The organism is Variovorax sp. KK3 (genome assembly GCF_001984055.1).
Taxonomy (GTDB): domain Bacteria; phylum Pseudomonadota; class Gammaproteobacteria; order Burkholderiales; family Burkholderiaceae_C; genus Variovorax.
In genome coordinates this window covers 1-55,496 of the sequence record NZ_LYVO01000013.1, presented here as the reverse complement: position 1 = coordinate 55,496, position 55,496 = coordinate 1, and the positions used below count along the sequence as shown (strand labels likewise).

The following is a 55,496-nucleotide window of genomic DNA, read 5'->3' as shown; positions in this document are numbered from 1 at the left end:
CGAAGCAGATGGAGGAAGAGGGCCAGAAGATCATCAAGCTGAACATCGGCAACCTGGCGCCGTTCGGCTTCGATGCACCCGAGGAAGTCCAGCAGGACATGATCCGCAACCTGCCGGCTTCGTCCGGCTACTCGGACAGCAAGGGCATCTTCGCGGCACGCAAGGCGGTGATGCACGAGACGCAAAAGCAGGGCATCGCGGGCGTCACCCTCGACGACATCTACCTTGGCAACGGCGCCAGCGAACTGATCGCGATGGCCGCCAATGCACTCCTCAACGACGGCGACGAACTGCTGGTGCCCGCACCCGACTACCCCCTGTGGACGGCCGTCACCAGCCTTTCCGGCGGCACGCCGGTCCACTATCTGTGCGACGAGGACAACGGCTGGATGCCCAGCCTCGACGACATCCGCGCGAAGATCTCGCCGCGTACCAAGGGCATCGTCGTCATCAATCCCAACAACCCCACGGGTGCGCTGTATTCGGACGAGTTGCTCGAGGGCCTGGTCGCCATTGCGCGCGAGCACAACCTGGTGATCCTGGCCGACGAGGTCTACGACAAGGTTCTGTACGACGACGTCAAGCACACCGCCATCGCCAGCCTGTCGAAAGACGTGCTGACGCTGACTTTCAATTCGCTGTCGAAGAGCTACCGTTCTTGCGGCTATCGCGCCGGCTGGATGGTCATCTCGGGCGACAAGAAGATGGCGCAGGACTACATCGAGGGCCTCAACATGCTCTCGAACATGCGCCTGTGCCCGAACGTGCCGGGACAGTGGGCGGTCCAGACCGCGCTCGGCGGCTACCAAAGCATCAACGAACTGGTGGGGCCCGGCGGGCGCTTGCGTCATCAGCGCGACTTGGCCTATGAGCTGATCACCGCCATTCCCGGTGTCACCTGCGTCAAGCCCAGCGCGGCCCTCTACATGTTCCCCAAGCTCGATCCGAAGATCTATCCGATCCAGGACGACCGTCAATTTTTCCTCGAGGTGCTGCGGGAAACCAAGGTGATGCTGGTCCAAGGGACCGGCTTCAACTGGGCGACGCCGGATCACTTCCGCATCGTGTTCCTGCCCCACGAAGACGATCTTCGCGAGGCGATCAAGCGCATCGCCGATTTCCTTGCACGCTACCGCAGCCGCAACGCCTGATCTTCGCGGCACGTTCCCTGTTCCATCTCCAGACGAATCGAATGAAACCCATCCAAGTTGGCCTGCTCGGCATCGGCACGGTCGGTAACGGCACCTTCCAGGTGCTTCAGCGCAACCAGGAAGAAATCAAGCGCCGCGCCGGCCGCGGCATCGAGATCACCATGGTTGCCGATCTGGACGTGGCACGCGCGAAGGCCGCCGTGGGCGAGGGCGTTCAGGTGGTGAACGACGCGCGCGCCGTGATCGCCAACCCCGACATCGACATCGTGGTCGAGCTGATCGGCGGCTACGGCATCGCCCGTCAACTCGTGCTCGAGGCGATCGCCGCAGGCAAGCACGTGGTCACAGCCAACAAAGCCCTGCTGGCCGTGCACGGCACCGAAATCTTCGCGGCCGCTCACGCCAGAGGCGTGATGGTGGCCTTCGAGGCCGCAGTGGCCGGCGGCATCCCGATCATCAAGGCGCTGCGCGAGGGCCTGACCGCCAACAGCATCCAGTGGATCGCCGGCATCATCAACGGCACGACGAACTTCATCCTGTCCGAGATGCGCGACAAGGGCCTGGACTTCGCCACCGTGCTCAAGGAAGCCCAGCGCCTGGGCTACGCCGAAGCCGATCCCACCTTCGACATCGAAGGCGTGGACGCTGCCCACAAGGTCACGCTGATGAGCGCCATCGCCTTCGGCATCCCGGTTCAGTTCGACAAGGCGCACGTCGAGGGCATCACCAAGCTGGCGGCCCAGGACATCAAGTACGCCGAGCAGCTGGGCTACCGCATCAAGCTGCTGGGCGTGACCAAGCGCAAGGGCCAGGGCATCGAGCTGCGCGTGCATCCGAGCCTGGTGCCTTCCAAGCGGCTGCTCGCCAACGTCGAAGGCGCGATGAATGCCGTGGTGGTCAACGGCGACGCCGTCGGCACCACGCTCTATTACGGCAAGGGCGCCGGCAGCGAGCCGACCGCCAGCGCGGTGATCGCCGACCTGGTGGACGTCACCCGTTTGCATACCGCCGATGCTGCGCACCGTGTGCCTCACCTGGCTTTCCACCCCGATTCGATGAGCGACCTGCGCATCCTTCCGATGTCTGAGGTCGTGACCAGCTACTACCTGCGCCTGCGCGTGGCCGACGAGGCCGGCGTGCTCGCCAAGGTCACGGGCCTGCTCGCCAGCGCCGGCATCAGCATCGACGCGGTGCTGCAGCGCGAGGCCGACGAAGTGGGCGGCGAGGGCTCGACGCAGACCGATCTGATCATCCTGACCCACGACACGCGCGAAGGCACGCTCGACGAAGCCCTGGCACAGTTGCAGGCGCTGCCGACGGTGCTCGCGCCCATCGTGCGCATTCGCAAGGAAGAACTGTCCTGATGCGCTACCTCTCGACGCGCGGCCATCCGGAGCGCCGCCGCTTCTGCGAGATCCTGCTCGAGGGTCTGGCGCCCGACGGCGGGCTGTACCTGCCCGAGCGCTACCCGCAAGTCGATGCCGCCACGCTCGCGAACTGGCGCAAGCTGAGCTACCACGAGTTGGCCTTCGAGCTGCTTTCGCTGTACATCGACGACATCCCTGCCGCCGACCTGAAAGCGATCTGCGCCAAGACCTACACCGCCGAAGTCTTCGGCACGGCAGAGATCGTGCCGCTGCGCGAGCTCGAGGACGGCGTGTACCTCGAAGCCCTGTCCAACGGCCCCACACTGGCCTTCAAGGACATGGCCATGCAGCTGCTGGGCAACCTGTTCGAATACGAACTGGGCCGCCGCGGCGAAGAGCTCAACATCCTCGGCGCGACCAGCGGCGACACCGGCAGCGCCGCCGAGTACGCCATGCGCGGCAAGCAGGGCGTTCGCGTCTTCATGACGTCGCCGGACGGTCGCATGAGCCCTTTCCAGCAGGCGCAGATGTTCAGCCTGCAAGACCCCAACATCCACAACCTGGCCGTTGCAGGTGTGTTCGACGATTGCCAGGACATCGTCAAGGCGGTCTCGAACGACCTGGACTTCAAGCGCAAGTACCGGATCGGCACCGTCAATTCGATCAACTGGGCACGCCTGCTCGCGCAGGTCGTCTACTACTTCGCCGGTTACTTCCAGGCCACGGGCAGCAACGACAGGCAGGTGAGCTTCACCGTCCCGTCCGGCAACTTCGGCAACGTCTGCGCCGGCCACGTGGCACGCATGATGGGCCTGCCGATCCGCACGCTTGTCGTGGCCACCAACGAGAACGACGTGCTCGACGAGTTCTTCCGCACAGGCGTGTACCGCGTGCGCTCGGCCGCCGACACGCACGAGACGTCGAGCCCGTCGATGGACATCTCCAAGGCCAGCAACTTCGAGCGCTTCGTGTTCGACCTGGTCGGCCGTGACGCAGTGAAGACGCGCGCGCTCTTCGAGGGCGATCTGGGCCCGAAAGGCCGATTCGACCTCAGTGACGACCCGGCCTTCTCCCAGGCGACCGATCGCTTCGGCTTCGCGAGCAGCCGCAGCACCCATGCCGATCGCCTTGCGACCATCCGCGATACCGACAGGCGCTTCGCCACGCTGATCGACACGCACACTGCCGACGGCCTCAAGGCCGCACGCGAGCACCTGTCGCCGGGCGTGCCGATGGTGGTTCTGGAAACCGCGCTGCCCATCAAGTTTGCCGAGACCATCGTCGAAGCGCTGGGCCGCTCGCCCGATCGGCCGGCGCGCTTCAATGGCATCGAGGCATTGCCGCGCCGCGTCGTGAAGTTGCCTGCCGACGTCGGTGCGGTCAAGGCCTACATCGCACAGCACTGTGACTGATCCGGCGCGCGAGGCATGAAGGCCATCGGTTTCGCCGGCTATTCGGGTGCCGGCAAGACCACGCTGGTCGAACGGCTGATCCCGGTGCTCCGGCTCCAGGATCAACGCGTCTCGGTGGTCAAGCACGCGCACCACAAGTTCGACATCGACCATCCGGGCAAGGACACCTATCGCCACCGCGAGGCCGGTGCCTTCGAAGTGGTGGTCGCTTCCGACAAGCGCCTGGCATTGATCCGCGAGTTCGAGCGGCCCACCCAGCTCGGCGTGCACGAACTCATCGCAGAACTGGACCCGCGTGTGGACTGGGTGCTGGTCGAAGGCTTCAAGCACAGCGACCTGCGCAAGATCGAGGTGTGGCGCGAGCCTGAGCCCGGCCAGGCACCCCGGCCGGCGCGCTATGCGGAGGACGAGTTCATCGTCGCCATCGCAACGGACACGCCCGAGCGCCTGCCGACTGCCACCGGGCTGCCCGTGTTCGACCTGAACGACGCCGATGGCATTGGTGCCTGGTTGCTGCAGAACGCGGCCCGTTTCGAGTACAAGGTCAATCGCCATGGTTGAATCATCCAAACGCCCCCCACTGATGCCGCTGGACGACGCGCTCGCGCGGCTGCTCGCAGCTGCGAGCCCGCCACTCGGCACCGAGTTCGTGTCGACCTTCGAGGCGGATGGCCGCGTGCTCGCGCAGGACGTGGTGTCCGGCCTCACCGTGCCCCCGCGTGACAACAGCTCGATGGACGGCTATGCCGTGCGCAGCGCCGATTGCGTCGAGCCCGGGGCTGTCTTGCAGGTGGCCCAACGCATCCCGGCCGGCACCGTGGGCACGCCGCTGGCGGCTGGTACGGCGGCCCGCATTTTCACGGGCGCGCAGATTCCCGACGGCGCCGACGCGGTGGTGATGCAGGAAGACACGGCTGCGCTCGCGGAGGAGGGCAGCCTCGGCCGCGTGCGCGTCGAGATCGCACCCGCTGCCGGCCAGTGGATACGCCGTGCCGGCGAAGACGTTGCGGCCGGCGGCGTGGTGCTCTCGCGCGGCGAGCGCCTGACGCCTGCGGGCCTGGGCCTCGCCGCAAGCGTCGGACTCGATCGCCTGGAGGTGTCGAAGCGCCCGCGCGTGACCCTGCTGTCCACAGGCGACGAACTTGTCATGCCTGGCGAAGTGGCGCCCGAGGCGATGAAGCCGGGCTCCATCTACAACTCCAACCGCTTTTTCATGCGTGCCCTGCTGCATCGGCTGGGTTGCGAGGTTCATGACCTGGGCATCGTGCCCGACCGCCGCGATGCGACCATCGAGGCTCTGCGCAGTGCGTCGGCGCGCAGCGACTTGATCATCACCACCGGCGGCGTCTCGGTGGGTGAAGAAGACCACATCAAAGCCGCCGTGCAGGCGCTCGGCCAGCTCGACCTGTGGTCGCTGTCGATGAAGCCTGGCAAGCCCTTCGCCTATGGCCGCATCGGCAATGCACACCTCACCGGGCTGCCAGGCAATCCGGTTTCGAGCTTTCTCACCTTCCTGCTGCTGGTGCGTCCCTTCCTGCTGACCTTGCAAGGCGTGCATCGCGTGGCGCCCGAGCCGGTCGCGATGCGCGCCGATTTCGACTGGCCGCGCGCCGACCGCCGGCGCGAGTTCCTGCGTGCGCGCCGCAATGCGGCAGGCGGACTCGACCTGTTCTCCAACCAAAGTTCGGGCGTGCTGACCTCGATGGTCTGGGGCGATGGCGTGATCGACACGCCCGCAGGCCAGCCCTTCAAGGCCGGCGACATGGTGCAGTTCATTCCTTTCGCCTCGCTGCTGGGCTGAGCATGAAGAAGGTCACCGTGCGCTATTTCGCCTCGGTGCGCGAAGCGCTGGGCACCGGCAGCGAAACGGTCCAGACCGATGCGGCCGACCTCGGCGCACTGCGCGACGAGCTGATCGCCCGCGGCGAGCCCCACGCAGCCGCCCTGGCCCGCGGCAATGCCGTGCGCATGGCGCTGGACCAGGTCATGAGCGCCGAGACCGCGCCCCTGCAGGAAGGGCAGGAAGTCGCCTTCTTCCCGCCGGTCACGGGCGGCTGAGCGCGGCCTGCAGCGAAAAGCGCCTCCACCAACGTTGCCTCCGACTTGTGCAGTGCACGTCGCTCCCACAGGCGCGGTGAATCGGCGGTGCCACAATCCGGGCATGCCCGGCCCCCGAGTTTCCATCCAGACAGCCGATTTCGACCTCGCGCAGGAGGTCGCCGCGCTGCGCGAGGACGACAGGCGCATCGGCGCGGTGTGCAGCTTCATCGGCACCGTGCGTGACCGCAACGACGGCAGCGACGTTGTCTCGATGGAGCTGGAGCACTACCCCGGCATGACCGAGAAATCCATCGAGGCCATGATCGACGAGGCCCATCGCCGATTCGACATCCTCGGTGCGCGCGTGGTCCACCGCGTGGGGCTGCTGCAACCGCTGGACCAGATCATGATGGTCGCCGTCATCTCGGCGCACCGCGGTCAGAGCTTTCAGGCCTGCGAGTTCCTCATGGACTACCTCAAGACCCAGGCGCCGTTCTGGAAGAAGGAACAGACGCCCGAGGGCGCGCGCTGGGTCGATGCGCGCGTGGACGACGATGCGGCCCTGGCGCGCTGGGGCATCGAAGCGCGCAACGCCTGAGCGCCGGCACCGGCCGCCGACACCTACTGTGGCGTGAACCCGCTCCGCTGGATGATCTGCTCCCATGTCTGCGTGTACGTGCGCACGCGTCCCGCGAACTGACCCTGCGGCTCGTAGGCCACGGTCAAGCCCAGCGTGGTCAGCTTCTGCTTGATGTCCGGCATGGCCAGCACCTTCTGCAGGGCCGCGCCGAAGCGGTCGATCACCGGCTGCGGCGTGCCTACGGGCGCGAACACGCCGTAGTAGGGCAGGTCTTCCAGATTGGCGAAGCCGAGTTCGGTGAAGGTCGGCACTTGCGGCAGCAGGGCCTGGCGCTTGCTGCCGATCACGGCCACGATGCGCACCTTGCCCGCGCGGTGGTTCTCGATGAAGTCGGGTACCGAAGCGATGCCGGCGCTGATCTGGTTGCCCAGCATGTCGGCCGTCATGGGGGCGCTGCCGCGGTAGGGCGCGGCCTGCACGTCGACCTTGTACTTGGTCGCGATCATCTTCACGAGGAATTCGGGGATCGAGCCCGGGGCCGGCACGCCGATCGTCTCTTTGCCGCCGCGCTGGGTGCGCGTCCACTTGATGTACTCGTCCAGGCTCTTGGCAGGTGTGCCGCCCGAGACGGCCAGCACGTTGGCGAAGGTGGCGAAGCCGGCGACCGGCACGAAGTCGGCCGACGGGTTGAAACCCGGGTTCTTCACCACCTGCGGCAGGATCGAGATGGAGTGGTCGTGCGTCAGGAACAGCGTGTGGCCATCGGGCGCGGCAGCCTTGAGCGCCTGGGCTGCGATCTGCCCACCGGCGCCTGCGCGGTTTTCGACCACCACGGGCGCACCCAGTTCGTCCTTGAGCTTTTCGCCCAGCGTGCGGGCGATGGCATCGGTTCCTGCGCCGGCCGGAAAGCCGACGAGCAGCTTGATCGGCGCGCCTTGCTGCGCCTGCGCAAGCCCGGCGAGACCGACCGCCGCGGCGGCCAGCCCGAGCGTGAAGACACGGCGCGATGCGCGCGGCATCCTTGAAGAGAACATGTGCGACTCCAGTCGATTGAGGAAGGTACGAGGTGCGAGCAACCGGCGTGCCCGCTCCACGGCAGGGCGATATTCTGAACGAGCCGGCCGCGTGACGACGCAGTGCGAAGGCATCATCGCCGTCGCAGGCGATGCGCCATCGAGATGAAGGCCGCGAGCGCAGGGTTGTTGTTGGACGGGCGATAGGCCAGGCCCAACTGGTACTTGACCGATACGTTGCGCCGCCGCACCTGCACGTAGTGCACGTGGGCGGTCTGCACCGCCTGCATGGCCTGCGGCACCAGCGCGATGCCGAGCCCGCCGCCCACCAGCGCCAGGATGGTCTGCATCTGCGCCGCCACCTGCACGAAGTTCGGGATGAAGCCGCAGTCCTGACACGCCGCCATCACCACGCTCTCGAAGCCGGGCCCTTCCTTGAACGGAAAGCCGACGAAGCTTTCCGATGCCAGATCGCGCAACTGCACGCGCTTCTGATGCGCGAGCGGATGGGTGTCGGGCACCGCGAGCATCAGTTCCTGCTCGCAATAAGGCTGAACGCGGAAGTCGCCCGCATCGTGCAGCGGCGGCACCACGATGCCGACGTCCGTCGCCCCGTTGAGCAGCGCTGCCATCTGCTGCGACGTGGTGTCGCCGGTCAGTACCAGCTTGACGTCGGGGTAGTCCTGGCGAAAGCGCCGCAGCAATTGCGGCACCACGTCGAGCGCGGCGCTGGGCACGAAGGACAGCCGCAGCGCGCCCAGCTTGCCGGCCGCGGCGCGTTGTGCGATCTCGACCGACAACTGCGCATGGGCCAGCGTGCGCCGGGCCTCGCGCAGGAAGGCCTCGCCGGCCACCGTCAGCCGCACGTGGTGGCGCGTGCGGTCGAGCAGGGTGGCGCCCACCTCGGCCTCGAGCCGCTGCACCGCCACCGACAGCGGCGGCTGCGACACGTGCAGGCGCTCCGCCGCGCGGCGAAAACTGCGCTCTTCCGCGACGGCGACGAACTGGCGAAGCTGACGCAGGTCCATCGCGGCATTCTAGGGACGGTGCCAAGGCTGGTGATCGTGATCGCCTATCACCAGCCCCTGAAAACGGTATTGGACGGAACACGTACCCAGGCGCAGCATGTGCTTCACGTTGCCTCCCAACGCGAACCGACTTCCTGCAAAACCCACGAAAGTCCCACGATGCAGCCCTCTCTCCTGGAAGAACTCACGCCCGTTCCCAACCCCTATCCCATCAAGTCCGAGATCGAATACCCCGAGGTCTGGCGCCTGTGCGAACAGGCCCGCGAACTGGCGTGGAATCCGGTCGGCATCGACTTCTCGGACATCCGCGATGCCGATCTGCCGGCCGATGTGCGCGAAGCCGGCGCCGAATGGTGGAGCTTGCGTGCCTGGATGGAGCACGGCGCCATTCCGTACGGCACCGAGCGGCTGCGCGAAGCGGTGTTCGCGCACCAGCCCTTCGAGATCAAGCAGCACATCGTCAACTTCATCGCCGAGGAACTGCGCCATCACGAGGCCTCGTTCATGGTGGCGCGCGGCCTGGCCGGCTACCAGGCCGAGCCGCGCGCCGACTACTTCAAGGCCGTGATCCCGCGCTTCCACGACGAGCGCGACGAGAAGGCCATGTCCTTCTTCGCCGGGTTGGCGGTCAACACGCTGTTCGAGCAGCTTTCCGGCGAACTGCTGCAGGCGCGCTACGAAAACGCGCGCTACAAGTCGATCCGCACGGCCTGCCAGCTCATCCTGCGCGACGAGGCGCGCCATATCCAGTTCGGCCGCATCATCATGCGGCGCTTTTTCTCCGAGCTGTCGGCCGACGACCGGCGAATGCTGGGCGAAAAGGTGGCCAAGAAGCTGCGCGGCAGCCTGCTCAACGGCGTGTACGCGGTGGTCAACCTGCCCCTCGACGAGCGTGCGCGGGCCGGGCGCAACCGGGCCCTGGCGGCCGAGCATGGGCTGGGTGCCACCCATCCCGATCAAGAGATCGAGATCATCCGGCGTGCCCTGGAGCAGATCCGCAGCGACGTGGCGCCCTATGGCGTCGAGATACCGGAAGTGCCAGAGGTCGATCGGGCCGCGGTGGCGACGCACTGAGGAGTCTGTCATGACAGCCCGTCCATGGATGAGGATTCTCGGCGGCAGTGCCTTGGCACTCGCCGGCGCCATCGCGCTGCCGCCGCCGGCCGGCGCGCAGGGCACTTACCCGAACCGGCCGATCACGATGGTGGTGCCGTACCCGGCCGGCGGCTCGGCCGACATCCTGGCGCGCACCGTCGGGCAGAAGCTGGCCGATCGGCTGGGGCAGCCGGTGGTCATCGACAACCGCGCCGGTGCCGGTACCGCGATCGGCGCCAAGCACGTGGCCGGCGCAGCGGCCGACGGCTACACGCTGCTGATGGGCACCGTCAGCTCTCAGGCCATCAACCCGGCGATGAACAAGGTGGGCTACGACCCGGTGAAGGACTTCACTGCCGTCGCACCGGTGGCCTCGATTCCGTTCGTGCTGGTGGCCCATCCGTCCTTTGCCGGGAAGAGCGTCGCCGACGTCATCGCGCAAGCCAAGGCGAAGCCCGGCGAACTCGGCTACGCATCGGCCGGGCCGGGCACCTCGAACCACCTGGCCGGCGAGTTGCTGGCCACGGCGGCCGGCATCCGGCTGCTGCACGTGCCTTACAAGGGCAGTGCACCGGCGCTCAACGACGTGGTGGCCGGCCACTTGCCGCTGATGTTCGACCTGCAGGCCACCGCCTTGCCATACGTTCAGTCGGGCAAGCTCAAGGCGCTGGCCCTGACCGGGCGAACCCGCAGCTCGCTGTTGCCCGACGTGCCCACTGCGATCGAAAGTGGCTTGCCCGGCTACGAGGTCAGCGCGTGGTTCGGCGTGTTTGCGCCGGCCGGGCTGCCCAGGCCGGTGCTGGACCGGCTCAACGCCGAGATCTCGGCCGTGGTCCAGGCGCCCGACATGCAGAAGCGCTTGCAGGAACTCGGCGCGGAGCCCGATCGGGGCAGCGCAGACGCCTTCGCGAAGTTCTCGCGCGACGAGGCAGGCAAATGGGCGACCGTGCTCAAGAACGCGGGCCTCGCGCAGTGAGCGGAGGACACCGTCGATGATCGAAGGCCCTGCGACGCTGCGCGCCCTGATGGCCGACCTCGGCCCGCGATGGGCCACTGACCTGCGCGGCAACAGCCAGCAGGTGAAGGAGGCCTATGCACCCTTGCTGGCGGCTGCGCCCAAGGGCGGCGTGACGGTCACGCGCGACATCGCCTATGGCCCGCATGCGAGGCATCGGCTCGATCTGTTCAGGCCTCTCGATGCGCGTCGCGCACCGGTCATGGCTTTCGTCCATGGCGGCGCCTTCGTGCGCGGCGACAAGCGGACGAGCACCGACATCTACGACAACGTGTTGTATTGGTTCGCGCACCAGGGCTTCGTCGGCGCCAACATCGAGTACCGGCTCGCCCCCGAGGCGCCGTACCCCGGCGGTGCGCTGGACGTCGATCAGGCGATGGAATGGCTGCATGCCCGGGTGGCCGAGCACGGGGGCGACCCGAGGCGGGTGTTCCTGGCAGGCCACTCCGCCGGCGGCACGCACGTCGCGGGCTATGCCTTCGACCCGGCGCTGCGGTCCGGGCCATGCCGCGCCAGCGCCATCGCGCTGGTGTCGGCGCGGCTGGAGGCGGACCAGTCATCCGCGAACCCCAATGCGCCCGGCGTTCGAGCCTATTTCGGCGATGACGCGAGCCGCTATGCGCAGCGCTCGCCGATGCGCCTGGCGGACCGCTCGCACGCGCTCCCCGTCTTCATCGCCATGGCCGAGTTCGAGAACCCGCTGCTGGACGTCTATTCGCTCGCCTTCGCCCACCGCTTGGCCGCGGTGTCCGGGCGCGCGCCGCGGGTCGTCCAGATGCGCGGCCACAACCACATGTCGATCGTGGCCCACTTCAACAGCGGCGAAGACGCGCTCGGGCGCGAGATGATCGACTTCTTTGGCGCGGTGCCCGAATCGGTGTAGGGTTTGCCTCTTTTCGCTTGAATTCCCGTCCGCGCGTCCCTACTTGCCGGGGATTCGGAGTCATTCATGCGCCAAGACAAACTCACCACCAAATTCCAGGAAGCCCTGGCCGACGCACAGTCGCTCGCGCTGGGCAACGACAACCCCTACATCGAACCGGTCCACCTGCTGGTCGCCATGCTGCGCCAGGACGATGGGCCGCGCGCCTTGCTCGAGCGCGCCGGCGCCAACGTGCCGGGCCTGCTGCAGGCTGCCGAGGCGGCGATCAAGAAGCTGCCCCAGGTGCAGGGCCACGACCAGGTGCAGGTCGGTCCCGAGCTGGGCAAGCTGCTGCAGGCGACCGAGAAGGAATCCATCAAGCGCAACGACCAGTTCATCGCCGGCGAACTCTTCCTGCTGGCCGTGGCCGACAGCAAGGCCGAGATCGGCAACCTGGCGCGCAGCCAGGGCGTGACCCGCAAGTCGGTCGAAGCGGCGATCGACGCCGTGCGCGGCGGCCAGGGCGTCAACAGCGCCGAGGCCGAAGGCCAGCGCGAATCACTCAAGAAGTACACGCTCGACCTGACCGAGCGCGCACGGCTGGGCAAGCTCGACCCGGTGATCGGCCGCGACGAGGAAATCCGCCGCGCCATCCAGGTACTGCAGCGCCGCACCAAGAACAACCCGGTGCTCATCGGCGAGCCCGGCGTGGGCAAGACCGCCATCGTCGAAGGCCTCGCGCAGCGCATCATCGCCGGCGAAGTACCCGAGTCGCTCAAGGGCAAGCGCGTGCTGTCGCTCGACATGGCCGCGTTGCTGGCCGGGGCCAAGTACCGCGGTGAGTTCGAGGAGCGCCTGAAGAGCGTGCTCAACGAGCTGGCCAAGGACGAGGGCCAGACCATCGTCTTCATCGACGAACTGCACACGATGGTGGGCGCCGGCAAGGCCGAAGGCGCCATGGATGCCGGCAACATGCTCAAGCCCGCTCTGGCCCGCGGCGAGCTGCATTGCGTGGGCGCCACCACGCTCGATGAGTACCGCAAGTACATCGAGAAGGACGCCGCGTTGGAGCGCCGCTTCCAGAAGATCCTGGTCGGCGAACCGAGCGTCGAAGCCACCATCGCCATCCTGCGCGGCCTGCAGGAAAAGTACGAGGTGCACCATGGCGTGGACATCACCGACCCGGCCATCGTGGCTGCGGCCGAGCTGTCCGACCGCTACATCACCGATCGCTTCCTGCCCGACAAGGCCATCGACCTGATCGACGAGGCAGCGGCCCGCATCAAGATCGAGATGGACTCCAAGCCCGAGGTCATGGACCGTCTCGACCGCCGGCTGATCCAGCTGCAGATCGAGCGCGAGGCCGTGCGCCGGGAGAAGGACGAAGCATCGCAGAAGCGCCTCGGCTTGATCGAGGACGACATCGGCCGCGTGCAGAAGGAGCTGGCCGACCTCGACGAGATCTGGCAGGCCGAGAAGGCGCAGGCCCAGGGCAGCGCGCAGATTCGCGAAGAGATCGACAAGATCAAGTTCCAGATCGCCGAGTTCACCAGCAAGGGCGACTTCAACAAGGTGGCCGAGCTGCAGTACGGCAAGCTGCCGGGCCTCGAGAAGCGCCTGAAGGAAGCGCAGGACACCGAGGCGAACAAGGGCAAGTCGAGCGCGCCTACGCTGCTGCGCACCCAGGTCGGCGCGGAGGAAATCGCCGAGGTCGTGGCGCGCGCCACCGGCATCCCCGTGTCGAAGCTGATGCAAGGCGAGCGCGACAAGTTGCTGCAGATGGAAGACAAGCTGCACGAACGCGTGGTCGGCCAGGACGAGGCCATCAGCGCCGTCGCCAATGCGATCCGCCGTTCGCGCTCCGGCCTGGCGGACCCGAACCGCCCGACCGGCTCCTTCCTGTTCCTCGGCCCGACGGGCGTGGGCAAGACCGAGCTGTGCAAGGCGCTCGCGGGCTTCCTGTTCGACAGCGAGGATCACCTGATCCGCGTCGACATGAGCGAGTTCATGGAAAAGCATTCGGTCGCGCGCCTGATCGGCGCGCCGCCCGGCTACGTGGGCTATGAAGAGGGCGGCTACTTGACGGAGGCCGTGCGCCGCAAGCCCTACAGCGTGCTGCTGCTCGACGAGATCGAGAAGGCGCATCCGGACGTTTTCAACGTGCTGCTGCAAGTGCTCGACGATGGCCGCCTCACCGATGGCCAGGGCCGTACCGTGAACTTCAAGAACACGGTCATCGTCATGACCAGCAACATCGGTTCGCCGATCATCCAGTCGATGGTGGGCAAGCCGGCCGAGGAGATCAAGGACGCGGTGTGGGACGAGCTGAAGAACTACTTCCGCCCCGAGTTTCTCAACCGCATCGACGAGACGGTGGTCTTCCACGGGCTCGACGCCAAGAACATCGAGGCGATCGCCGCGATCCAGCTGCGGGTGCTGCAGGAACGCTTGGCCAAGATGGACTACGTGCTCGACGTGTCGCCGGCGGCGCTGTCGGAGATCGCCAAGGTCGGCTTCGATCCGGTGTTCGGCGCGCGGCCGCTCAAGCGTGCCATCCAGCAGCGCATCGAGAACCCGCTGTCCAAGCTGCTATTGGACGGAACGCTGGTGCCGAAAGACCGAATCCTGGTCGGCACCGATCCGATTCAATCGCCGGGCCAGTTCAGCTTCAGCAAGGCCGGGGAACCTCGGGCCGAAGCGGCGGCCTAAGCCGGAATGATGAACTTCCTCCTGCGCGTCGTCCTGTTCCTGATCGGCCTGGTCTTCGCGGCCAGCCTGGCCGTGGCGGTGCTGCTGCTGGCCATGGTCTGGGGTCTGCGCTACGGCTGGGCCCGCCTGACAGGCCAGCCGGTGCGGCCCTGGGTCATGCGCTTCGATCCGCGCCATGGCTTCGACCGCTTCCGCGCCGCGGCGCGGCCGGTCGAGCCGACGGCTGCCGACATGGCCGCCGCCAAGGCGCGGGGCGAGGCGGCCGACAGCCCGGTGCGCCTGCGTGATCGCAGCCCCGGCGTGACCGACGTCGAGGCCAGGCCGGCGCCGCGGGGCGAGTAGCGCGGCGCTTTTCGAAGGGTGCGCCGTCGCGGTGCGCCCGTGTCGGGTCGTTCGAGCCGTCCGCAATCAAAATGATGGATGCCCTTGTCGTACCCGCCCGTCCTCGTCGATCCCCTTGAAGTCGAGCTCAGTGCCGTGCGCGCACAGGGCGCGGGCGGGCAGAACGTCAACAAGGTGTCGACCGCAGTGCACCTGCGCTACGACATCCCGGCGAGTTCGCTGCCGGAGGATGTCAAAGAGCGCCTGCTCGCCACGGGCGACCGCCGCATCACGCAACAGGGCGTGCTGGTGCTCAAGGCACAGCGGCACCGCACCCAGGACATGAACCGCACCGACGCGCTGGCCAGGCTGCAGGAACTGGTCGACCGCGTTGCCCAGCCGCCGCGTGCGCGTAAGGCGACGCGGCCGACCTTGGGATCCAGGATGCGCCGGCGTGAGGCCAAGAGCCAGCGCGCGGAGGTCAAGAGTTCGCGCAGGCCGGTGCAGGACTGAGCTCGGCTGCGGCATCGGGCTGCGCGGCGGCCAGGTCACCCAGCGCGTGGAGCGCATCCGCATCGGTGCGGTAGATGAACAGCAAGGGCCCGGGCGCCAGCAGCCCGGCGCGTTCCAGCACCTGCTGCGCCGGCAGCTTGATCCCGCTGATGTGAAGGCGCACGCCCTTCGATTCCAGCATCCGGCGGATGGCGCCGAAGACTTCGGCGCCGGTCACGTCGATGCGGTTGATCGGCTGCGCGAACAGGCACACGTCGGTGAGACCGGGCCGCATCGCCAGCGCCACGGTGATGGCGCGCTCCAGCGTGCTGGCGGTGGCGAAGTCCAGCTCGGCATCCATGCGCATGGCGTGCAGTTGCGGCGCGAGCGGCGGCAGGTTCCAGAGATGCCGGTCGCGCAGGCTGCCGTCGGGATGCAGGCCCACTTCGATGATGCGCGGGTGCAGATGCCGGTACATGTAGTGGCTCAGGCTCATCAGCAGGCCCGCCAGCACGCCCCAATAGATCGAAGGCGAAGTGGCGATGGTGAGTACGAAGGTGACCAGTGCGGTAACGGCTTCCACCCGCGATATGCGCCACAGTGCGACGAACTGCCCCGGCCGCACCAGGCCGAGCATCGCGATGACCACGATCGCCGCCAGCACGGCCTGCGGTACGTGGTAGAGCAGGGGCATGGCCCACAGCAACGCGGCGCCGATCAGCAGCACGCAGAACACGGTGGCCCAGCCGGTCTGCGCGCCCGCGTAAAGATTGATCGCCGAGCGCGAGAAGGACGAGCTGGTCGGGAAGGCACCCGAGAAGCCCGAGGCGATCTTGGCCAAGCCCTGGCCGATCAAGTCCTGGTTCTCGTTCCACAGCTTGCCGGCTCGGGCGTTGTCCACCTTGGCGCTGGAGGCCGTTTCCAGAAAGCTCACCAGCGTGATCATCAGTGCCGGCAGCAGCAGGGCGCCGAAGGTGCCCAGCGACTGCGTGCCGGGCAAGTAGAAGGCTGGCAGACCGGAGGGCAGGGTGCCCACGACCGCGCCACCCTTCAGCGCATAGCCGATGGCCGCGCTGATGGCCGCGCAGGCGCCCACCACCACCATGGCCGCCGGGAAGCGCGGCCAACGCTCCTTGGCCACCCACAGTGCCGCGATGCTGCCGAGTCCGAAGGCGATCGCCAGGAAGTCGGGCGGCGTGCCGTGCAGCAACTGCGTGTAGGTGCGGCCGGTGAAGCCGAACAGCGCCGGCACCTGCGACAAGATGATCAGCACCGAGGCCGCCTGCGTGAAGCCCATCAGCACCGGCGAATTGACCAGCCGCAGCACCCAGCCGAAGCCCCCGAGCCCGAGCAGCAGCTGGATCGCTCCCGACATGAAGCACAGCCATACCGCCAGCGCCACCCACTCGGCGCTGCCCGGTATCGCCAGCGGCCCGAGCGACGCCGCGACCAGGAGGCTGGACAGCGCGGTCGGCCCGACCGACAACCGTGTCGACGCGCTGAACAGCACCCCGATCAGCGCGGGCAGCAGCGATGCGTAGATGCCGGTGACCAGCGGCATGCCCGCCAGCGCCGCATAGGCAACGCCCTGCGGAATCACCATCAGCGCCACCGTGATGCCTGCGAGCGCCTCGCCAGTAAGAAGGGCACGGCTTGGACGGGGCCAGCCGAGGAAGGGGAGCCAGCGCACGAGCTGGTCGCGGGTCACGGCCATGCCGTTACCGCTGTGGAGGGTTCTGGGTCACCGGCCGATGATACGAAAGCGTTGTTGGACGCCAGTCAAGCCTTGGTCGTCGCGCCTCGATGTCTCTTGCGAACGGCGTAGTGGGCGCCGCCAGGCTCCTGCAGGAGGCGAGGCAGCTCGGGCTTTGCGTCTCGCGGTCCGAACCAGTCCTCGCTCGCGAGGAAGGCTTCCGGCGAGAGGATGCGCACGTTCATGAAGGGATGCAGCACCAACAAGTCCGCGTCGCCGGTAATCAACGCGTCGGCGCCCCCATGCACAGCAACATCCAGGAACTTGTTGTCCTTGGGGTCGCGGCATGCATTAATGGAACGTGTCGGAACGACCCAGTCGACGAGATCGTCGAGCGGCAAGAGGAGTGCGAGCCGTTGTTTCAGCGGCACGTAGGCGTCGAACTTGGCGCGCTGCATCACGGACCGCATTTCCTCGTGCGTAGCCGTCGAGAAGAGCAGCCGGCCGAGGTCCGCAGCGCGCCGCACGGCACGCGCCGCAACTCCGTGCGGGCGCAGCACCCAGCTCACCAGAACGTTCGTGTCGATGACCCAGCGAAGAACGGGCGGCCGCTCAGTCATCGCTGGCGAGTATGTCGGCCAGGATTTCGTCTGTCATTCCGTTCTTTTCGGCCTCGGCGCCGATGGCGTCCGCCACGCGCATGAGTTCGTCCACGTTGAGACGGTGGAGCTTTCGGTATTGCTCGGGCGAGATCACCATCGCCACGTCCCGATCGTGCCGGCGAATGATCACGGGCTCCCGCGCCGCCGCATCGAGCATGGCTGCGAAATTTTGCTTGGCTTCGGTGGCCGAATAGGTGATCACGACGACTCCTGAAAATGTGCAATTTGTACGAATTGTACAAATCGTGCGTCGCTGCCCCCGACCGTGTTCAACCTTTCTTCTTGTGCTGAAAAGCCGTCGGCGACTGCCCCGTCGCCGCCTTGAACATCGCGCAGAACGCGCTGTCGGTCGCATAGCCGCTGGCCGATGCCACCTGGCTCACCGCCATGCCGCGCGCCAGCAGCGGCAGTGCATGGGCCAGCACGGCCTGTTGGCGCCATTGCTGCCAGCTCATGCCGAGCTGGTCGCGGAACAGGCGCGCCACGGTCCGCTCGCTGGCGCCGATGGATTCGGCGCGCTCGGCCAGGGTCGCGCGGCCGGCCGGGTTGCGCAGCAGGGTTTCGCAGAGCTGGCGCAGGCGCTTGTCGGCGGGCAGCGGCACGTCGATGCGGATCTGCGTCGCGCGCTCCAGCTCGTCGACCAGCAGCGGCGCGATCCAGCGTTCGCGCTGGGCGGCATGCGGGTCGGCCAGGGGCAAGCCGTCGGGCGTGGTGTCCAGGGCCAGCATCAGGGCGCGCAGCAGCGGGCTGATCTCCAGCACCTCGCACTTCTCCCATGGCGGCCCGAGCCAGCTGTGCAGGTACACGGTGCGCAGCTCCGCGTCCTCGATGAGCGTGATGCTGTGCGCCATGTCCGCCGGTACCCAAAGCGCCCGCGAAGGCGGCACGATGTAGCTGCCGTCTTCGGTGCTCAGCCGGATCACCCCGCGCGTCGAGAAGGTCAGCTGGGGCCACGGATGCGTATGCAGTTCGACGAAGGTATCTGCCTTCAGGAAATGCTCCTTGGCCCGCAGCGGCCGCAGTGCGTCCGGCGTATAGAGATGCGGCGTGAGCGGGCCGACGACCTTGGTGAATTCCGGCATGGGAGGCACCGAATGCCACGCGGGCTCAGGCGTAGGCGCCGAGAAAACAGGAGACGGCATGATTTCGACAAATGTTGTCTCGATATCGGCATTCTGCCGTCGCTGTCGCGTCTACGATCAGGGTCTGCCCTGGTTCTTGTAGCAATTCATGTCTTCTTCCAACGCTTCCGCCGCCCCCAATTCCTTCGGGTCGGACGCCAAGTTGATCGGCCTGGTCGGTCTGGCGCACGCCATCAGCCACTTCAGCCAACTGGTCCTGGCGCCGCTTTTCCCCTGGCTCAAAGACGCGTTCAACGTCAGCTACACCGAACTCGGCGCGGTGCTGACCGTCTTCTTCGTCGTCTCCTGCGTGGTGCAGGCGGCCTCGGGTTTCCTGGTCGACAAGCTCGGCCCGCGTCCGGTGCTGTTCGTGGGCCTCGGGCTGCTGTCGGTCGCGGCCGTCGGCTATGCGCTGGCGCAGAGCTACTGGATGCTGCTGGCGAGCGCGGTGGTGGCAGGCATCGGCAACGGCGTGTTCCATCCGGTCGACTACACGCTCTTCAACCGCAAGGTCGCCCCGACGCGACTGGGCCATGCGTACAGCGTCCATGGCATCACGGGCAGCCTGGGATGGGCGCTGGCGCCGGCCTTCGTGGTGCCGCTGGCCATCGCTTTCTCCTGGCGCGTGGCCCTGGCCTCGGCCGGTGCGCTCGCCCTGGTGGTGCTGCTGGTGCTGTGGCTCAACCGCTCGGTGTTCGCGCTGGACGTCAAGGCCGTGCACAAGGCCACGGGCGCGGACGCGGCAGGCGGGCAGTTCGCCTTCCTGAAGATTCCTGCCGTGTGGATGTGCTTCTCGTTCTTCTTCTTCTATGCAGGTGCGCTGAGCGTTGTTCAGACCTTCGCGCCCGTGGCAGCCGGCCACCTGCATGCCGTGCCGGTGGCGCTGGTCGCGATCTGCCTGACGGTCTACATGGTGGCAAGCGCCTGCGGCATGGTGGTGGGGGGCTTCCTGGCGTCCGACCCCACCAAGTGCGAACGCATCGTTGGCGCCTCGTTCGGCGCGGCGGCCGTGCTGGCGCTGATCCTCGCGTTCGCGAATTTCCCGCCGGTTTTCGTGCCCGTCATGTTCGGGGCGATGGGCGTGGCAACCGGCCTTGCCGGGCCGTCGCGCGACCTGCTGGTCAAGCGCTCGACCCCGGCCAATGCATCGGGGCGCGTGTACGGCGTGGTCTATGCCGGGCTCGACATCGGCCAAGCCGTGGCGCCGCTGATCTTCGGCCGGCTCATGGATCACCAGCAGTACGTGAGCGTGATCGTCGGCCTGGCCTTGCTGCAGGCCGTGCTGATCGCCAGCGCATTCAACGTGCGCCGCGTGCGGCGCGAAGCCCTGGTGCCGGCGTCGGCTTGAGCCCGGCGCCTTGGATTCGTCGCTCTACCTGGTCGTCGCGCTCGGCGCGATCGTGGCCGGCTTCGTGCAGGGCCTCTCGGGCTTCGCCTTCGGCCTGGTCGCTATGTCCTTCTGGGCCTGGACGGTCGAGCCCAAGCTGGCTGCGGTGCTGGCCCTCTTCGGCGCGCTGACCGGACAGGTCATCGCCGCCGTGACGGTGCGCCGCGGCTTCGATCGCGCACTGTTGCTGCCATTCGTGCTTGGCGGCCTGGTCGGCGTGCCGATCGGCGTGTGGCTGCTGCCGAGCCTGGACGTGGCGCTTTTCAAAGCCTGCCTCGGCACCCTTCTCGTGATCTGGTGCCCGGCCATGCTGATGGCACGCCGGCTCCCACACGTGAAGGCGGGTGGACGCACCGCCGATGGCATCGCCGGCATGATCGGCGGCATCTGTGGCGGGTTGGGCGGTTTCACCGGTGCCATTCCCACGCTGTGGTGCACGCTGCGCGGCATGGAGAAGGACGTGCAGCGCTCGGTGGTACAGAACTTCAACCTGTCCATGCAGGTCGTGGCCTTTGCCTTGTACCTGAGCGCGGGGCTGGTGGAGCTTCGGATGCTTCCCTACCTGGGCATCGTCGCGGTCGCGGTGCTGGTGCCCGTGCTGCTCGGCGCGAGGCTCTACATCGGCATCAGCGAGGCGCGCTTCCGGCAGATCGTGCTGGGGCTGCTGACGCTGTCGGGCGTGGCCTTGCTGTCGTCCTCGCTGCCGGTGCTGCTGGCGCGCTGAAGCCGGGCGGCGCTCAGTCTTCGCGCTCCCAGCCTGCGTCGAAAGCAAAGCGCTCGGCCCAGAACTTCGACAGCCGCGGTTCCGCGTCGACACGACGAACCACCTCGGCCATCCGCGGCGCCTCGCGATAGAAGCGCATGCGGCCGGGCGTCCAGCGCGAGACCACCGTCACGTAGAGGTCGAGGATGCCAAGGCGGTCGCCCAGCAGGTAAGGCGTGCCGCCGGGAATCTGCGCATCCATGATCCGCCAGCATTCCGCGATGCGATCGGCCGTGCGTTCGATGATCACCGCCTCGGCTTCGGCGCCTTCGGCCAAACGCGAGGGCAGGTCGCGCACCCAGAGCATCGAGTAGATCGAAGCGGGGATGAAGCTCATCCACCGAAGGTACTGCGCTCGGCGCGGGTCGTCCGGGCCGGGCGCCAAGCCTGACTCCGGATACCGGTCGCCCAGCCATGTCAGGATGGCGGCGCTCTCCGTCATCACTTCGCCGGACGGCATCACGAGCACCGGCACTTGCCGCATCGGATTCACCGGCAGCAGCTTGTCGCGTTCGGCCTCGCTTTCCCAGGGCGACACGTCGATGACCTCTACCGGCTCGCCGATCAAGGCCAGCGCCGCGTGGACGGGCGTGGCGCCCGAGCCTGGCGCGCCGTAGAGGCGGTAGGCAGCAGTGTTCATGCGCGCAGCCTATCGCGCCGGCCGCGCGCCGCTTGTCGGATCAGGCCGCCAGCAAAGCGTCGACCTGCTTCAGCGCCGCCAGCGTCTTCACGCAGGCCTCGGCCACCTCGGTGCCCTTGACCGCGAAATGGCGATGGAAGTACTTGCGGTGCTCCACGTGTTCGTGAAAGTGATGCGGCGTGAGCACGGCCGAGAACACGGGCACGTCGGTCTCGAGCTGCACCTTCATCAGCGAATCGACGACCGTGCTGGCGACGAACTCGTGGCGGTAGATGCCGCCGTCCACCACCAGCGCGCAGCCGACGATGCCGGCATAACGGCCCGAGCGCGCGAGGCGCTTGGCATGCAGCGGGATCTCGAACGCACCCGGCACGTCGAAGACGTCGATGCGGTCCAGCGGCACGCCCTGGCGCTGCATCTCTTCGAGAAAGGCGTCGCGGGCCTGGTGGACGATGTCGGAATGCCATTGCGCCTGCACGAAGGCGATGCGCTGGCCGCGCGATCCATCGGACGCGGTCACGGCGGAGAGGGGAAGGTCGTTGATCTGACTCATGGTTTGCCTCTTTGCAAGGGTTGCCTGAATCAGGGCGCACGAGCCCGAAGCCTGCGCATGCGTGAACGCACCCGCCTGGCGACGAGACCGCGCTCTCTTTCATCCGGACTGTGACCGTCGGCCCCGGGATCTCACCAGGTCTGCTGACCCCGCGGCGCATGGCGCGCCACGGGCGCTCGCGGGCTCGTGCGAACAAGTCGCCATCACCGCCGGTGGGGAATTGCACCCCGCCCTGAGAACGCTTTGCCGCCACGCTTTCGTGCGGCGGCCCGGCGATTCTAGGCGGCGAGTGTGGCGCGCGCTGTCCCGTCCGCGCCAGCCCTCGGGCCGGCGGGGATTTGCTGGTCGCGACGCGAACTCGGCATGGCCGGCGCGCGCCGAGGCCTGAGGTCAATTGCCATGGGATTGACGCGATGCGCAATAGTGCGCGCGGTCGCCGGTTTCTAGGATCGGTCCATCGATGGAAGAGGCCACGGCACACATCGATTCCATGAAGACCCACACGAGACAAACATGCAATTCCAAACTCGACGCGTCCCCTTTCCTGCTGCCGCCTTGATCGTCGGCGGCGTTTGCCTGGCGGCGCTCCACGGCTGCGGCGGGGGAGGCGGTTCGCATTCGCTGCCCCTGGGCTTCGGCGGCTCTTCGGCGGCATCGACCGAACTCAAGTTGACGACGGTCTCGACGCTTCCCGCGATGGTGAGCGGTGGCGACGTGGTCGTGACCGCGACGACTGCAGGCGGCGTGTTGGCGGAGGGCATCACCTATCGACTCAACGGTGTGGACGTCACCGACCCGATGGTGTTCGACGCGTCGACCAAGACAACGAGCGGGCTGTTGACCGGGCTGGCATCGGGCCCGAACGTGCTGACGGCGTTCGTCGCCGGCCTGGAAGTCGGCCGGTTGGAGATGAAGAACTTCCCTGCGTCCGGCCCCATCTTCTCCGGGCCGCGGCAGAGTCCCTGGATCTGCGAGACACAGGCTTCCGGCTTGGGGGCGCCGCCCGCTTCGGGCCCCTGCGTCGCTGCGGTCCGATACGACTGGTTCTACCGCACGAGCGCCGGCACCTTCGAGCCGCTTACGAGCCTCGCTGCACCGTACCCCGCCGACCTGGCGACCACGGTCACGACCGAAGGCAAGACCGTCAACTACATCGTGCGGGTCGAGTCCGGCACCATCGACGAGTCGATCTACCGCATCGCCGTCATCGACGATCCGGCGAATCCGATTCGCGATCCTTGGCGCAAGGGCGGCAAGAAGCCGGGCGACGGCTGGAACGGCAAGCTCACCTACCCGTTCGGCGGCGGCGCGAGCCCCGGATTCAGATCGGGCAGCAACCTCGTCTCGTCCGCGTTGCAGGACCTGCCCCTGAGCCTGGGCTTCGCGGTGGCGTTCGGAACCCGGAACACCTACGGGACCGCGTTCGACGACGTCACGTCCGCCGAGACGCTCATGATGGTCAAGGAGCGCTTCATCGAGCAGTACGGCTTGCCGAAGTTCACGATCGGATCGGGCGGCTCGGGCGGCTCCGTCCAGCAGCATCACATCGCGCAGAACTACCCGGGCCTGCTGGATGCACTGACGCCCAGCTATTCGTTCCCGGACATCGGCTCGATCGTCCCGACCGTCACCGACTGCGGTCCGTTGAACAACTACTTCAACCGCCTCGCTGCCGACCCGGCCGCCTGGACCGGCATTCGCCGGTCGGCCGTCGATGGCGCAGCGGTGGCCGATGCAGGCCCTGCGATCGGGCAGACGGTGTGCCAGAACAACTACCTGGGCTTCGTGCCGGCCATCTACTCGCCGAACCCGATCACCTTCTCGCCGGTGGTGCCGGCGTCGCTGCGCTACGACCCGGTCACCAACGTCACCGGTGCGCGGGGCGGTTTGTGGGACGGCAACGTCAACAGTCTGGGCAAGGACCCGAAGACCGGCTTCGCGCGATCGTTCTACGACAACGCGGGCGTGCAGTACGGCCTGCAGGCGGTCAACGCCGGAAAGATCACGCCCGAAGAGTTCGTCGATCTCAACGAGAAGGTCGGTGGCGTCGACATCGACGGCAACCTGACGACCGGGCGCGTGCGGGGCGACCCGATCGGTGTCGCGAGGGCCTACGCCACCGGCCGGCTGGTCACGAACTTCGACAACATGGGCATCCCCATCATCGACTTCCGCATCTACAGCGACAACCTGGGCGACATCCACACACGCGACCGGACCCTGAGCTTTCTGCAGCGCCTGCAGAACGCGCGGGGGACCACGGCCAACCAGGTCAACTGGACCGCGCGCGGTGCCGGCTCGCCCGACCTCGACAAGCTCGCGCTGTTGGGCTTGAACGACTGGCTCGAGGCCATTCGCGGCGATGCGTCGCAGGCGCCGCTGGCCACGAAGGTGATCCGCCACAAGCCGGCATCGCTCAAGGATGCGTGCTGGGTCGACGGCGCGAAGATCGAAGAGCCGATCTCGTGGGATCCGGCGACGGCTTGCAACCAGGCCATGCCGGTCCACCAGAACCCGCGCACGGCAGCCGGCGCGCCCCGGACCGACGATGTGCTGATGTGCAAGCTCGCGCCGATCGACTTCGCGTCCTATGCGGTGGTGTTCACCGCGGCGCAGAAGAGCCGCCTGCAGGCCGCGTTCCCGCAAGGGGTCTGCGACTGGTCTGTGCGCGGCGAGGTTCAGCCTGCCTTGGCCGGCACGTGGATCGACTACGGGTCCGGCCGCTTCGGACCCGCGAACATCTACCAATAGCGCTCGGCACCGGGTGCTCGGCAGTCAGCGCGCCCGGCGCGCGCTGTCGTCCAGGAAGGCCGTCATGCGCTGCAGTTCCTCGTCGAGCGCAGCGTTGAAGGCGGCCCCGCGCGGCTTGCGTTCGGCGTAGCCCAGCAAGGGCTGCAGCCGGCCATCCCGCGCCGTGACGTTGGCCCAGCCGATCACGCGCTCGTGCCACAGCAACGGCAGCGCGTAGTAGCCGAGCCTGCGCTTGGGTGCGGGGACGTAGGCCTCGAAGGTGTAGCGCCAGCCCCAGAGCAGCTCGAAGCGGCGGCGGTCCCACACGACCGGGTCGAAGGGTGCGAGCAGGCGCACCGATTCGTCGGGTGCGTGGCGGCGCGACGATGGGTTCTCGTCGGCAGGCCAGTACCAGGTGATGCCGTCGATGCGGCAGCTGGCGAAGCGATCGGCCGCCATGCGCAGTGCCGCCTGCGTGTGCTGCGCCAGGTGCGGGGCGCCGTAGCCGAGCAGGCGCACCAGGTAGGTCAGGCTCGAGGCCGGCAGGGGCGCGTACTTCTGCACGATCAGGTCGAGCAGGGCGGCGGCGCGTGCGGCGCGGCCGGCCGGCGTTTCGTCGGACGGCGAATGGGCCGCGACTTCATAGATGCGCGTGCCGCTGTCGCGCCGCACCACGCGCAGCATGCCGCGGTAGTGCATGCCGTCGAGCAGGTGCGTGCTCGCGTTGCCGGAGCCGCCCCAATAGTTCTTCATGCGGCCATGTGTGAAATGCGCTTCGACCTCGCGCGGATGCACCTGGCCGCGCTCGCGCACGAAGGCCAGCACCTCGGCGGCCTTGCGGTGCGTCTCGGCATCCCATTGTTCCTTGGCCTCGCGCGGGTGCATCAGCGCCAGGTGCTCGCGCGGCAGGAAGCCGTAGTTGACCAGGCAGTCCTCTTCGATCGGCAACGCGATGTAGCGGCGCTCGAGGTCGCCCGCGCGGTAATCCTTGACGCGATGGCGCAGCGTCAGGTCTTGCGCACGGGCCGGCGCACGGATGGGGTCGGCTTGCACGAAGCCCAGGCGCCGGATCGCGCCCGGCAGGGTGGTGGGCTTGAAAAGGGTTCGCGCCACCGCGTAGCGGCGCAGGTCATCGAGCGTAGGGCCGGGCATGCGATGGATTGCAGCACAGGCCGGTGCCGGCTGCAGCTCGCCCGCCGCTCAGACCGCGCTGCGATGCCGCTCGATGCAGGTGGCGAGGGTTTCTTCGCCGGAGCGCTTCCACCAGTCGAGCGCGGAGAAGATCTCGACCTCGCTGTAGCCGGCGAAGCCTGCGTCCTCGACCCAGCCGCGCACCTTGCGCAACTCGACCACGCCGTCGCCCATCATGCCGCGGTCGTTCAGCAGGTCGCGCGTGGGCGTGAGCCAGTCGCACACGTGGTACGCCAGCAGGCGTTCGCGGCCGGCCCGCGCGATCTGCTGCTGCAGTTTCGGGTCCCACCACACGTGGTAGATGTCGAGTGCCACGCCGAGCATCCCGGTCTTTTGCGGATCGAGTTCGTCGCACAGGTCCAGCGCGTGCTCCAGCGTGTTGATGCAGGCGCGGTCGGCCGCCTGCATGGGGTGCAGCGGCTCGATGGCCAGCGGCATGCCGACCTCGCGTGCGTATTCGAGCGAAGCGGCAATGCCGTCGTGCACCTCGCCACGTGCGCGGCCGAGGTCTCGGTAATGCGCCTTGCCATCGAGTGCACCGGGCAGGCCACCGACCACCAGCACGACGCAAGGCGCGCCGAGGGTCTTGGCCTCGTCGATGGCGCGGCGGTTGTCGTCCAGCGCGACCTTCAGCCCGGCCGCGTCGGGCGCGGGGAAGAAGCCGCCGCGGCAGTAGCCCGACAGGCCGATGCCGTGCGCACGCAGTTGCCTGTCGATGCGCTCCAGACCCACCGCCGCCACCTGGTCGCGCCAGGGGCTGATGGCGCGGACGCCGTGGGCCGCGCACTGGTCGATCAATCGATCGAGGGGCACCTCGGCGCCATGCTGCTTGCGGATGGTGGCCGTGTTGATGGAAAGCCAGTCGTGGTTCTGAGAAAAGTCGCGCATGGGAAAAGTGAAGAGCGGAGAGAAGAAAAATGCGGTCAGCCGGCCATCGGCGTCATCGCGTCGAAATCGGGCATCGCGGCGCTGGCGAAGCCGGCGCAGTCCAGCGAGCCGAGGGAGATTCGCCCGTCGCGGATGCGCAGGCGAACCGCGCCGTGCGAGCGTTCGTACAAGTCGCCGTGCGCGTCGAGAAACGCCTGCTGTTCCGCAGCCGGCAGGGCCGCCATGCCATCGACGTAGTGATGGCCGTTGCGCTCGACGTGGGTGATGCCCAGCAGGTCGACCAGCGCCAGGTCTTGTTGCACCGCCAGGCCGGCCTGGGTCGTCAGGTCTTCGGCCGACATGAAGTAGCGCAGGTCCGTTCGCTGCGCGTTCCACGCCGCACAGCGCGCCGCATTGAGCAGCGACTTGTAGAAGCCCTTGCAGGTCTTGGAGGACACGCCGGCGTAGCCGCGCGCGCGGGCCTGGACGAAGCTGTCGAGCTCGCCGTCGGACTCGTCGACGATCACCGGCTTGCCGATGGCCGCGCCACGCAGGTCGATGCTCAGCGCCGACTTGCGTGCGATGGGCTGCTCGACGAAGAGGATGGACTGCTGCAGGCGCGCCAGCGACGGTGTCTCGCGGATGCGTGCCATCAGCTCGGCGATGCCGTGCGCATCGGTGTACTGCTCGTTGCCATCGAGCGAGGCGAAGTAGGGCGCAGCTGCCTGGTCGAGCACGGCGGCGATGGCCGAGAGCCGCGCCACGTCTTCGTCGATCTTGCCACCGACCTTCAGCTTGAAATAGCGGTGGCCGTAGCGCTGCACGACCTGCTCCAGCGTCTCGGGCAATCCGTCGGCCACTGGCGTTTTCAGGTCGGCGGCGGTGATCGCATCGACCATGCCGACGGTGTGCCGTGCCTCGATCGTCGGCGCCGGCGTGAGCCCCGCGAGGAATGCGTCGAAGTCGAGGCCTGCGAATTCCGGACGTGCCGGGCCGACACCGGCCGCGTTGCCGTGCATCGCCTCGTAGAAGGAAATGTCCAGCGCCCTGCACAGTGCATCGAGCACGGCACGGTCGACCAGCGCCGGGCCGTAGGCCGCCAGCAGCGGGTTGAAGCCCAGTGCGCCGCAAGTTCGCAGATGCGCATCGTGATGCCGCGCGAAGTGCCCGAACGCGGTCGCGGTCGAGCCGTCGCCGAGGTAGGCCTCGCGTGCCAGCGAGGTCACGCGCCGCAATTGGTTGAAGTTGTCTTCGTTGCTGAGGGCCAGGTTCTTGTCGAACCACTTGGGCGCCATCAGCTCGGCCGCCGCGCCCCAGGCGGTTCGGCCGTCGGCGAACTCGATGCGCGCGCGCACGAAAGCCTGCGGGCACTCGGTCAGCGTGACCACGCCGAAGCGGAAGGGCAGGCGCAATGCCACCGGGCGTTCGAACAGGGCGATCTCGCGGATCGCGAAGCGGGGTGCCTCAGCCATGGGCGGCGGCCTCTTCGAGCCCGCGCAGATGGCCGATGGCGCGGGCCGCCGAGCCCATGCCGTCCGGCACGTAGTCGAAGGGCTCCACCGCCGCGATGCCTGTGTAGTGGCCGGCGGCCTGCATCTCGCGCAGCGCCGCCAGAATGGGCGCGAAGCGCATCTCGCCCTGCCCGGGCCCGCGGCGGTTCGGGTCGTTCAGCTGCACGTGGGCGATGTGGCCGCCGGGCATCCAGCGGCGCATCAGGGCCGGCACGTCTTCATGCTCGACCTGGCCGGCGGCGCTGCAGTCGATCATGGTCTTGAACGCCGGGGAATCGATGGCCTGCACCAGCTCGACGGCCTCGGCGACGGTGTTGATCAAATCGGTTTCGACCCGCGACAAGGGCTCGATGCAGTAGACCACGCCGCATTGCTGCGCTGCCTGCGCCGCGGCTGCCAGGCATTCCTTGGCGCGCGCCAGGGCGGCGTCGCGCGTGTCGCCCGGTGGCACGCTGCGCTGCCGCGGCGAGCCGTGCACGAGGTAGCGCCCGCCCATCAACGCGCACAGTTCGACGAGCCGCTGCATCACGGCGGTGCTGCGCTGCCGCAGGCTCGCGTCGACGCTGACGATCGACAGGCCGGCCGGTGCGACCAGCAACCAATGCAGGCCGCTGATCTCCAGCCCGTGGTCTCGGGCGATGCGGCCGAAATCGCGCGCCTGCGCGTCGCCGATGTCCATGGGGTCGGCGGCCAGCGTGAACGGCGCGACCTCCAGCCCGTCGTAGCCGAGCGCGCCGCGGCGCGGCATTGCTCGGGAAATGGCAGGTCCTTCAGGACCTCGTTGCAGAGCGCGATCTTCATGTCCCAGCCCGTTCCTCAGGCGCTGCGGCGCAGCACCATGCGCTTGGCCCCGCCCCAGGCCCGGCGCAAGCGCTGGTTGACGGCGGGGATGTACATCAGCATCGTGAGCAGCGTGACGGCCGCGAGCGCCGCGCAGATAGGCCGGGTGAAGAAGGGCGCGAGGCTGCCGTCCGACAGCACCAGCCCGCGGCGCAGGCTCTTGTCGAGCAGCTCGCCCAGCACCAGGCCCAGCACCAACGGCGCCATCTCGTAGCCGCGGCGGCGCAGGAAGAAGGCCGCGATGCCGATCGTCAGCATCACGTACACGTCGAACAGCCGCGAGGCGATGGCGAACGATCCCACCGTGCACAGCACGAAGATCACCGGCATCAGCACCGTGCGGCGCACGCGCAGCACGTAGAGCAGCGGCCGCACCAGGAACAGGCCGAAGATCAGGATGCTGATGGTGGCCAGCGTGGTCATCGCCACCACGTCGTAGACGAACTGCGGCGTCTTGATCATCAGCATGGGCCCGGGCTGGATGCCGTGGATGATCATCGCGGCCATCAGCACCGCGGCCGGCGCCGAGCCCGGGATGCCCAGCGCCAGCGCCGGGATGATGCCGCCCGGAATGGCCGACATGTCGCCGGTCTCGGCCGCCATCAGTCCGTCGATGGAGCCCTTGCCGAACTGCTCGCGCTCGGGGCTCACCGACTTGGCCGCCGCATAGGACATCCAGGCGCCCGAGTCTTCGCCGATGCCCGGCAGGATGCCCGTGACCACGCCGATCACACCCGAACGGATGACGGTGCGCCAGTACTGGAACACCTCGCGAAAGCGCGGCAGCACGGAGTCTTTCAGCGCGACGATCTTGCGTTCGATCGGGTCGGCCAGCGAGGTCAGCACCTCTGCGAAGCCGAAGGCGCCGATCAGTGCGGGAATGAGCGCGATGCCGCCCGACAACTCGTCCCAGCCGAAGGTGAAGCGGTCGTATGCGTACAGGCCTTCCTGGCCCACCTGCGCCAACAGCAGGCCCAGGCAGCCCATCAGCCAGCCCTTGATCGGGTCTTCGCCCACGATGCTGCCGGACATCGCGACACCGAACAGCGCCAGCCAGAAGAACTCGAAGGCGCCGAAGGACAGGGCGATTTCCGCCAGCGCCGGCGTGAACATCGCGAGGCACAGCACGCCGAAGAGCGTGCCCGTGAAGGCGCCCGAGGTCGCGATGCCGATGGCGCGGCCGGCCTCGCCCTTGCGCGCCAGTGCATAACCGTCGGCGCACGACGCGGCGTTGGCCGCGGTGCCCGGGATGTTGAGCAGGATCGCGCTGCGGCTGCCGCCGTAGAGCGTGCCGACGTAGGCGCAGATCAGGATCAGGATGGCGTCGTTGGGCGCCATCTTGATGGTGAGCGTAGTCAGCAGCGCGATGCACAGCGTGGCCGACAGGCCCGGCATGCAGCCCACCAGGATGCCCAGCAGCGCACCGCCCAGGCCGTACACGATGGACCAGAAGTTCAGGAAGCTCAGGTACGAGTGCCCCAGCATCTGAAGACCTTCGAGCATGAAGTTCCTCCCTCAGGGCAGGCGGACCAGGAAGAACTCCTGGAACACCAGCGTGATGACGATGCCGGCGCCCAGGCCGACGGCCAGTGCGAAGGCCAGGCCGCGCAGACGCTGGTTCTTCGCGCCGCGCTCGGCGAACTGCAGCAGGCTGATGGTGACGGTGACGAACAGCGCCGCGGCCACCCAGAAGTGCAGGCCGTGGCCGACGAGGCCCAGGGCAAAGCCGACGCACAGCGCCAGCACGGTCCACATGCGCTTCGTCTCGGCGCGATCGGCTGCCGTGCGCGCATGCGGCACGTGCGGGTGTGCGGCGAGTCGCCGCCAGGAGCGCCACAGCATCAGCAGGCCGAAGAAGACGATCGCCCCGCCCAGGAAGCCTGGCAGCAGGCCAGGCACCGTGTAGGGATTGATGTCCTGCTTCTCCAGCCGGTCCATCCGCAGGGCGCCGATGGTGGTGGCGATGCCGAACACGATCCAGCCCAGCGCCTGCCAGAGGTCGGCGCGCGGCGAGGTCTTGCGCTCCTGTGCGGCCGCCGCGGCCGCGGCGGCTTCGAGCTCGGCGTGGGCTTCCGCCTGCGTCGACGCGTGTTCGGCGGTGCTCACGGCCGCGCGATGCCCAGCGTGTCGGGCGAGACCTTGGCCTTGCCGCTGTCGAACAGCAGCCAGGTGTTGGCCTGGATGGCGGGCGTGACGGCGGCCTGGGCCTCGGCGCCGTGCAGCGGCGCGAAGAGGGCGCCGCGGCTGGTGGCGTACTTCTTCAGCACGTCGCTCTTGGCGATGTTGTCGACCCAGATCTTCTCGACCGTCTTCACCACCTCGTCGGGCACGCCCTTGGGAATGAAGATGCCGAAGTAGTTGGCCGGCGCCTTGAATCCGTCGAGCGTCTTCGACAGCGGCTCGATGGTGCCGTAGCCCTCCAGCTCGAGCGCCTTGTCGCTCACGGTGGCCAGCGGCCGGATGCGCTTGCCGCGGATCATGTCGGCCTGCTCGACGGCGAGCTGCGTGGTCACCTCGGTCTCGTTGGCCACGGTGGCCACCACGGCCGGGTTGCCTCCGTCGTAGGTGACGTGGCGGTACTTCACGCCGGTGCTCTTCGCGATCAGCTCCATTGCGTTGTGGCCGGCCGAGGTCACCCCTGCGGTGGCGACGCTGATCTGCCCGGGCTTGGCCTTCATGGCGTCGAGCAGTTCCTTCGCGTTCTTGTAGGGCGCCCCGGCGTTGACGCCGATCACCTGCACATTGGCGACGTTGAGGAAGATGTGCCAGTCGGCGATCTTGGTCTTCAGCATGCCCAGCGTCTCGTAGGAGCCCAGATCCTGGGCCGCGCCGGCCGTCCAGGTGTAGCCGTCCTTCGCCGCGTCGAGCGCGCTCTTGCTGCCGATGGAGCCCGAGGCGCCGGGCTGGTTGACGATCACCACCTTCTGCCCGAGCGTCTTCTCGATCTCGGCCGCCGTCACCCGCGTCACCTGGTCGGTGGAGCCGCCGGCGGCCCAGGGCACGATGATCGTGACCGGCCGCGAAGGCTTCCATTCCTGTGCCAGCGCGGGCGAGCCCAGCGTGGCCCATGCGGCTGCAAGGGCGATGCTTCGAATCAGGTGGCGCTTCTGCATGGTGTCTCCTGTGGATGAGTTGGACTGGGAAACGGATGCCGGGAATGCTCGAAACAGGAAGGCGCGCTAGCCGAGCCAGCGCGCCAGGTGGTTGGCGACGAAGTCGTCGTCGTGCAGATGGGGGTACGCGTCGTGCACGCGCGTCAGCTCGTCGGCCTGGCCTTGGCTCAGGCCTTCGTTCGTGTCCAGGCACCAGATGCCTTCGAGCAGGCCTTGGCGGCGCAGCACCTCGTGGCAACCGGCGATGCAGCCGTGGAAGTCGTGGGCGACGTCGAACAAGGCGGCGTTGCAGTCGGTAATCTGCGCGTCGAGAGCCAACAGCTCTGACGGTGCCTCGCCCTTCGAAATGGCCTGGTGGATGTGCGCCAGCAGCTCGACGGCGCGGCGCGTGCCCACGCTCCAGTGGCCCAGCAGGCCGCCGCGGATGCGCATCGTGACCGGCCGTCCATCGCGCATCAGCGTGAAGGGCGCCAGCAAGTCCAGCACGATGTGGTCGTCGTTGCCGGTGTAGAGCGTGATCCGGTTCTCGGCGCCGGCCTCGATGACGCCACGCACCACGTCGAGCGTGCGGTAGCGGTTGAAGGGTGCCATCTTGATCGCGACCACGTTGTCGATCGCGGCGAAGCGGCGCCAGAAGCTGGCCGGAAGATGCAGGCCGCCAACGGCCGGCTGCAGGTAGAAGCCGACCAGCGGCATGACCTCGGCCACGGCGCGGCAGTGCGCGATGAGCGCGTCTTCGTCGGCACCCTTGAGCGCGGCCAGGCTCAGCAGGCCGGCGTGGTAACCCAGCGAGAGGGCCGTTTCGGCCTCGGCCGTGGCCTGCGCGGTCGGGCCGGCGAGGCCCGCGATCATGAAGAGCGGGCGCCGGCCATCGAGCGGCTCCCAATGCAGCGCCTCTTGCATCGCGAGTTCGAGCACGGACTTGTATAGGCCCTTCTCGCGGATCGCGAACTGCGTCGAGTGCACGCCCACCGCCAGGCCGCCTGCGCCTGCGTCGAGGTAGTAGCGGCTCATCGCGCGCTGGCGGCGTTCGTCGAGCCTGCGGTTCGCGTCCAGCGCCAGCAGGTGCGCCGGGATCGCGGTGCCGCGCTTCAGCAGTGCGAGCGAGGCGGGCGGGATCTGGGCGTGGTGCATGGCGGGGTTGTGGGTCGGATCAGTAGCGGCCGTCTCGCGCCTCGAAATGCGTGGGCTTGTTCAGGCTGGCCTTGCCGCGGCCGACCCAGTCGGCGGTCCAGTCGAGCATGCGGCGCAGCTCGATCTGCTGCGGGCCGAACAGTGCGAATGCACGCGAGCAGTCGATGAGCCAGGCGGTGTCGGCGGGGCGGCCGGTGAAGACCGGCGCCACGCCCAAGCGCTCGGCCAGGCCTTCGGCGGCCTCGCGGATCGAGATGGCAGGGCCGCTCAAGTTGAGCGGCGAGGTCGGCGTATCGCAGTGCGCGAGCGCGCGCAGTGTCCAGTCGTTGGCTTCGCCCTGCCAGATGATGTTGGCGTGGCCCATGGCCAAGTCGATGGGCTCGCGCGCGACGAGCTTTTGCGCCAGGTCGTGCAGCACGCCGTAACGCATGTCGATGGCATAGGACAGCCGGATCAGCCGCCCCGGCGTGCCGTGCAGATGCGAGAAATGCTCGAAGAGCCGCTCGCGCGCGACGCAGGAGTTCGCGTATTCGCCCGGCGGCGGCGTGGGCGGCACCTCTTCGCGCGCGCCCGGCCCGCGCACGTCGGCGAAGGGGTACACGCAGGCGGTCGAGAAGGCCACGATGCGCGACCCGCGGTATCGCTCGGCCACCAGCGCCGGCACGTGGCCGTTCATCGCCCAGGTCAGCCATTCGCTGCCGGCCGAGCCGAACTTGCGCCCGGCCATGAAAACGACGTTGGGCGCATCCGGCAGCGCCGCCAGCGCGTCGCGCGACAGCAGGTCGGCTTCGATGCAGTCGATGCCCTGGGCTTCGAGCCGTTCGCGCAGCCCTTGCTCGGAGAAGCGCGCCACGCCGATCACGCGGCGCCCGGGGCCCGCCCGCTTCGCCATGCGGGCGAGCGACGGACCCATCTTGCCGCCGACGCCCAGCACGAGGATGTCGCCGTCGACTTGCCCGAGCGTCTGCGCAAGCGCGTCGGATGGGCGGGACAGCAGTTCTTCGAGCTGTTCGAGGTCGTCGATGCGGTCGGGCAATGGCATGTGCGATTCCCCGTGTCGTGGTTCAGGCCTCGACGCCGTGCAGCGCCAGCAGCGTCTTCATCCGCGCCACCGCGAGCTCCGGCTGCTCGAGCAGGTTGGCCTGGTCGGCCAGCCGGAACAGTTCGGCCAAGTGCGGCAGCGAGCGCGTGCTCTGCTGGCCGCCCACCATCGTGAAGTGCTTCTGGTGGCCATTGAGCCAGGCCATGAACACCACGCCGGTTTTGTAGAAGCGCGTGGGCGCCGCGAAGATGTGGCGCGACAGCGGGACGGTCGGGCCGAGGATGGCATGGAACTTCTCCGTGTTGCCCTGCGCGAGTTCGCCCAGGGCTGCGCTCGCGGCTGGCGCGATCGCGTCGAAGATGCCCAGAAGCGCGTCGCTTTGGCCGTGCGTGATCTCGTCGCCGAAGCCGTCGCCGGCGATCAGCTCCGCGTAGTTGAAGTCGTCGCCCGTGTACATGCGCACGCCCTGTGGCAGGCGGCGGCGCATCGCGATCTCCTTGTCCTTGTCGAGCAGCGAGATCTTGATGCCGTCGACCTTGTGCGGGTGGGCGGCGATGATGCCCAGCGCCGTGTCCATGGCGGCATCGACGTTCTTCGTGCCCCAGTAGCCGGCCAGCGCGGGGTCGAACATGTCGCCGAGCCAGTGCAGCACCACCGGCTGCTTCGCCTGGCGCAGGATGCGGTCGTACACGCGCTCGTAGTCGGCCGGGCCTTTTGCAACATGCGCCAGCGCGCGGCTGGCCATCACGATCAGCTTGCCGCCCAGCGCCTCGATGGCTTCCATCTGCGCTTCATAGGCGCGGATCACGTCATCGACGCTCTTCACGTCGACCAGGCTCAGGTGGTCGGTGCCGCAACCCGATGCGACGAAGGCGCCAGGCACGTCTTTCGCGGCGTCGAGCGAGCGGCGGATCAGCTCGAGGGAGGTCGGCCAGTCCAGGCCCATGCCGCGCTGGGCAGTGTCCATGGCCTCGGCCACGCCCAGGCCCAGCGACCACAGGTGGCGCCGGTAGGCGATGGTGGCGTCCCAATCGACGGCGCATTGCAGCCAGGGGTCGATGGCCGCCAGCGGGTCGGCGACCACGTGCGCGGCCGAGTAGGCGATGCGATCGAATTTCACGCCTGCAGGTGGCTTGACCGGGGTCGTGCCGCGCAGCGTGTAGGGCGCGAGGCCGCCGCCGGTGGCGGAGGGAAGCGTCAGGGTCAGGGCCATGGCAGTGCCCGCCTCAGACCTTGAGCGCCGGCACGTCGATCCAGCGACGTTCCTTCCAGCTCGCCAGCGCGGCTTCGACCAACTGCACGCCCTTGGCGCCTTCGGGCAGCGTCCACTTGTACGGCGCGTCTTCCACCACGTGGCGGATGAAGTGCTCCCACTGCAGCTTGAAGCCGTTGTCGTAGACCTGCGAGTCGGGGATCTCCTGCCACTGGTCGAAGAAGTTCATCGTCTGCTTCTCGTCGGGGTTCCACACCGGGCGCGGCGTGGCGACGCGCGATTGCGCGCGGCAGGACGACAGCCCGGCCACCGCGGAGCCATCGGTGCCGTCGACGTGGAAGGTCACCAGGTCGTCGCGGCGCACGCGGGTCACCCAGCTCATGTTGAGCTGCGCGATCACCGGTTCGCCGTTGTGGCCCGTCAGTTCGCAGGTGGCGTAGGCGGCGTCGTCGGCCGTGGCCTCGTAGGGCTTGCCGGCTTCGTCCCAGCGCGTCGGGATGTGGGTGGCGCCCAGGCAGGACACCGACTTCACCTCGCCGAACAGGTTGTCCAGCACATAGCGCCAGTGGCACATCATGTCGAGGATCATCCCGCCGCCGTCTTCCTGGCGGTAGTTCCACGATGGCCGCTGGATCGGCTGCAGGTCGCCTTCGAACACCCAGTAGCCGAACTCCAGGCGCACGCTGAGCATGCGGCCGAAGAAGCCGGCGCGGCGCAGCATGTCGAGTTTGCGCAGGCCGGGCAGGAAGAGCTTGTCCTGCACGGCGCCGTGCTTGAGGCCGCGGGTCCTCTCGGCTTCTTGCGCGAGGCGCGCGATTTCCACGGCCTCGTTGAGGTTGGTCGCGATGGGCTTCTCGCAGTAGACGTGCTTGCCCGCGCGGATGGCCTTGGCCAGCAGGGTGGGGCGCATCTGCGTGGTGCCGGCGTCGAAGAAGACGGTGTCGTCCGGGTTGGAAAGCGCTTCGTCGAGATCGGTGCCCCAGCGATCGATGCCGTGGGCCTTGGCCAGCGCTTCGATCTTCTCGGCGTTGCGGCCGATCAGGATCGGGTCGGGCATGACCCGATCGCCGTTGGAAAGGGTGACGCCGCCCTGCGCGCGGATGGCGCAGATGGAGCGGATGAGGTGCTGGTTCATGCCCATGCGTCCGGTGACGCCGTGCATGATGAGTCCGAGTCGTTGGGTGGCCATGTCAGGTGATCGATGAACAGGGGTTGCGGGTCATTGCGGCGTGAGGCCGGCGGCTTTCACCAGCTTGGCGTTGCTGGTGATTTCTTCCTTGATGTAGGCGTCAAACTGCTCGGGCTTGAGCGTCCAGGCATCGGCGCCCAGCTTGAGGAAGCGCTCTTTCACCTCGGGGCTGGCGAGCGCCTTCGCCACCTCGTCGTGCAGGCGGTTGACGATGTCGCGCGGCGTCTTGGCCGGCGCCATCATCCCGATCCAGAAGTTGAACTCGGAGCCGGGGACGCCGGCCTCGGCGGTGGTGGGCACGTCCGGCAGTGCGGCCGCGCGCTTGGGCGAGCCCACGGCCAGGGCCAGCAGCTGGCCGTCCTTGATCTGGCCGATGACCGGTGCGATGGGCGAGAAGTAGTAGTCGACGCGGCCCGAAAGCACCTCGGTCACGGCCTCGGCCGAGCCCTTGAAGGGGATGTTGGTCGCGTCGATGTTGGCGGCCATCTTGAACTTCTCGGCGTTCAGGTGCGTGGCACTGCCTTGGCCGGCGGAGGCGAAGTTGACGGTGCCGGGCTTGGCCTTGGCGGTGGCGACCAGGTCCTTGAGCGTCTTGATGTTCTTCGATGGCGAGATCACCAGCGCGTTGGGCAGGGACGAGATCGGCGTGATGCCGGCGAAGTCGCCGACCGTGTCGAAGGGCAGCTTGGCGAAGGTCGAGGGGCTGACCGTGTGCGACGACGAGTGGATCATGATCGTGTAGCCGTCCGGCGCGGCCGTAGCCACGGCTTGCTGGCCGATGGTGCCGCTGGCGCCGCCGCGGTTGTCGATGACCAGCGTCTGGCCCATGCTCGTGCCCATCTTGTCGGCGATGGCGCGGGCAATGATGTCGGTGGTGCTGCCCGCGGCGAAAGGCACGATCACGCGGATCGGCTTGTTCGGATAGCCGTTCTGTGCGCTCGCACCCAGCGCGGTGCAGAGGGCCATGGCGGCGATGAGGGCGTGGCGGCGGGTGGTGCGTGGCACGTGAGTGTCTCCTGAGGGTGAGCTTCGATCGCGAATGCAGAACCGGATGCAGCCGGCCAAATGTCGGCCAGCAATTCACCATTAAGTGAATTATCGATTCTAGGAATGCGCTCGCTGGCCCGTCAACGGGCCGGCCTTAGGAGATACCCGTATCAGTGGAGCACGTAGCCGAGCACTAGGTCGGTCATGTGCGACAGGCGCTGCGCCATGGCCTTCGGGGCGCGCAGGTTGCGGCCGAAGATGGCCGACAGCGTGTCGTTGTTCGACAGGTAGAAGTAGCAGAGCGCGGCGATCGAGATGTAGAGCTGCACCGGATCGATGCCGGCGCGGAACAGCTTGTCGCGCCGGCCGCGCTCGAGCACGCCGTCGAGCAACTGGACCAGCGGCGAGTTCATGTCCTGGATGCGTTCGGAGCGCTTGAGATGCGCCGCGCGGTGCAGGTTCTCGCTGTTCAGGAGCGTAATGAACTCAGGATGGTCGAGGTAGTAGTGCCAGGTGAAGGAGACCAGCCGGCGGATGGCTTCGACCGGCTCGACCTCGTCCAGGTGCAATTGCTGCTCGGCATCGCGGATGTCGGCGTAGGTGCGCTCCAGGACGGCGAGGAACAAGTCGTCCTTGCTGCCGAAGTAGTAGTAGATCAGGCGTTTGTTGAGCCCTGCGCGCTCGGCGATGCTGTCCATGCGCGCGCCGGCGAGGCCGCGTTGCGCGAATTCGTCGCGGGCCGAATCGAGGATCGCGAGCTGTGAGCGGTCGGCATCGCGCGAGCGCGGTTCCGCGACCTCTGGGGGTGGGGCTTTCATGGGGCGGAATTTAACCAGTTGGAGAATTAACGCAAGCGATCGTGGGGCTGCGGCGGGTTGCCGCTCACGATACTCCGCCGCGACGGGCAAGAAAAAAGCCGGCTTGCGCCGGCTTTTTGAGGAAAGCGCCAGAGGCGCCGTCGGGTCACTTGACGTGCTTGCCGATGAGCGAGGCCAATTCGAACATCGACACTTGCGGCTTGCCGAAGATTTCCTTCAGCTTGGCGTCGGCGTTGATGTTGCGCTTGTTGGCCTTGTCTTGAAGATTGTTCTTCTTGATGTAGTCCCACAGCTTGCTCACGACGGCGGTGCGCGGCAGAGGCGTCGAACCCACGACGGCGGCGAGCGCCGGGCTGGGGGTCAGGGCCTTCATGAACGCAGCGTTGGGCGTGCGCTTCTTGGCGGGGGCCTTCTTTGCAGCAGCCTTCTTGGCCGGCGCAGCAGCCTTCTTTGCCGGAGCAGCAGCCTTCTTCGCAGGAGCAGCCTTCTTGGCCGGAGCAGCGGCCTTCTTTGCGGGAGCAGCCTTCTTTGCCGGCGCTTTCTTGGCCGGAGCCTTCTTTGCAGTTGCCATGGTTGATTTCCTTTTTTGGATTGGACACTCTTCACCAATGAAAAACGCTGTCTCCACTGGCATTGCGGATGCTAAAGGAGAAAAAACGCGTTTCCAAGGGAAAAAGGCGATTTTTCATTGGGAGCTGTTGTTTTTTCAGAGGGGAGAAGAGGTGTTTTTCCCTCTGGAGTGGCCTCGAAGCGCTTCAGCTGCGCCGCGAAGGCCAGGTCGCGAGCACCACGCCGAGGAGCGCGAGGGCGAATGCACCGACCTGCAGAGACGACAGACTCTCGCCCAGCACGAGCACGCCGACCAGCGCTGCACTCACTGGCAGCATCACGGTGAACACGCCGGCCTGCGAGGCCGGCACGCCCTTCAGGCCCGTCATCCAAAGCCACACGGTCCAGATGCTCGCGGCCAGCGCATAGACCACCAGCAGGCCCCAGAGGCCAGGCGAGACCGAAGCGAAATCGAAATGCAGCGCGAACCACAGGCCCAGTGGTGTCGACAGCGCGAAGCCCCACAGGTTGATGAGCGCGGAGATGCGCTTGGGGCTCAGCTTGCCGGTAAGCGATTTGCCGATCACGGCGTATGCCGCCTCGCAGAGCACGGCGCAGAACACCAGCAGGTTGCCGAGCCACGGCATCGCAGACGTTGCGCTGCCCGTCGGATGCGCAGCCGCCTGGCTCGGCGCAATGGCGAGCAGGCTGATGCCGCCCGCGGCGCAGGCGATCGCGAGCGCGGTGCGCCGCGTGATCGCTTCTCGCAGGAAGACCCGGCTGCCGATCGCGACCACGGCGGGGATCGAGGCCATGATCACGCCTGCCGACACGGCAGTCGTCATGCTCACGCCGAACAGCATGCAGATCGAGAACAGGAAGTTGCCGAGGAAGGACTCGAGGAAAACGAGGCCGCGCGTGCGCGCGTTCATCGCCGGCTCGTCGGGCGGACGCCGCAACCAATGCGGCATGGCCAGCGCCGCGATGCCGAAGCGCAGCCAGGCCAGCAGCAAGACCGGAAAGGCGATCACCAGCGGTTTGGAGAGTGCGACGTAGCTACCGACCAGAGACATGCTGAGCGCGAGGCAGCCGTAGGCAACGATGCGGCTGGGTGCAGGGCGGGCGGGGTTCAATAGACTGGGGTGGTTCCAAATCGAGGCGAGGATCATGCCCCAATCCATTCACAGCACCCGGCACGTGTTCGTGTACGGGACATTGCGCCGCGGAGGGCGCAATGACATTGCGCGCTTCGAACCGCCGCCGCTGTTCGTCGGCTATGCATCGGTGCACGGCACGCTTTACGACCTTGGCGGCTATCCGGGGGTGGTGCTCGACGGCAGCGGGCGGGTGGCGGGCGAGGTCTACGCGATCACGGAATCGCTGGAGGCCCAACTCGATCGATTGGAGGAGGTCGAGCCCGATGGCAACGGCGAGTACATCAGGCGCGAGGTGCGAGTGAGGGTGGGCAACGACGAGCTTGCGTGTTTGGTCTACGAGATCCACCCCTCGCGCATCGCCGGGAGACGCGTGATCGGCTCTGGCGACTGGTTCTCGTGCCAACAACGCGAGCCGTAAGCCGGCGACGCCATTCTTCGAAGCGTGCTGTTTTCATGAACTGAGTGAAGCATTGCGTATCGCGAAATCGAAGCATGCTGCGCCGCAGTATTTTTTCTTGATATGAGAAAGAGAATTTTGTATCGAGAAAACGGCGCGCTAAGTTATTGATTTTGTTGGCTCAAAAAAATGTCTTCTATAAGACATAAGACAAATGATCACGGCATACAGTAGGGCCCAAGGGCGCAGTGCCCCATTTCTCAATCAACCCTTGCACCTTGGAGTGAACATGCCACAGACCATCACAGAACAATTGAGCCGCGAACAGCAGATCGCCGCCCTCGAAAAGGAATGGGCAACCAATCCGCGCTGGAAGGGTATCAAGCGCGGCTACAGCGCCGCCGACGTCGTTCGCCTGCGCGGCTCGTTCCCGATCGAGCACACGCTCGCGCGCCGCGGCGCCGAGAAGCTGTGGGACTTGGTGAACAACGAGCCCTACGTCAATTGCCTCGGCGCGTTGACGGGTGGCCAGGCGATGCAGCAGGTGAAGGCAGGCGTGAAGGCGATCTACCTGTCCGGCTGGCAGGTTGCAGCCGACAACAACAGCTATGCCGCGATGTATCCCGATCAATCGCTCTACCCGGTGGATTCGGTGCCGACGGTGGTCGAGCGCATCAACAACACGTTCCGCCGTGCAGACGAGATCCAGTGGTCGAAGGGCACGAACCCGGGCGACAAGGGCTACGTCGACTACTTCGCGCCCATCGTGGCCGATGCCGAAGCCGGCTTTGGCGGCGTGCTCAACGGTTTCGAGTTGATGAAGGCCATGATCCGCGCCGGCGCAGGCGGCGTGCATTTCGAGGACCAACTCGCGTCCGTCAAGAAGTGTGGCCACATGGGTGGCAAGGTGCTCGTGCCGACCACCGAGGCAGTGCAGAAGCTGATTGCTGCGCGAATGGCGGCTGACGTTTGCGGTACCCCGACGCTGGTGATCGCCCGTACCGACGCCGAAGCAGCCGACTTGTTGACGAGCGACTACGACGAGAACGACAAGCCTTTTCTGACCGGCGAGCGCACCGCCGAAGGCTTCTACAAGACCAAGAAGGGCATCGACCAGGCGATTTCTCGCGCTGTTGCGTACGCTCACTACGCCGACCTCGTGTGGTGCGAGACCGGCACGCCGGACCTGGAGTTCGCGCGCAAGTTTGCCGAGGCCGTGCACAAGGTGCACCCGGGCAAGATGCTGGCCTACAACTGCTCGCCTTCCTTCAACTGGAAGAAAAACCTCGACGACGCGACCATTGCCAAGTTCCAGCGCGAACTTGGTGCCATGGGCTACAAGTACCAGTTCATCACGCTGGCCGGCATCCATTCGATGTGGTTCAACATGTTCGATCTGGCGCAGGACTACGTGCAGCGCGGCATGTCGGCCTATGTCGAGAAAGTGCAGGAGCCCGAGTTCGCGGCGCGCGACCGCGGCTACACCTTCGTGTCGCACCAGCAGGAAGTTGGCACCGGCTATTTCGATGAAGTCACTACCGTGATCCAGGGCGGCAAGTCGAGCGTGACTGCGCTCACCGGGTCGACCGAGGAAGAGCAATTCCACTGATTCCCCGCTGTCACTAAGCTTCATCCCCGCGTGAGCAATCCGCGGGGATTTTTTTCGGTCGTGCGGGTCCAAGAACGGTGTTTCCAGGCCGTGAAGACAACCGCTAGAATCGCGAGCTTCCGTCATCGCTGCAGCACGCAGCAGCAACAAGGGCGAGAAAGGCATCCTGGTTATGACACCGCGAACTACTCCGCAAGCATCGAGCGGCTTTTTCCCTGAAGGAAGAGGCTGGTAGGCCGCGCGCTGGAAGCTTCCAGCACCTAGCTCATCACCAAGCGCGGTCCACGGACCGCGTTTTGTTTTTCTCCGAGGTTTTCCATGATTCAGATCACGCTTCCCGACAACTCGCGCCGCGAGTTCCCAGGCCCGGTTTCGGTAGCCGATGTTGCCAAGTCCATCGGTCCCGGTCTCGCGAAGATGACGGTTGCCGGCAAGGTCGACGGTCGGCTGGTCGATGCGAGCGACCTGATCGAGCAGGACGCGAAACTGCAGATCATCACGCCCAAGGACGACGATGGCCTCGAGATCATTCGGCACTCGACGGCGCACTTGGTCGGCCATGCGGTCAAGCAGCTTTATCCCACGGCGAAGATGGTGATCGGACCGGTCATCGATGAGGGCTTCTACTACGACATCTCCTATGAGCGCCCGTTCACGCCCGAAGACATGCAGGCGATCGAGGCGCGCATGCGCGAGCTGATCGCGCAGGACTATGACGTCATCAAGAAGATGACGCCGCGCGATCAGGTCGTCGAGGTGTTCAAGTCGCGCGGTGAGGACTACAAGCTGCGGCTGGTCGAAGACATGCCCGACGAGAAGGCGATGGGCCTGTACTACCACCAGGAATACGTCGACATGTGCCGCGGCCCGCATGTGCCGAACACGCGCTTCCTCAAGGTCTTCAAGCTCACGAAACTGGCTGGTGCGTACTGGCGCGGCGACGCGCGCAACGAGCAGCTGCAGCGCATTTATGGCACGGCCTGGGCCGATAAGAAGCAGTTGGACGACTACGTTCGCCGCATCGAGGAAGCCGAGAAGCGGGACCATCGCAGGCTCGGCAAGGAACTGGACCTGTTCCACATCGACGAGGTCGCGCCCGGCGTGGTGTTCTGGCATCCCAAGGGCTGGGCCATCTGGCAGGCGGTCGAGCAGTACATGCGTCAGGTCTATCGCGACACGGGCTATCAAGAGGTCAAGGGGCCACAGATTCTCGACAAGAGCTTGTGGGAGAAGACGGGTCACTGGCAGAACTACCGCGAGAACATGTTCACGACGGAATCGGAGAAGCGTGACTACGCGCTCAAGCCGATGAACTGTCCCGGCCACGTGTTGATCTTCAAAAGCGACTTGCGCAGCTATCGCGATCTGCCGATCCGCTACGGCGAGTTCGGGCAGTGCCATCGCAACGAGCCTTCTGGCGGCCTGCACGGAATCATGCGCGTGCGTGGATTCACGCAGGACGACGGTCACGTCTTTTGCACGGAGAACCACATCCTCGACGAGTGCGTGGCCTATACGGAACAGCTTCTGAAGGTCTACAGCGATTTCGGCTTCAAGGACATCCTCTACAAGGTCGCCACGCGCCCCGACAACCGCATCGGCTCGGATGAGCTCTGGGACAAAGCCGAGGGCGCGTTGATGGAAGCGCTTCGCCGCTCGGGCGTCGACTTCGTCATCTCGCCGGGCGAGGGTGCGTTCTACGGTCCGAAGATCGAATACACGCTACGCGACGCCATCGGACGGCAATGGCAGTGCGGCACGATGCAGGTCGACTTCAACATGGCCGAGCGCCTGGGCGCCGAGTACGTGACGGAGTCCAGTGGCCGCGCGCACCCCGTGATGCTGCATCGGGCGATTGTCGGCAGCCTGGAGCGATTCATCGGCATGCTGATCGAACACCACGCTGGCGCATTGCCCGCGTGGCTGGCGCCTGTGCACGTCGCAGTGCTCAACATCAGCGAAGGCCAAGCCGACTACGCATCTCAAGTTGCGAAAACGCTGCAAAATCAAGGGCTTAGAGTTTCGCTCGACCTGCACAACGAGAAGATTACGTATAAAATACGGAAGCATTCGTTGCAAAAGCTTCCCTACATCCTCGTTGTAGGCGACAAGGAGAAGGAAGCAGGTGCCGTCGCAGTGCGCGCCCGAGGCAATGTTGACCTCGGTGTCATGTCGGTAGAGGCGTTCTCGCAAAAGGTCGCCCACGACATCCAACACAAGCTTTGAATTTCATCCGATTCAAAGGCTGATTTCGACGATCAAGCTGCTTGTGAGCGTGGATTCGACGGTGTTCGCTACAGTTTCTGTAGCAGATTTGATTGAAGGATTCTGACCATCGCTACTGCATTTCGCGACCGCCGCCACCGCGAGGAACGCCAACACCGCCTGAACCGGGAAATCATGGCCCCGGAAGTCCGCCTGATCGGGCCCGAGAACGAGCAATTGGGCGTCGTGAGTCTTGCCGAGGCCTTGCGGCTGGCTGGCGAGCAGGACGTGGACCTGGTGGAAGTGGTCGCGGCGGCCAACCCGCCGGTCTGCCGTCTGATCGAGTACGGCAAGTTCAAGTACCACGAGCAGAAGAAGGCCGCCGAGGCGAAATCGAAGCAGAAGGTCATCGAGGTCAAGGAAGTCAAGTTCCGCCCCGGTACCGACGACGGCGACTACAACATCAAGATGCGCAATATCCGGCGCTTTCTCGATGACGGCGACAAATGCAAGATCACGCTGCGCTTCCGGGGGCGCGAGATCACGCACCAAGAGCTTGGACTGGCGCTTCTGCAGCGCATTCGCGACGAACTCGGCGATGCGATCGTGGTCGAGCAGTTTCCGAAGCTCGAGGGGCGGCAGATGATCATGATGATCGCGCCGGGCCGCAAGAAGGGCGGCACAGCCAAGCCGGCCACCGAGCCGACGGCGGCACCCGCTGCGGCTTGAGCCGCGGCAAGTAGCAGTAGCAGGGTTGAAGGATTTCGTCATTGCCAGCGTCTTCGGGCGCAGGCAGCGGCGGGATGAAGAAGTGTCTCGGGGCCTACAAGTCCGACGGAATCTTCCGCGGCGCCTCACGAGCACAAATTAAAGGAGCATTCATATGCCCAAAATGAAGACCAAGAGCAGCGCGAAAAAGCGTTTCCGCGTTCGTCCCGGTGGCACCGTCAAGCGCGGTCAAGCCTTCAAGCGTCACATCCTGACCAAGAAGACCACCAAGAACAAGCGTCACCTGCGTGGTGCAACGGCGGTGCATGAGACCAACATGGTTTCCATGGCCGCCATGTTGCCCGGCAGCGGCATTTAACTCGACGAACAAGGAGTACACACATGCCTCGCGTCAAACGTGGTGTAACGGCTCGCGCCCGCCACAAGAAGGTTCTCGCACTCGCCAAGGGTTTCCGCGGTCGTCGCGGCAACGTCTTCCGCATCGCCAAGCAGGCGGTGATGAAGGCGGGCCAATACGCCTACCGTGACCGTCGTACCAAGAAGCGCGTGTTCCGCCAACTGTGGATCGCTCGTATCAATGCCGCTTCGCGTGAATTGGGCCTGACCTACAGCCAGTTCGCCAACGGCATCCGCAAGGCTGGTATCGAGATCGACCGCAAGGTCCTGGCCGATATCGCCGTGCACGACAAAGCCGCTTTTGCCGGCATCGTGGAGCAGGTCAAGGCCAAGCTGGCCGCTTGATCCCGCAAGCAGGTTGCCGTTCTTCGGACGGCCGCCTGCGCCCACGGCACAAGGGCTGGCGCTTGAAAGGGCTCCAGCCCTTTTTTGTTCCCGGCGCCGGCCTTTTACTTTTTTGAGCTCAAGAATTCCATGAACGAGTTGGACTCCCTGGTCGATACCGCCCGTGCAGCCTTCGCCGAAGCCAAGGCGCCGGCCGATCTCGAGAATGCGAAGGCCCAGTTTCTTGGCAAGTCCGGGCGCATCACCGAATTGATGAAGGGTATGGCCGCTCTGGCTGTCGACGAGAAGAAGTCGCGCGGTGCCGCGATCAATGTGGCCAAGCAGGCCATCGAGGCCGCGCTGACCGAGCGCCGTCACCAGCTCGCCGATGAGGAATTGGCCGTGCAGCTCCGCGCCGAGGCACTCGACGTGACTTTGCCCGGCCGCCGGCGCGCAGGCGGCGGGCTCCACCCGGTCAGCCGCACGATGGAGCGCATCGAGGCCATCTTTTCGAGCATGGGCTTCGACGTCGCAGACGGCCCCGAAGTCGAGAGCGACTGGCACAGCTTCACCTCGCTCAACAACCCGCCGAACCATCCCGCTCGCTCGATGCAGGACACTTTCTACGTCGACATCAACGGCGAAGACGGCATTCCCTACAACCTGCGGCCGCACACGAGCCCGATGCAGGTGCGCTACGCGCAGCAGCACATCAAGAAGTACGCGGCCGAATTTGCAGCAGCTGCCGCCGACACCACCGGCACCGTAAAGGCCCCCGAGATCCGCGTGATCGCGCCCGGTCGTACCTATCGCGTCGACAGCGACGCGACGCATTCGCCGATGTTCCACCAATGCGAAGGCCTGTGGCTGGGCGAGAACGTCAGCTTCAAGGATTTGAAGGTCGTCTTCACCGACTTCTGCCGCACCTTCTTCGAAACCGACGACCTGGTGCTGCGCTTCCGGCCCAGCTTCTTCCCCTTCACCGAGCCGAGCGCCGAGATCGACATCCAGTTCCAGACCGGCCCGCTGGCCGGCCGTTGGCTCGAGGTATCCGGATCGGGCCAGGTGCACCCGCAGGTGGTGCGGAACATGGGCCTCGACCCCGAGCGCTACATCGGCTTCGCCTTCGGCATGGGACCGGACCGTCTCACCATGCTGCGCTACGGCGTGAACGACCTGCGCCTTTTCTTCGATGGCGACCTGCGCTTCCTGAGCCAATTTCAGTAAACAGACACACAGACAGACAGAGCGAGAACGCGAGATGCAATTCCCCGAGTCCTGGTTGCGCGAGTTCTGCAACCCGCCCATCGACAGCGAGGCGCTGGCCGAGACGCTCACCATGGGTGGGCTCGAGGTCGAGGAACGCCGCCCCGCCGCGCCTCCTTTCAGCGGCGTGGTGGTGGGCGAGATCAAGGAAGCAGCCCAGCATCCCAACGCCGACCGCCTGCGCGTTTGCCAGGTCGACGCGGGGCAGGGCACGCTGCTGAACATCGTGTGCGGTGCGCCCAATGCACGTGTCGGCATCAAGGTGCCGCTGGCGTTGGTCGGCGCCGAACTGCCACCGGGTGAAGACGGCAAGCCCTTCCAGATCAAGCTCGGCAAACTGCGCGGCGTCGAGAGCCAGGGCATGTTGTGCTCGGCGCGTGAACTGAAGCTGAGCGAAGACCACGGCGGCTTGCTCGAACTGTCCGCCGATGCGCCCGTGGGTGCCAACGTGCGCGACTTGCTGAAGCTCGACGACACCCTGCTGACCCTCAAGCTCACGCCGAATCTTGCGCATGGCCTGTCGGTCTACGGCATCGCTCGCGAGCTGGCCGCGTTGACGGGCGCGCCGCTGAAGACGCCGCCCATCCCGCCGGTGCCCGTGGCCGTCGACGACAAACTGCCGGTCAAGGTCGAGGCCCCGGACTTGTGCGGCCGCTTCTCCGGACGCATCGTGCGCGGCGTCGATACCAAGGCTTCCACTCCCGCCTGGATGGTCGAGCGCCTGGCGCGCTGCGGGCAGCGCAGCGTCTCTCCGCTGGTCGACATCTCGAACTATGTGATGTTCGAGTACGGGCAGCCCAGCCACATCTTCGATCTCGACAAGATCCACGGCGGCCTCGTCGTGCGCTGGGGCAAGGCGGGCGAGCACCTCAAGCTGCTCAACGGCAACACCGTCACGCTCGACGAAAAGGTCGGCGTGATCGCTGATGAACGCGGTGGCGTGGAGTCGCTCGCCGGCATCATGGGCGGCGACGCGACCGCGGTGTCCGACGACACCCGCAGCATCTACGTCGAGGCTGCCTTCTGGTGGCCGGAGGCGATACAGGGCCGCGCGCGCCGCTACAACTTCTCCACCGACGCGGGCCATCGCTTCGAGCGCGGTGTCGACCCGAGCCGCACGGTGCAGATCATCGACCGCATCACGCATCTGATCATCGAGATTTGCGGCGGCGAGCCCGGCCCGATGGACGACCAGACGCTGCGTCAGCCCGAAGCGCGGTCGGTCATGTTGCGCGTGGCGCGTGCTGCCCGCGTCATCGGCATGCCGCTGACCCAGGCCCAGTGCCGCGATGCACTGCGCCGCCTCGGTTTCCCGATCGAGGAAGGCGAGGGCACGCTGGTCGTCACGCCGCCGCCGCATCGCTTCGACCTGCTGATCGAGGAAGACCTCATCGAAGAAGTCGCGCGCCTCGTCGGCTACAACAACCTGCCGACGCTTCCGCCACTGGTGCCGATCACGGCCCGCGTGCGGCCCGAGGCGCAGCGCAGCAATTTCGCAGTGCGACACCGGCTTGCCGCGCTTGGCTACCAGGAAACGATCAACTTCAGCTTTGTCGAGGCGCACTGGGAAGAGCAACTCGCGGGCAACGCCAACCCCATCAAGCTCCTCAACCCGATCGCGAGCCAGATGAGCGTGATGCGGTCGTCGCTGGTCGGCTCGCTGCTCCAGGTGCTGAAGTTCAATCTCGACCGCCGCGCCGCGCGCGTTCGCGTGTTCGAAGTCGGACGTGTCTTCCTGCGCGACGACACGGTTGCCACCACCGACACCACTGTCAAGGGCGTGTACCAGCCGATGCGCGTGGCGGGCCTGGCCTTCGGCGACGCCGAAGCCGAGCGCTGGGACGGCAAGCCGCAACGCGCGGACTTCTTCGACATCAAGGGCGACGTCGAGGCCTTGCTGGCGCCGCGTGTGCCTACCTTCGAGGCCACCGAGCATCCGGCGCTGCATCCCGGACGCGCCGCGCGCGTGCTGCTCGACGGCCGGCCGGTGGGTGTGATCGGTGAGCTTCATCCGCGCTGGCGCCAGCAGTGGGAGTTCGCGCAGGCGCCCGTGCTCTTCGAACTCGAACTCGATGCCGTCACCGCACGGCCCGTGCCGGCGGGGCGGGCCGTGCCCAAGCACCAGGCCGTGGAGCGCGACATCGCGGTGGTCGTGGCGGAAGCCATCACGCACGATGCGCTGATGCGCACCATCCGCGCCGCGGCCGACCCGGCGCTGCTGCGCGACGCCATGCTGTTCGACATCTACCGGCCCCCCGCCGGGCGTGATGCGCCGGCCGGTTCCGGTGGCTTGGCGCGCGGCGAGAAGAGCATGGCCGTGCGGCTGCGTTTCAACAGCGATGCCGCCACGCTCACCGACGAACAGGTCGAAGCGGCCGTGGCTGCCATCCTCGAACAATTGAGCGCCCGGCTCGGCGCGCACCTGCGGGTATGAAGATCATGGATTTCACGCTCGAAGCACTGGAGACGCCGGCACTGACCAAGGCGCACCTGGCCGATCTGCTGTTCGAACAGATCGGCCTCAACAAGCGCGAATCCAAGGACATGGTCGAGGCCTTCTTCGATTTGGTCGCCGGTAGCCTGATCGAGGGCACCGACGTCAAGATATCGGGCTTCGGCAATTTCCAGATACGTATCAAGGCGCCGCGCCCCGGGCGCAATCCGCGTACCGGCGAGGCCATTCCGATCGGCGAACGCCGCGTCGCGACCTTCCATGCCAGCGCCAAGCTCAAGGAGCAGATCCAGGGCAGCGCCGGCGAAGACGGTTCGGAAGAGGTCGAGTGGAGTCTCGGGTCCGAATAAATCTTGGGTTGCCGCCCAGCGTGGAGTAACCTCTCAGGTTTCCCTCGCACCGTCTTGATTTCAATGGAGAAAACACTCCTGCCGCCCATTCCCGTCAAACGCTACTTCACGATCGGTGAGGTGGCCGAACTGTGCGGGGTCAAGCCGCACGTGCTGCGCTACTGGGAGCAGGAATTCACGCAGTTGCGTCCGATGAAGCGGCGCGGCAATCGGCGCTATTACCAGCATCACGAAGTGCTGATGATCCGGCGCATCCGCGATCTGCTTTACGACCAAGGCTTCACCATCAGCGGCGCACGCAACAAGCTGCAGGAAATGGTTCAGTTCGAGCGCGAGCGGCGCAAGGCCGGAGAAGTGCCGCTCGAAGGCATGGAAGCGGTAGAGATCGACCGCGAAGAGTTCGAGGCCGCCCTTCAGGAAGACATGGAGACGCATGAGCACGACGACGAAAGCGCGGGCGGCCCTGGCCTCGACGTGTCTCAACTGCTGCGCCTGCGGCGCGAGCTCCATGAAATTCGCGAACTGCTCGGTCCGAATCACTGAAAACCCCGGGCTATAATCGCGAGCTTCGGTGTGTGGCGCAGCCTGGTAGCGCACTTGCATGGGGTGCAAGGGGTCGAAGGTTCGAATCCTTTCACACCGACCAATCACCGCCGGCACCATCCGGCAAAGTCAAAGGCCCTCGAGCAGCGATGTTCGAGGGCCTTTTTTATTTCGCCATCCGCCGCTCGTCGGGCTCGTACCGTGCTGTGTGCTCCTGTATTGCGCACGATGCCGCCATGCCGCGGCCCTTCGACGCTTCAGCCCGTCCGCCTGTGCATCGCCACCAGCGCCGCGCCTGCCATCAATGTCAGCACACCGCCCAGCCCCAACGCGGTGGCAGACAACCCGAAGAGCCCGGTGCTCACCCCTGCCACGATCGGTGGCACGCTGAAAGCAAGGTAGCTCAGCACATAGAAGCCGGCCATCAGCGCGCCGCGTTCCTGCGGTTCGGCCAGTGACACCAGGCTGCGCAGCGAACCGCTGAAGGCCGAGCCGAAGCCCAGGCCGGCGATCGCTGCACCGATGAAGAAGGCTGCGGTGGATTGCAGCAGGATGCCGGTGAGGCTGATGCCCAGGCCCAGCGTCAACGCAGTGGCGCCTGTCACGAGCGCCCGGCGCGGCGGCCACTGTCGCACCGCGAAGATGGCAGCTGCGCTGCTCAGCACCATGGCCGTGATCAAGACGCCTCCCACCAGTGGCGCATCGTTGCCAGTGACGATCCTCGCCAGCGTCGGCCCGAGCGACAGGTAGAAGCCACCCAGCGCCCACTGTGCCGTGTTGACCGGCAACACCTGCCACAGCATGGGTCGGGCCCGCGCCGGAATCGCGATGCGCGGACGCAGCGAGGCCCAGGAGCCGGGCCGGCGCTCGACCGTCTCGGGCAGGTACAACGCCGCGATCATCTGGAAGGCGAACACGACCATCAGCACGTCGAACACCAGCTGCGTGGGCGCAGGCGCGAACTGCACGAGCATGCTGGTGCCGAAGGCGCCAGCCGCCATGCCGACCATCGGTGCGACGCCATTGACCAGCGGCCCGCGCTCGCGATGCAGATCGAGCAGGCCCGCGCTGAGCGCGCCGGTCGCGATGCCGGTGGCGATGCCTTGCAGGATGCGCGCCGACAGCAGCCAGGCCACCGAGTCCGCACGCCAGAAGAGCAGTGTGGCCGCGAACTCCAGCGCCAGCGCGCCCAGGATTACCTCGCGCCGGCCGCGATGGTCGGAGAGCCTGCCGAAAACCAGCAGCGCGCCCAGCAGCGCGAAGGCGTAGCTCGAGAACACCACCGTCAACGTCAGCGCGGAGAAGCCCCAGGCGTCGCGGTACAGCGCGTACAGCGGCGAGGGTGCCGTCGATGCGGCCAAAAAGCTCACCAGGAGCGAGGCCTTGAGCCAGAGCGCCTGGCCATGGCCCCAACGCGCCTGCGGCCATCCGGCGGTCAGGGGTGGTGAAACGGTGGGAACGGATTGCATGGTGATCCTTCGATTTGCGCTAAGGCAAAGAAATTGCGTTTGCGGATTGTGAGCCTTATCCATCGTTAACGCAAATGCTTTGCTTTAGAATGCAGTGTCATGAGCTCACAACCCGTTCCTCGCCCCGGTGGACGCAGCGCCCGCGTCCAGGCCGCGGTGCATCTGGCAACCCGGCAGCTGCTCGACGAAGTGGACCGTGGCGCGATCACCGTGCCGTTGATCGCGACGCGCGCCGGCGTCACGCCCTCGACCATCTACCGCCGCTGGGGTGATTTGTCGGAGCTTCTGGCCGACGTCGCCGTCGAACGGCTGAGGCCGGACAGCGAGCCGCCCGACACGGGCACGGTGCAAGGCGACCTGCTCGCATGGGCCGACCAGTTCCGCGACGAGATGACGTCGGAGGTCGGCCGCTCGATGGTGCGGGATGTCGTGGCGGCGCGAGACCTGGAGACGACAGGCGAACCATGCGCCTGCGCGCAGTTCGCGAAGGGCCAGCTCGGCGCCATCGTCGAGCGCGGCAAGGCCCGCGGGCAGCAGGTGCCGAAGGTCGATGCGCTCATGGATCGCGTCGTCGCGCCGATCGTCTACCGCATGGTGTTCGGCCTTCCGCCGGCCACGCCGGCCGACGTTCGCGCATCGGTCAAGGCGTGCGTGAAGGATGCCGCGCCGCGGCAGGTCCTTCGCAAATAGGCGGGTTCAGCGCAACGCCAGGCGCGCGAGCCAGCCGAACGCACCAAGGCCGAGCAGGCCGATCCAGGCCGTCAGCGAGAGGTCGGGCATGCCGGCGGCATTGTCCCCGTCGAGATTCGCGGTGGCGGCGGCCCGCATCGCGTCGGCGCGATCCGCAAAAGGACTGAGGGCGGCGCCGCCGGCGGTGGCGGCCGCCGCCTCGATGGCCGGCTGCGGCAGCTGCACCGCGTCGGCCGCCTGCAGCGCGCTCACCGCCCGCGGAGACCCCGGCAGCCCGCCTTCGGCACGCACCGGGCCGACCAGCGCCACCGCCAGCAGCGCGGCCGCCGCCGTGCCGATCAATCGTTGTTGCGTTCGCATCGCCGCGCGTTCACCAGGCAGCTCGCATAGTCGGGATCGTTCTTGAGCAGGAACATCGCGCGCGCCGCCACGGCGGTGTCGGCGAAGTCGCTGAACAACCCGTCGACACCGGCCTCGTAGAAGGCCAGGTATTCGTTGATCGGGTTGCCTTCGAAAGTGCCGGTCAGCCGCTTCTGCTCGCTGCGGAAGGTGTAGGGATGCACCAGTAGACCGAGCCGGTGCGCGTTGGCGATCACCTTGGTCGGCGGCAGCAGCACGCGGTCGCGTTCGTCGATCACCTTGTCGCCGTTCCCGTCCGCGCAGGCGCCGTTCTGGATGGTCTTGCAGGCGCTCGGGATCAGGTAGGGCTTCCATGGCCCGATGCCGTCGGCATAGCCCTTGACCTCTTGCAGCCCGCGCGGCGTGAGCAGGTCGGCGAACAGGCCCTCGCGTCCCGACACAACCCAGTCGTAGGGCTTGTCGTAAGGCTTGGTGAAGTCGAGCGTGCCGTCGGGCTTCACGTCGTTGGCGTCCACCAACTGGATCAGGCGCACGCTGGTGCGGGTGCGAAGGTAGCGCAGGTTCGCCGTCTCGAACGACTGGATGAACACCGGCGCATTGCGGTGGTTCCAGCCTGCCGCGCTGAGCACGTTCAGCAGCCGGTCCTCCAGCGGCAGGCCGATCTGCTGGTGATACGTCGGATGCTTGGTTTCGGGATAGATGCCGATGCGGCGACCTTCCTCGCGTGACTTGCGCTTGGCCAGCTCGATCACCTCCTGCAGCGTCGGGATCTGGAACTTGCCGTTGAAGGACTGGTCGCGCTCGGGGAAGGACTGCACGGCGCGCAGCTGCTTGATCTCGGCCAGCGTGAAGTCGCTCGCGAAAAAGCCGTCGGTGGGCACGCCGTCGAGCATCACCGTGCGACGCCGACTGGCGAATTTCTCGATGCTCTTGACGTTGGTCGTGTCGATCAGGTTGGGCTCGTGGCGCGCGATCAGGTGGCCGTCTTTCGTAGCCACCAGGTCCGGCTCGATGTAGTCGGCGCCGAGCATGGCGCCCATGGCATAAGCTTCCAGCGTGTGCTCGGGTAGGTAGCCGTTGGCGCCGCCGCGGTGGCCGATGACGAGCGGGGCGTTGTCGGCCCGGCGGCGATCGCCGCGGTCATCGTGCGCCGCCGCGGGTGCGGCGGCGGCCATCAGCAGGCCGGCGGCGAGCAGGGCGGTGCAGAGCTTTCGGGTCGAACGCATGAAGGTCTCCTCGGTGGTTGGTGGGGTGCGACAGTAAGCGGCCCGCATGACAGCGGAGTGAACAAGTGTTTCAGCCGCCCCTAAGATGCGGAGCCACACCCGAACGGAGCCGCATGGATCGCTGGACCGAAATCGAATTGTTCGTGCAGATCGCGGAGCTCGGCAGCTTGTCGCGAGCCGCCGAGGCGGTGGGCCTCTCCAATGCTGCAGCCAGCCGGCACCTCGCCTCGCTGGAGGCGCGGCTGGCAGCGCAGCTGGTGCAGCGCAACACGCGGCACCTGGCACTCACCGAGATGGGCGAGCAGTACCACGTCCGCTGCAAGACCATCCTGGCGGAGCTTCGCGAAGCCGATGCCGCAGTGCATGCAACGGCCGCGCAGCCGATCGGCACGCTGCGCGTGAGTGCCTCGCTGTCCTTCGCGGTGCAGCACATCGCGCCCCTGCTGCGCGACTACACCGCGCGCTATCCGCAGGTCACCGTGCACGTGGAAACCTCCAACCGCTATCTCGACCTGATCGACAACAACATCGATGTGGCGATCCGCACGCGCGAGTACGAAAGCGACTCCGGCATCACCATCCGCAGCCTGGCCGAAACCCGCCGAATCCTGGCGGCCTCGCCCGGCTATCTGGACCGGCGCGGCACGCCGCGCACGGTGGACGAGCTGGCTGCGCACGACCTGCTGATCTACACCTATGCCAACAACCCCGACGCGCTGAGCTTCCGCCGCGGCGACGAGGAGCGCACGCTCAAGGTCAAGGGCCTGCTTGAATCCAACGACGGGCAGGTGCTGCGGGCGGCCGCGCTCGACGGGCTGGGCATCCTGGTGCAGCCCAAGTACATCCTTCACGAAGACATCGTGGCCGGCCGCCTGGTGCCCGTGCTCGACGACTGGGACCTGCCGCGGCTGCGCATCAACATCGCCTTCCAAAGCCGTCGCCACATGTCGGCGAAGGTACGCACCTTCATCGATTTTCTGGTCGCGCACTTCGAGCGCATGGACTACGAGCGCAAGTGGACGCGCTGAGCGAGCGGACGGCTCAACGAGGCGGTGCGCCCTCGAACGCCCGCTGCAGCATCGCGCGTATCGCATCGCGCTCGGCTGGGCCGAAGGGCCGCGGGTTCCAGTAAGGGTTGGCCACCGCGATCTCGGCAGCGCGGTCCAGCTCGGCTTCCTTCATGCCGATGTCCTTCAGCGCGGTGGGTGCGCCGTTGTCGCGGGCCAGTGCCTGCA

54 protein-coding genes, 1 tRNA gene, 1 pseudogene and 1 riboswitch (1 of these 57 running past the window's edge) are annotated in these 55,496 nt (G+C 66.7%); of the genes and pseudogenes, 29 read left to right on the top strand and 27 right to left on the bottom strand.

Features of this window, described 5'->3' with window-relative positions; genetic code table 11:
* The 7 genes from B0W80_RS08790 to B0W80_RS08760 form a co-directional block, all read left to right on the top strand.
* A protein-coding gene (locus B0W80_RS08790) for a pyridoxal phosphate-dependent aminotransferase (RefSeq protein ID WP_076998746.1) crosses the window boundary here: on the top strand, positions 1–1,151 show its 3' portion. Its footprint begins 73 nt before the window's first position; the window shows 1,151 of its 1,224 coding nt (coding positions 74–1,224); its start codon lies off the left edge, out of view; the stop codon is at positions 1,149–1,151.
* 41 nt (positions 1,152–1,192) lie between these two features.
* Positions 1,193–2,515 carry a homoserine dehydrogenase gene (locus B0W80_RS08785; protein WP_076998745.1) on the top strand — a complete coding sequence of 441 codons (1,323 nt, stop codon included), beginning with the start codon at positions 1,193–1,195 and terminating at the stop codon, positions 2,513–2,515.
* On the top strand, positions 2,515–3,930 hold the full coding sequence (gene thrC / locus B0W80_RS08780) for a threonine synthase (RefSeq protein ID WP_076998744.1): 1,416 nt from the start codon (positions 2,515–2,517) through the stop codon (positions 3,928–3,930). The genes B0W80_RS08785 and thrC overlap by 1 nt, the downstream gene beginning before the upstream one ends.
* Positions 3,931–3,945: 15 nt before the next feature.
* The gene (mobB, locus tag B0W80_RS08775) at positions 3,946–4,491 is read left to right on the top strand and encodes a molybdopterin-guanine dinucleotide biosynthesis protein B (RefSeq protein WP_076998743.1); all 546 of its coding nucleotides are present in this window, start codon (positions 3,946–3,948) and stop codon (positions 4,489–4,491) included.
* A 22-nt stretch (positions 4,492–4,513) separates the two neighbouring features.
* A complete protein-coding gene (gene glp / locus B0W80_RS08770) occupies positions 4,514–5,731 on the top strand; it encodes a gephyrin-like molybdotransferase Glp (RefSeq protein WP_083745264.1) in 1,218 nt (405 codons plus the stop codon).
* Positions 5,732–5,733: 2 nt separating this feature from the next.
* Positions 5,734–5,988, top strand: a complete 255-nt coding sequence (gene moaD / locus B0W80_RS08765; RefSeq protein ID WP_076998741.1) for a molybdopterin converting factor subunit 1 — start codon at positions 5,734–5,736, stop codon at positions 5,986–5,988.
* Between the two features lie 103 nt (positions 5,989–6,091).
* Positions 6,092–6,568 (top strand): molybdenum cofactor biosynthesis protein MoaE, encoded by a 477-nt coding sequence (locus tag B0W80_RS08760; RefSeq protein ID WP_076998740.1) that lies wholly within the window; start codon positions 6,092–6,094, stop codon positions 6,566–6,568.
* A 23-nt stretch (positions 6,569–6,591) separates the two neighbouring features.
* On the opposite strand, the gene B0W80_RS08755 is transcribed toward B0W80_RS08760, so the two are convergent.
* Both B0W80_RS08755 and B0W80_RS08750 read right to left on the bottom strand, forming a co-directional pair.
* Entirely contained in the window at positions 6,592–7,584 is a 993-nt protein-coding gene (locus B0W80_RS08755) for a Bug family tripartite tricarboxylate transporter substrate binding protein (RefSeq protein ID WP_076998739.1), read from the bottom strand.
* A gap of 113 nt (positions 7,585–7,697) precedes the next feature.
* On the bottom strand, positions 7,698–8,591 hold the full coding sequence (locus tag B0W80_RS08750) for a LysR family transcriptional regulator (protein WP_076998738.1): 894 nt from the start codon (positions 8,589–8,591) through the stop codon (positions 7,698–7,700).
* A 159-nt stretch (positions 8,592–8,750) separates the two neighbouring features.
* Here B0W80_RS08750 and B0W80_RS08745 point away from each other — a divergent pair, with 159 nt between their 5' ends.
* The 6 genes from B0W80_RS08745 (at position 8,751) to arfB (ending at position 15,106) form a co-directional block, all read left to right on the top strand.
* The gene (locus B0W80_RS08745; protein ID WP_076998737.1) at positions 8,751–9,665 is read left to right on the top strand and encodes a hypothetical protein; all 915 of its coding nucleotides are present in this window, start codon (positions 8,751–8,753) and stop codon (positions 9,663–9,665) included.
* Between the two features lie 10 nt (positions 9,666–9,675).
* Positions 9,676–10,662 (top strand): tripartite tricarboxylate transporter substrate binding protein, encoded by a 987-nt coding sequence (locus tag B0W80_RS08740; protein ID WP_076998736.1) that lies wholly within the window; start codon positions 9,676–9,678, stop codon positions 10,660–10,662.
* 16 nt (positions 10,663–10,678) lie between these two features.
* Positions 10,679–11,584, top strand: a complete 906-nt coding sequence (locus B0W80_RS08735) for an alpha/beta hydrolase (RefSeq protein ID WP_076998735.1) — start codon at positions 10,679–10,681, stop codon at positions 11,582–11,584.
* Positions 11,585–11,650: 66 nt separating this feature from the next.
* On the top strand, positions 11,651–14,272 hold the full coding sequence (gene clpB, locus B0W80_RS08730; RefSeq protein ID WP_076998734.1) for an ATP-dependent chaperone ClpB: 2,622 nt from the start codon (positions 11,651–11,653) through the stop codon (positions 14,270–14,272).
* Positions 14,273–14,281: 9 nt separating this feature from the next.
* Positions 14,282–14,614: a hypothetical protein gene (locus B0W80_RS08725; RefSeq protein ID WP_373038439.1), complete on the top strand. Its 333-nt coding sequence runs from the start codon at positions 14,282–14,284 to the stop codon at positions 14,612–14,614.
* Positions 14,615–14,698: 84 nt separating this feature from the next.
* Positions 14,699–15,106 (top strand): alternative ribosome rescue aminoacyl-tRNA hydrolase ArfB, encoded by a 408-nt coding sequence (gene arfB / locus B0W80_RS08720; protein ID WP_256856520.1) that lies wholly within the window; start codon positions 14,699–14,701, stop codon positions 15,104–15,106.
* Here the strand turns inward: arfB and B0W80_RS08715 are convergent.
* From B0W80_RS08715 to B0W80_RS08700, 4 genes are all read right to left on the bottom strand, one after another.
* A complete protein-coding gene (locus B0W80_RS08715; RefSeq protein WP_076998731.1) occupies positions 15,075–16,799 on the bottom strand; it encodes a SulP family inorganic anion transporter in 1,725 nt (574 codons plus the stop codon). The two genes, arfB and B0W80_RS08715, sit on opposite strands and share 32 nt — an antisense overlap.
* A 65-nt stretch (positions 16,800–16,864) precedes the next feature.
* Complete coding sequence (locus B0W80_RS08710; protein ID WP_076998730.1) at positions 16,865–17,398, bottom strand: putative toxin-antitoxin system toxin component, PIN family; 534 nt, start codon at positions 17,396–17,398, stop codon at positions 16,865–16,867.
* A complete protein-coding gene (locus tag B0W80_RS08705; RefSeq protein ID WP_076998729.1) occupies positions 17,391–17,642 on the bottom strand; it encodes a type II toxin-antitoxin system Phd/YefM family antitoxin in 252 nt (83 codons plus the stop codon). The genes B0W80_RS08710 and B0W80_RS08705 overlap by 8 nt, the downstream gene beginning before the upstream one ends.
* Positions 17,643–17,709: 67 nt before the next feature.
* Positions 17,710–18,522, bottom strand: a complete 813-nt coding sequence (locus B0W80_RS08700; protein WP_256856519.1) for a helix-turn-helix domain-containing protein — start codon at positions 18,520–18,522, stop codon at positions 17,710–17,712.
* Between the two features lie 148 nt (positions 18,523–18,670).
* Between B0W80_RS08700 and B0W80_RS08695 the strand changes: the two genes are divergently transcribed.
* Together B0W80_RS08695 and B0W80_RS08690 are read left to right on the top strand one after the other, a co-directional pair.
* A complete protein-coding gene (locus B0W80_RS08695; RefSeq protein ID WP_076998727.1) occupies positions 18,671–19,909 on the top strand; it encodes an MFS transporter in 1,239 nt (412 codons plus the stop codon).
* Positions 19,910–19,919: 10 nt separating this feature from the next.
* Positions 19,920–20,672 carry a sulfite exporter TauE/SafE family protein gene (locus B0W80_RS08690; protein ID WP_076998726.1) on the top strand — a complete coding sequence of 251 codons (753 nt, stop codon included), beginning with the start codon at positions 19,920–19,922 and terminating at the stop codon, positions 20,670–20,672.
* 13 nt (positions 20,673–20,685) lie between these two features.
* On the opposite strand, the gene B0W80_RS08685 is transcribed toward B0W80_RS08690, so the two are convergent.
* Positions 20,686–21,351, bottom strand: a complete 666-nt coding sequence (locus B0W80_RS08685) for a glutathione S-transferase family protein (protein WP_076998725.1) — start codon at positions 21,349–21,351, stop codon at positions 20,686–20,688.
* Positions 21,352–21,391: 40 nt separating this feature from the next.
* Positions 21,392–21,904, bottom strand: a complete 513-nt coding sequence (locus tag B0W80_RS08680) for a 6,7-dimethyl-8-ribityllumazine synthase (protein ID WP_076998724.1) — start codon at positions 21,902–21,904, stop codon at positions 21,392–21,394.
* A gap of 87 nt (positions 21,905–21,991) precedes the next feature.
* A riboswitch (FMN riboswitch) is annotated at positions 21,992–22,148 on the bottom strand.
* Positions 22,149–22,417: 269 nt separating this feature from the next.
* Between B0W80_RS08680 and B0W80_RS08675 the strand changes: the two genes are divergently transcribed.
* Complete coding sequence (locus B0W80_RS08675; protein WP_083745263.1) at positions 22,418–24,655, top strand: DUF6351 family protein; 2,238 nt, start codon at positions 22,418–22,420, stop codon at positions 24,653–24,655.
* Positions 24,656–24,679: 24 nt separating this feature from the next.
* Here the strand turns inward: B0W80_RS08675 and B0W80_RS08670 are convergent, their stop codons facing one another.
* From B0W80_RS08670 to B0W80_RS08600, 15 genes are all read right to left on the bottom strand, one after another.
* On the bottom strand, positions 24,680–25,786 hold the full coding sequence (locus tag B0W80_RS08670) for a DNA glycosylase AlkZ-like family protein (protein WP_076998723.1): 1,107 nt from the start codon (positions 25,784–25,786) through the stop codon (positions 24,680–24,682).
* A 48-nt stretch (positions 25,787–25,834) separates the two neighbouring features.
* Complete coding sequence (locus B0W80_RS08665) at positions 25,835–26,713, bottom strand: sugar phosphate isomerase/epimerase (RefSeq protein ID WP_076998722.1); 879 nt, start codon at positions 26,711–26,713, stop codon at positions 25,835–25,837.
* A gap of 35 nt (positions 26,714–26,748) precedes the next feature.
* Positions 26,749–28,164 (bottom strand): enolase C-terminal domain-like protein, encoded by a 1,416-nt coding sequence (locus B0W80_RS08660; protein WP_076998721.1) that lies wholly within the window; start codon positions 28,162–28,164, stop codon positions 26,749–26,751.
* Positions 28,157–28,951: a sugar phosphate isomerase/epimerase gene (locus B0W80_RS08655; RefSeq protein ID WP_218668879.1), complete on the bottom strand. Its 795-nt coding sequence runs from the start codon at positions 28,949–28,951 to the stop codon at positions 28,157–28,159. The genes B0W80_RS08660 and B0W80_RS08655 overlap by 8 nt, the downstream gene beginning before the upstream one ends.
* Positions 28,952–29,019: 68 nt before the next feature.
* Positions 29,020–30,546, bottom strand: coding sequence for a tripartite tricarboxylate transporter permease (locus tag B0W80_RS08650; protein WP_076998720.1), 1,527 nt, complete (start codon positions 30,544–30,546; stop codon positions 29,020–29,022).
* 12 nt (positions 30,547–30,558) lie between these two features.
* Positions 30,559–31,149: a tripartite tricarboxylate transporter TctB family protein gene (locus B0W80_RS08645; protein WP_076998719.1), complete on the bottom strand. Its 591-nt coding sequence runs from the start codon at positions 31,147–31,149 to the stop codon at positions 30,559–30,561.
* The gene (locus B0W80_RS08640; protein WP_076998718.1) at positions 31,146–32,156 is read right to left on the bottom strand and encodes a tripartite tricarboxylate transporter substrate binding protein; all 1,011 of its coding nucleotides are present in this window, start codon (positions 32,154–32,156) and stop codon (positions 31,146–31,148) included. The genes B0W80_RS08645 and B0W80_RS08640 overlap by 4 nt, the downstream gene beginning before the upstream one ends.
* A 66-nt stretch (positions 32,157–32,222) precedes the next feature.
* Positions 32,223–33,290 carry a dihydrodipicolinate synthase family protein gene (locus tag B0W80_RS08635; protein WP_076998717.1) on the bottom strand — a complete coding sequence of 356 codons (1,068 nt, stop codon included), beginning with the start codon at positions 33,288–33,290 and terminating at the stop codon, positions 32,223–32,225.
* A 19-nt stretch (positions 33,291–33,309) separates the two neighbouring features.
* Complete coding sequence (locus B0W80_RS08630; RefSeq protein ID WP_076998716.1) at positions 33,310–34,332, bottom strand: NAD(P)-dependent oxidoreductase; 1,023 nt, start codon at positions 34,330–34,332, stop codon at positions 33,310–33,312.
* A gap of 22 nt (positions 34,333–34,354) precedes the next feature.
* A complete protein-coding gene (locus B0W80_RS08625) occupies positions 34,355–35,545 on the bottom strand; it encodes a dihydrodipicolinate synthase family protein (RefSeq protein ID WP_076998715.1) in 1,191 nt (396 codons plus the stop codon).
* A gap of 13 nt (positions 35,546–35,558) precedes the next feature.
* Positions 35,559–36,734: a Gfo/Idh/MocA family protein gene (locus B0W80_RS08620; protein WP_076998714.1), complete on the bottom strand. Its 1,176-nt coding sequence runs from the start codon at positions 36,732–36,734 to the stop codon at positions 35,559–35,561.
* Between the two features lie 30 nt (positions 36,735–36,764).
* On the bottom strand, positions 36,765–37,700 hold the full coding sequence (locus tag B0W80_RS08615) for a tripartite tricarboxylate transporter substrate binding protein (RefSeq protein ID WP_076998801.1): 936 nt from the start codon (positions 37,698–37,700) through the stop codon (positions 36,765–36,767).
* A gap of 191 nt (positions 37,701–37,891) precedes the next feature.
* Positions 37,892–38,539, bottom strand: a complete 648-nt coding sequence (locus tag B0W80_RS08610) for a TetR/AcrR family transcriptional regulator (RefSeq protein ID WP_076998713.1) — start codon at positions 38,537–38,539, stop codon at positions 37,892–37,894.
* 145 nt (positions 38,540–38,684) lie between these two features.
* On the bottom strand, positions 38,685–39,110 hold the full coding sequence (locus B0W80_RS08605; protein ID WP_076998712.1) for an SWIB/MDM2 domain-containing protein: 426 nt from the start codon (positions 39,108–39,110) through the stop codon (positions 38,685–38,687).
* Between the two features lie 184 nt (positions 39,111–39,294).
* Positions 39,295–40,257, bottom strand: a complete 963-nt coding sequence (locus B0W80_RS08600) for a DMT family transporter (RefSeq protein WP_179106861.1) — start codon at positions 40,255–40,257, stop codon at positions 39,295–39,297.
* On the opposite strand from B0W80_RS08600, the gene B0W80_RS08595 reads away from it, so the two are divergent.
* From B0W80_RS08595 to B0W80_RS08545, 11 genes are all read left to right on the top strand, one after another.
* Positions 40,256–40,663, top strand: a complete 408-nt coding sequence (locus B0W80_RS08595; RefSeq protein ID WP_076998710.1) for a gamma-glutamylcyclotransferase — start codon at positions 40,256–40,258, stop codon at positions 40,661–40,663. The genes B0W80_RS08600 and B0W80_RS08595 overlap by 2 nt on opposite strands.
* A gap of 268 nt (positions 40,664–40,931) precedes the next feature.
* Positions 40,932–42,251, top strand: a complete 1,320-nt coding sequence (gene aceA / locus B0W80_RS08590; protein WP_076998709.1) for an isocitrate lyase — start codon at positions 40,932–40,934, stop codon at positions 42,249–42,251.
* Between the two features lie 318 nt (positions 42,252–42,569).
* Positions 42,570–44,477 carry a threonine--tRNA ligase gene (gene thrS / locus B0W80_RS08585; RefSeq protein ID WP_076998708.1) on the top strand — a complete coding sequence of 636 codons (1,908 nt, stop codon included), beginning with the start codon at positions 42,570–42,572 and terminating at the stop codon, positions 44,475–44,477.
* Between the two features lie 99 nt (positions 44,478–44,576).
* Positions 44,577–45,185: a translation initiation factor IF-3 gene (infC, locus tag B0W80_RS08580; protein ID WP_076998707.1), complete on the top strand. Its 609-nt coding sequence runs from the start codon at positions 44,577–44,579 to the stop codon at positions 45,183–45,185.
* A 154-nt stretch (positions 45,186–45,339) separates the two neighbouring features.
* On the top strand, positions 45,340–45,543 hold the full coding sequence (gene rpmI, locus B0W80_RS08575) for a 50S ribosomal protein L35 (RefSeq protein ID WP_028253491.1): 204 nt from the start codon (positions 45,340–45,342) through the stop codon (positions 45,541–45,543).
* Between the two features lie 23 nt (positions 45,544–45,566).
* Entirely contained in the window at positions 45,567–45,926 is a 360-nt protein-coding gene (gene rplT, locus B0W80_RS08570) for a 50S ribosomal protein L20 (RefSeq protein WP_028253492.1), read from the top strand.
* A 129-nt stretch (positions 45,927–46,055) separates the two neighbouring features.
* Positions 46,056–47,132: a phenylalanine--tRNA ligase subunit alpha gene (pheS, locus tag B0W80_RS08565; RefSeq protein WP_076998800.1), complete on the top strand. Its 1,077-nt coding sequence runs from the start codon at positions 46,056–46,058 to the stop codon at positions 47,130–47,132.
* A 34-nt stretch (positions 47,133–47,166) separates the two neighbouring features.
* Positions 47,167–49,605 (top strand): phenylalanine--tRNA ligase subunit beta, encoded by a 2,439-nt coding sequence (gene pheT, locus B0W80_RS08560; RefSeq protein ID WP_076998706.1) that lies wholly within the window; start codon positions 47,167–47,169, stop codon positions 49,603–49,605.
* The gene (locus tag B0W80_RS08555) at positions 49,602–49,973 is read left to right on the top strand and encodes an integration host factor subunit alpha (RefSeq protein ID WP_076998705.1); all 372 of its coding nucleotides are present in this window, start codon (positions 49,602–49,604) and stop codon (positions 49,971–49,973) included. The genes pheT and B0W80_RS08555 overlap by 4 nt, the downstream gene beginning before the upstream one ends.
* A 63-nt stretch (positions 49,974–50,036) precedes the next feature.
* Positions 50,037–50,516: a MerR family transcriptional regulator gene (locus B0W80_RS08550; RefSeq protein WP_076998704.1), complete on the top strand. Its 480-nt coding sequence runs from the start codon at positions 50,037–50,039 to the stop codon at positions 50,514–50,516.
* 26 nt (positions 50,517–50,542) lie between these two features.
* Positions 50,543–50,619, top strand: a tRNA-Pro gene (locus B0W80_RS08545).
* Positions 50,620–50,773: 154 nt separating this feature from the next.
* Here the strand turns inward: B0W80_RS08545 and B0W80_RS08540 are convergent.
* A complete protein-coding gene (locus tag B0W80_RS08540; RefSeq protein ID WP_076998703.1) occupies positions 50,774–51,985 on the bottom strand; it encodes an MFS transporter in 1,212 nt (403 codons plus the stop codon).
* A gap of 99 nt (positions 51,986–52,084) precedes the next feature.
* On the opposite strand from B0W80_RS08540, the gene B0W80_RS08535 reads away from it, so the two are divergent.
* Positions 52,085–52,675 (top strand): TetR/AcrR family transcriptional regulator, encoded by a 591-nt coding sequence (locus B0W80_RS08535; protein WP_076998702.1) that lies wholly within the window; start codon positions 52,085–52,087, stop codon positions 52,673–52,675.
* Positions 52,676–52,681: 6 nt separating this feature from the next.
* On the opposite strand, the gene B0W80_RS34795 is transcribed toward B0W80_RS08535, so the two are convergent.
* Together B0W80_RS34795 and B0W80_RS08525 are read right to left on the bottom strand one after the other, a co-directional pair.
* Positions 52,682–53,035, bottom strand: coding sequence for a hypothetical protein (locus B0W80_RS34795; RefSeq protein ID WP_143684534.1), 354 nt, complete (start codon positions 53,033–53,035; stop codon positions 52,682–52,684).
* A complete protein-coding gene (locus B0W80_RS08525; protein ID WP_076998700.1) occupies positions 53,014–54,261 on the bottom strand; it encodes a glycerophosphodiester phosphodiesterase in 1,248 nt (415 codons plus the stop codon). The genes B0W80_RS34795 and B0W80_RS08525 overlap by 22 nt, the downstream gene beginning before the upstream one ends.
* 113 nt (positions 54,262–54,374) lie before the next feature.
* Here B0W80_RS08525 and B0W80_RS08520 point away from each other — a divergent pair, with 113 nt between their 5' ends.
* Positions 54,375–55,289, top strand: a complete 915-nt coding sequence (locus B0W80_RS08520) for a LysR family transcriptional regulator (RefSeq protein ID WP_076998699.1) — start codon at positions 54,375–54,377, stop codon at positions 55,287–55,289.
* A 13-nt stretch (positions 55,290–55,302) separates the two neighbouring features.
* Here B0W80_RS08520 and B0W80_RS08515 read toward each other — a convergent pair.
* Positions 55,303–55,496: pseudogene (locus B0W80_RS08515) on the bottom strand (maleylacetate reductase); the annotation flags it as partial.

Bases quoted from the DNA above. Each gene is read 5' to 3' on its own strand.
- B0W80_RS08710 (WP_076998730.1), bottom strand. From the start codon at position 17,398: ATGACTGAGCGGCCGCCCGTTCTTCGCTGGGTCATCGACACGAACGTT.
- B0W80_RS08610 (WP_076998713.1), bottom strand. From the start codon at position 38,539: ATGAAAGCCCCACCCCCAGAGGTCGCGGAACCGCGCTCGCGCGATGCC.
- B0W80_RS08525 (WP_076998700.1), bottom strand. From the start codon at position 54,261: ATGCGTTCGACCCGAAAGCTCTGCACCGCCCTGCTCGCCGCCGGCCTG.
- B0W80_RS08640 (WP_076998718.1), bottom strand. From the start codon at position 32,156: ATGCAGAAGCGCCACCTGATTCGAAGCATCGCCCTTGCAGCCGCATGG.
- B0W80_RS08785 (WP_076998745.1), top strand. From the start codon at position 1,193: ATGAAACCCATCCAAGTTGGCCTGCTCGGCATCGGCACGGTCGGTAAC.
- B0W80_RS08615 (WP_076998801.1), bottom strand. From the start codon at position 37,700: ATGGCCCTCTGCACCGCGCTGGGTGCGAGCGCACAGAACGGCTATCCG.
- B0W80_RS08700 (WP_256856519.1), bottom strand. From the start codon at position 18,522: ATGCCGGAATTCACCAAGGTCGTCGGCCCGCTCACGCCGCATCTCTAT.
- B0W80_RS08755 (WP_076998739.1), bottom strand. From the start codon at position 7,584: ATGTTCTCTTCAAGGATGCCGCGCGCATCGCGCCGTGTCTTCACGCTC.
- B0W80_RS08550 (WP_076998704.1), top strand. From the start codon at position 50,037: ATGGAGAAAACACTCCTGCCGCCCATTCCCGTCAAACGCTACTTCACG.
- B0W80_RS08695 (WP_076998727.1), top strand. From the start codon at position 18,671: ATGTCTTCTTCCAACGCTTCCGCCGCCCCCAATTCCTTCGGGTCGGAC.
- B0W80_RS34795 (WP_143684534.1), bottom strand. From the start codon at position 53,035: ATGCGAACGCAACAACGATTGATCGGCACGGCGGCGGCCGCGCTGCTG.
- pheS (WP_076998800.1), top strand. From the start codon at position 46,056: ATGAACGAGTTGGACTCCCTGGTCGATACCGCCCGTGCAGCCTTCGCC.
- B0W80_RS08635 (WP_076998717.1), bottom strand. From the start codon at position 33,290: ATGCACCACGCCCAGATCCCGCCCGCCTCGCTCGCACTGCTGAAGCGC.
- B0W80_RS08745 (WP_076998737.1), top strand. From the start codon at position 8,751: ATGCAGCCCTCTCTCCTGGAAGAACTCACGCCCGTTCCCAACCCCTAT.
- moaD (WP_076998741.1), top strand. From the start codon at position 5,734: ATGAAGAAGGTCACCGTGCGCTATTTCGCCTCGGTGCGCGAAGCGCTG.
- B0W80_RS08750 (WP_076998738.1), bottom strand. From the start codon at position 8,591: ATGGACCTGCGTCAGCTTCGCCAGTTCGTCGCCGTCGCGGAAGAGCGC.
- aceA (WP_076998709.1), top strand. From the start codon at position 40,932: ATGCCACAGACCATCACAGAACAATTGAGCCGCGAACAGCAGATCGCC.
- rplT (WP_028253492.1), top strand. From the start codon at position 45,567: ATGCCTCGCGTCAAACGTGGTGTAACGGCTCGCGCCCGCCACAAGAAG.
- B0W80_RS08685 (WP_076998725.1), bottom strand. From the start codon at position 21,351: ATGAACACTGCTGCCTACCGCCTCTACGGCGCGCCAGGCTCGGGCGCC.
- B0W80_RS08665 (WP_076998722.1), bottom strand. From the start codon at position 26,713: ATGCGCGACTTTTCTCAGAACCACGACTGGCTTTCCATCAACACGGCC.
- B0W80_RS08630 (WP_076998716.1), bottom strand. From the start codon at position 34,332: ATGCCATTGCCCGACCGCATCGACGACCTCGAACAGCTCGAAGAACTG.
- B0W80_RS08620 (WP_076998714.1), bottom strand. From the start codon at position 36,734: ATGGCCACCCAACGACTCGGACTCATCATGCACGGCGTCACCGGACGC.
- B0W80_RS08660 (WP_076998721.1), bottom strand. From the start codon at position 28,164: ATGGCTGAGGCACCCCGCTTCGCGATCCGCGAGATCGCCCTGTTCGAA.
- glp (WP_083745264.1), top strand. From the start codon at position 4,514: ATGCCGCTGGACGACGCGCTCGCGCGGCTGCTCGCAGCTGCGAGCCCG.
- B0W80_RS08740 (WP_076998736.1), top strand. From the start codon at position 9,676: ATGACAGCCCGTCCATGGATGAGGATTCTCGGCGGCAGTGCCTTGGCA.
- B0W80_RS08760 (WP_076998740.1), top strand. From the start codon at position 6,092: ATGCCCGGCCCCCGAGTTTCCATCCAGACAGCCGATTTCGACCTCGCG.
- B0W80_RS08650 (WP_076998720.1), bottom strand. From the start codon at position 30,546: ATGCTCGAAGGTCTTCAGATGCTGGGGCACTCGTACCTGAGCTTCCTG.
- B0W80_RS08680 (WP_076998724.1), bottom strand. From the start codon at position 21,904: ATGAGTCAGATCAACGACCTTCCCCTCTCCGCCGTGACCGCGTCCGAT.
- B0W80_RS08670 (WP_076998723.1), bottom strand. From the start codon at position 25,786: ATGCCCGGCCCTACGCTCGATGACCTGCGCCGCTACGCGGTGGCGCGA.
- B0W80_RS08625 (WP_076998715.1), bottom strand. From the start codon at position 35,545: ATGGCCCTGACCCTGACGCTTCCCTCCGCCACCGGCGGCGGCCTCGCG.
- B0W80_RS08655 (WP_218668879.1), bottom strand. From the start codon at position 28,951: ATGCCGCGCCGCGGCGCGCTCGGCTACGACGGGCTGGAGGTCGCGCCG.
- B0W80_RS08595 (WP_076998710.1), top strand. From the start codon at position 40,256: ATGCCCCAATCCATTCACAGCACCCGGCACGTGTTCGTGTACGGGACA.
- B0W80_RS08535 (WP_076998702.1), top strand. From the start codon at position 52,085: ATGAGCTCACAACCCGTTCCTCGCCCCGGTGGACGCAGCGCCCGCGTC.
- B0W80_RS08735 (WP_076998735.1), top strand. From the start codon at position 10,679: ATGATCGAAGGCCCTGCGACGCTGCGCGCCCTGATGGCCGACCTCGGC.
- B0W80_RS08725 (WP_373038439.1), top strand. From the start codon at position 14,282: ATGAACTTCCTCCTGCGCGTCGTCCTGTTCCTGATCGGCCTGGTCTTC.
- B0W80_RS08675 (WP_083745263.1), top strand. From the start codon at position 22,418: ATGCAATTCCAAACTCGACGCGTCCCCTTTCCTGCTGCCGCCTTGATC.
- B0W80_RS08600 (WP_179106861.1), bottom strand. From the start codon at position 40,257: ATGATCCTCGCCTCGATTTGGAACCACCCCAGTCTATTGAACCCCGCC.
- clpB (WP_076998734.1), top strand. From the start codon at position 11,651: ATGCGCCAAGACAAACTCACCACCAAATTCCAGGAAGCCCTGGCCGAC.
- B0W80_RS08540 (WP_076998703.1), bottom strand. From the start codon at position 51,985: ATGCAATCCGTTCCCACCGTTTCACCACCCCTGACCGCCGGATGGCCG.
- mobB (WP_076998743.1), top strand. From the start codon at position 3,946: ATGAAGGCCATCGGTTTCGCCGGCTATTCGGGTGCCGGCAAGACCACG.
- pheT (WP_076998706.1), top strand. From the start codon at position 47,167: ATGCAATTCCCCGAGTCCTGGTTGCGCGAGTTCTGCAACCCGCCCATC.
- thrC (WP_076998744.1), top strand. From the start codon at position 2,515: ATGCGCTACCTCTCGACGCGCGGCCATCCGGAGCGCCGCCGCTTCTGC.
- B0W80_RS08555 (WP_076998705.1), top strand. From the start codon at position 49,602: ATGAAGATCATGGATTTCACGCTCGAAGCACTGGAGACGCCGGCACTG.
- B0W80_RS08520 (WP_076998699.1), top strand. From the start codon at position 54,375: ATGGATCGCTGGACCGAAATCGAATTGTTCGTGCAGATCGCGGAGCTC.
- B0W80_RS08605 (WP_076998712.1), bottom strand. From the start codon at position 39,110: ATGGCAACTGCAAAGAAGGCTCCGGCCAAGAAAGCGCCGGCAAAGAAG.
- rpmI (WP_028253491.1), top strand. From the start codon at position 45,340: ATGCCCAAAATGAAGACCAAGAGCAGCGCGAAAAAGCGTTTCCGCGTT.
- B0W80_RS08715 (WP_076998731.1), bottom strand. From the start codon at position 16,799: ATGGCCGTGACCCGCGACCAGCTCGTGCGCTGGCTCCCCTTCCTCGGC.
- thrS (WP_076998708.1), top strand. From the start codon at position 42,570: ATGATTCAGATCACGCTTCCCGACAACTCGCGCCGCGAGTTCCCAGGC.